This is a genomic window from Cupriavidus basilensis OR16, from assembly GCF_000243095.1.
In the GTDB taxonomy this organism is placed as follows: domain Bacteria; phylum Pseudomonadota; class Gammaproteobacteria; order Burkholderiales; family Burkholderiaceae; genus Cupriavidus; species Cupriavidus basilensis_D.
Map to the genome: position 1 here is coordinate 1 of NZ_AHJE01000002.1, position 57,671 is coordinate 57,671.

Genomic DNA, 57,671 nt, shown 5'->3' on the forward strand with positions numbered 1-57,671 from the left:
CTTGGGAGGAAGGAAGGGATGAGCGCAAGAGGTCTTGAGGCACCGCTGGCTACGTTGGCGTGCTTGCTGTCGGGATGGGTCACGGCGCAGACCGCTCCCCAGACAACGATCGAACTTGAGGCCCAGGTGGTTACTGCGCAGAAATTCGAGCAGAACATTCTGGATGTACCAGCGACTGTCGAAGCGGTCAGCGCCGAGGAGTTGGCCCTGCACCAGATCGACAGCCTGGAGGGCTTGGACAAGCTGATCAATGGCCTGAGCATATCTAGCTATACCGGAGGCCAGCCACGCATCTTCCTGCGCGGCATGGGTGATGCCTTCGATCTCAAGAACAAGCGTGTCGCCGTGTACATCGACGGCGTGCCGCAGCTGGACTCCGTGCTGCAGGATCCGCTACTGCTGAACAACGTTGAACGCGTCGAAGTGCTCAAGGGGCCGCAGGGCACCCTGTACGGCCGCAATGCCGCGGCCGGGGTGATCAACATCATTACCAAGCGGCCGCAAGGCAACGAAGTAAGCGGCTTTGCCGGGGCCGGCAACCACAACGAGAGGCGTGGCGGCATTTCGCTGGCGACCGGCCTGGCCGATAACGCTGTCATGCTCGGCCTCAATGCCAGCTGGATAAAGCGAGACGGCATTCTGACCAACGTCGCAACAGGGTCGCATGGAAAACTCGATGCGCAGGAGCGACGCAACATCAATCTGAAGGCCGACATTTTTCCAACCGACCTGACCTCGCTCTCGCTCACCCTGAGTCACTTCGAGGACGACAGCGCTCCCTATCTGCAGACCTTCATCGATCCGAAGACCCTGCGACCGATTCGTCGGGAAAGACTGGGCATGGGCTTCACGCCAGTCGGTTTCTACCAGGTGGATCGGGACACCGAGGGCTACACCAAGACGCGCGGCGACGGAGCAACATTCAAGGTGAGCCACGAGTTCGACCTGTTTCGGCTCAACGCGATCACCGGCTACCAGAAGGACAAGCTGCGTACCGTCAGCGATGCCGACTACAGCGGCAATCCCTTCTTCAAGTGGGACTTCGATCCGTACACCAACGACCACAGCCAGTTGAGCCAGGAGGTTCAACTGGTGGGCGACAGCGGCCGCCTGCGCTGGCAAACCGGGGTATTCGCCTACGGCGACCAGACAGATAACGGCAACGTGTTCAAGACCCGATACGGCAATGTTCTCAGCAAGTCGGAGTACCGGACATCCGGCGCTGCCTGGTACGGACAGATGGACTACGCGTTCGCGCAGAACTGGACCGCGACTGTGGGCAGCCGATTCCAACGTGACCGACAACGCCTGCGCGATGTACAGAATCGCGGCCAAGAGCAATCGAGCGCGAACGCCTCCGGGACCTACAAACTCGCCTTGGCCTACGCGTTCATGCCCAGTAATACAGCGTTCCTAAGCTATAGCACCGGCTACACACCGGGCGGCGTCAATACTAATCCGCAAATGATCGGTGGCCTGCCTGTCGGCCCCTACCTGAGCTATACACCAGAGAAGACTGGCAATATCGAGTTCGGGCTCAAAGGGCGCCTCGCCGAGCATCGCTTGAACTACACGCTTTCGCTCTACCACACATTGCTGCGCAACCAGCAGGTGCTGGACATGACCGACACCCAGGTCAAGAACATCGGCGAGACGCGCTACCAGGGCGTCGAACTGGCCACCGCTTACCAGTTCGCCGGCCCATGGAGCTTGCACGCCAGCTATGCGCTCAACACGACGCGGATCCAGAAGAGCAATGCCCCGGCGGCTGTGGGCAAGTCGGTTCCGTTCGTGCCGCGCGACACCGGTCGCATCGGGGTGCAGTACCGGGAGCGAATCGCCGGCGCCGACACGACGCTGCGCCTGGACATGAACCACGTCGGCCGGATCGAGGCCGACAACATCAACAGTTTCGGGCAGGCGAGCTATCAGACGTTCAGCTTGAGCGGCAAGGCTGACTTCAAGCATTGGTGGCTCGCCCTGAACATCAACAACCTGCTCGACAAGCAGTACTACAGCAATGTGATCGCCAATTCGCCGTTCGCGGGTACGCATACGGCCTTGTACGGAGAGCGGCGCACGATTCTGCTGACGGTCGGCGGTGCGTTCTGATGGCGCAGACCATGATCGACTTCTCCGCCCTGCCACGTAGCGGTGGCATCGCCACCAGCCTTGCCTTGGTACGTTCGTGGCCATGGCATCTGGCCCTTGCGTGCCTGGGCACGGCCATTTCCGGCCTGCTGAGTCTGCTGCCGTATCTGGTTGCCTGGCTCCTGCTGGCACAGATGCTCGGTTCCTCGGCCTCCGCACAGTGGTTCGCGTGGCTGATCCCCGCGCTTGTGGCGGGCTGGGCGCTGCGGCACGCACTGGCCTGCATGAGCAAGATCATCGCGCACCGCCTGGCCTTCACCGCCATCGCGCAGCTCAAGCAGTGCCTGTTCGACAAGCTCGAACGGGTGCGACTGTCGCACTTCGATCAGGCGCCAGCGGTGCAACAGAGCCAGCTCATCGGCCAGCAGGCCGATGAGCTGGAAGACGCGGTGGCCCACCTGCTTCCAGAGCTGACGGCGGCGACGCTCGTGCCGGCAGCGCTCGCCTGCCTGCTGCTTGGGCTCGATTGGCGCATGGGGATTGCATGCCTGTTGCCTTACTTCCTGGCGATCGCGTGCAGCCTTTACTCGATGTCGGTCGGCAAAGTCGCTGGACAACGCATGATGCAGGCATGGGGTGCGCTGGTGCAGAACCTTCATACGCTCCTGCAGCACCAACTGCTCCTGCGCACCTACAACCAGGCCGATACGGCGCAACGCCGTATCGACAATGCGCTGGAAATCTTCGAGGCACAATCGACGGCAGCGGTTCGTCAACCGCTTGGCCTGGCCGTGCTGTTCATGGTGCTGGGCACCAGCCCGCTCTCCAGCGTACTACTGGTCGGTGGCGCGCTGTATGCGAGGGACGCCCTGAGCCTGCCAACGCTGGCGTTCTTCTGCATCGTTTCTGTCGGTTTGGGCACGCTGTACAGCGATGTCTTCAGCTTCTTCCTTCGCCTGGGCAAGCTCAAGGCCATCTGGAAACGCGTGTTCGGCCTGCTCGACGGCGACGAACCGGCCTGGGGCACGCTCGGCCTGGTCAAGACACCGTCGGGGATCGAACTGCGCCAGGTCTGCAAGCAGCACGGCGAACGAAGCATCCTGACCGACATCACCCTGACGGTCAACCCGGGTCAGTCTCTGGCTCTGGTGGGCCACAGTGGCGCGGGAAAGACCACGCTGGCCAGACTCCTGCTGCGCTTCGACGATCCTGACTCCGGGAAGATTCTACTGGGCGGTCTGCCGCTTGCGGCCTACACCGAAACAGCACTCCGGCAGGCGGTCGTCTTCGTCAGTCAGCAGACCGAACTGTTCGCCGTCAGCGTAGCCGACAACATCCGCTTGGGGCGGCCCAACACGGACCTTGCCGCGGTCGAAGCGGTTGCTCGCCTGACCCTCTGCCATGAGTTCATCAGCGCCCTCCCCCAAGGCTATGAGACCGTCCTGGCGCCGGATGGCCGCGATCTGTCCGGCGGGCAACGCCAACGCCTGGCGCTGGCCCGCGCGCTGATGCTCGATGCGCCTGTGCTTGTGCTGGACGAAGCGCTGGCATTCAGTGACATCGAGAACGAAGTGAAGATTCAGCAGGCGATCACCCGGCTGGCCCGAGGACGGACCTTGATCGTCATCGCCCATCGACTGCCAACCGTTCGTACGCTGGACACTATTGCCGTGATGGCGCAGGGACACATCGTGGAGAAGGGCCGTCACGAGAACCTGATCGAAGCTGGAGGGACATACGCGATGCTCTGGCGGCAGATCGAACAAGCCCCCCGGAATCTGGAGCCGTCCCCATGAAGAAATGGTTCTTTCGATTGCTCGATGACTGCGCAATGCGCCCCCGGTTCTCCTGCTATATGCAACTCACTTGGTTCGACGTTCTACTCACCGCGCTGCCCCCTCTGGCCGCCGCCGAGTTCATCCGGGCGGCCTACCTGGCGAGCGGCTGGCCACAGGCCGGTCCGCTGTACATGGGAGTCGCCCTGCTGGCACCGTTCATTCGTCTGGGTGTGCAATGGCGAGCCCGGATGCTGGGCACCCAGGCGGTCTTCGGGGCCATCACGCTCTATCGCCGGCAACTGGTGCGGCGACTGTTGGCAGCGCCGCTGTGGCAGCTTCGCCGATGGCCGGAAAGCCAGATGCTCGATCGTCTGACCAGCGACGTCCGTCTGTTGCAGGAAGGCGTCTTCATTGTATTGGTGAGGCTCCAGGCCAATCTGTTGCTGGCCGCCATCTTGCTGCTGTACGTCGGCTACTTCCGGCCGCTCCTGCTCGGCGGCTTCCTACTCGTGTTGCTGCTGTGCGCTGTCTTGGCGTGGCGCCTGCTGTCGGCGCTTGAGAAGCGCGTCGATGTGCTCACCGGATGCAACGACGCGGTACAGGAAGCCTTAGCAGCCACGCTGGGAGGCATTCGCACGCTCCGCCTGTTCCGGGCGACGCGCCTTCCCGGCCTACAGCTCGATGCACTTCTGCGCCACCAGCAGGAAGCCCAGCAGCGCAGCGTGCCTGCCTTCGCCGTACGGGATCAGACGGTCAATGGCCTGCTCGAGCTGTGCCTGGTGGCGGCCCTGCTGCTAGCCTGGCGCTCGCAGGCCGACGCCAGCCTCGTGGCGGCGCTGCTGGTACTCCCGCTGGCCCATCACAACCTCTACTGCGCCTGGCAGGAATGGGCGCAGCTCAAGTGGACGCGGAAGGCGTGGCAGCGCATCCGGCCGATAGCGGACTTGCCCGGACAAACACAGGGCGACGGGCGCCGCCCACCGCCGGAGCATGCGGCAGTGACGCTAGACAACGTCAGCTTTGCCTACGCGCATCAGCCCGTCTTGAAGGCCGTCAGCGCCAAGTTCGCGACCGGTTCCCACAACGTGATCGTGGGCCGCAATGGCGCTGGCAAATCCACGCTGCTCATGGTGCTTGCCCGGCTCTACGACCACGATAGCGGGCAACTCCAGCTGGATGGCATCACAAGCCAGCAAATCCCACTGGAGGCCTGGCGCAGTCGCGTGGCGATGGTGCTCCAAGAGACCGCGTTGCTGCCGGGCACGCTGCGAGAAAACCTGTTGCTGGGCAAACACGACGCCAACGATGAGCAAATGCATGGGGCATTGGGGCTGGCTTGCTGCGATGACTTCGTCAGCCAATGGCCGAACGGCCTCGACACGGTCCTGGGCGAAGGCGGAACGCCGGTCTCCGGCGGCGAGCGGCAGCGCATCGCCATCGCGCGGGCGGTGCTCAAGGACGCGCCCATCGTGCTGTTGGACGAGGTCACCTCTGGCCTGGATAGCGCCAGCGCTGAACAGGTTCAGCACGCGATCCGCGCGTTGGCGAACCGCCGCACCGTCATCCAGGTCACGCACTCCTTGCAGCAAGCGGTGCACGCGGACCAGGTACTGGTACTGGACGATGGCGAAATCATTGAAACGGGGGACCACACCAGACTGTTGCAGGCGCGCGGAACCTACGCCGCGCTCTGGGAGCTGTTCCAGCAAAGCCTGAACTGGAGAGTCGCCCGCTAAGACGGGATTGCCTGAACGGAACGAGCGCTTCGAGCAGGGGCCGCCTCCCAGGAGGAGCAATGCCGAGCCTGGTTGCGTAGCGGCATCAAGAGGACGAGCGATGGGAACCAAGCAATGAAGACAATACAGGAAGTGACTCAACAGCACGCGGCGCAGCATGGCAAGCTGGTCATCTACCGGGAACTCGACAGTCGTGGCCAGGAGATTGGCCAGATCACCTTTGCTGAACTCCACCAGCGCGCCATGGCGGTGGCGCAGTATCTGCTGGCACAGCCGGACCCCGCGCCGTCGGTGCTCTTACTGTTTCCTCCGGGCATTGATTTCATGGTTGCCTTCGTTGGCACCATCATGGCCGGCAAGATTGCCGTGCCTACCGCCCGACCGGGAGCCGTAGGGCTCAAGCGAGCGCTCCCTCGTCTGCAGCGTATCGCCGCGGACTGCGCCGCACGCGCCATTCTGGCGGATGCCGGATTCGTGGATGACATGCGCGAGCATGGGAGGGGGCGTTGGCTCACTGAGCATCAATTGCTGCCGTGGCCAATCCCCACAGTGGACGCCTCGATCCCACTTCCTCCGCCCCAGCTCGATGCTGTCGCCTACCTGCAGTACAGCTCCGGTTCTACTGGAGCGCCCAAGGGGGTCATGATCACTCATCGCAACATTGCCGCTAACACCGCGGCAATCGAACGGCGGATGGGATGCCCTGGCCGCGTGGTGTCCGTTGAATGGATGCCGCATTTCCATGACTACTCGTTGGTCAATGGCCTGCTACTGGCGCTCTACGCCGGGGCTGAGCATGTGATCCTTCCGTCGATGACGCTTCTGCGCGCACCGCAGGTATGGCTGCAGACAGTGTCGACCTATCGCGCATGGCGCAGTGGCGGGCCGAATTTCGCCTACCAGCAATGCGTCGACCGGATCGCCGATGCCGATATCGTGGGACTGGATCTATCGCATTGGAAATGGGTTCACTGTGGTGCTGAGCCGATCAAGGCCGCCACGGTCGAGGCATTTCTGCGTCGATTCGCTCCGGCGGGCCTTTCCCCGGACGCGTTCCACCCTGGGTATGGCATGGCCGAGGCAACTCTGTTTGTTACCAGCACTTGCCTTGGTGATGCCTGGCGCGCCTCGCCGGTGAGGCCGAGTGACCGCCAATCATTGACGGTTTCTTGCGGAGTGCCTGCGGCGGGACTTGCCCTCCGGATTGTCGACCCGCAAGCCCAACGGGTCCTGCCAGAAGGCCAGGTTGGGGAAATCTGGTTATCCACGGACAACCCGAGCGTGTCACCCGGCTACTGGCAGGCGGAGGCGCTCAACCGTGAGGTCTTCCAGGCGCGGCTGGAAGGGACATCCGGCGAGTACCTGCGCACCGGTGACCTCGGATATCTGTGTGCAGGCGAGTTGACCATCAGCGGGCGCTTGAAGGACCTCATGATCTTCCAGGGGCGCAACATAGTGCCCACCGATATCGAATGGTTGGCCCAGTCGGAATGCCAGTGGCTGCGCACGGATGGCGGTGCGGCCTTCGCGATGGATGACGCATTGTCGACACGACTGGTGCTGGTGCAGGAAGCGGACAAGCGTTGCCCCGAGAATTGTCTGCCTGGCTATGCACACGCCATTCAGCAGACCCTCGCCCTGCACCTTGGCCTGACCCTGGATGAAATTGTGTTCATCCGCACGGGAAGCCTGCCGAAAACATCCAGCGGAAAGATCCAGCGAAGGGAATGTCGAGAGCTCTTCACGCAAGGGACGCTGCCAGTCCTGTTTCGTTACCAACGCGATGGCCACGGCAAAACTCCAAGTACCCCACCTTACGACACACCGCTTGATGCACTGCGCGAGCTTTTGGCAGCCCAGCTTGGTTGTGGACTGGAACAGGTCGACGTTGCCCGCAGCCTGTTTGACTTCGGGATGGATTCACCAGCCCTCGTGCTGTTCCACGAGCGAATCCATCGACAGCACCCGGAATGGGCCCTCGACGTCACCGACCTCTTTCAATGCGCATCCCTCACGAACCTCGCCGACCTTGTCGGCGGCGGCCAGACCCTGGGCGAAGACACGTGCGATGGGCAGCGCGCCAGGCGGACTCAACAGCGCAATCGCCGCCGCATGAGCGACGGGCTCGACAACTGACTGGAGCAGCTATGGACGATACCCGGGATCTACTGAAACAACACCCCGACGCAATCGCGATTGTCGGTATGTCCGGACGCTTCTCTGGCGCAGCGGACCTTACGGCATTCTGGGACAACCTGTGCGCTGGACAGGAAGGCCGCCAGGTATACAGCCGCGACACCCTGCTGGCCAATGGCGTTGCCCCGGTCGTGCTTGACGACCCAGCTTACGTGAAGGCGGGCATGCCGATGGCTGACATCGACTGCTTCGACGCCGAGTTCTTTACGATCAGCGCCAAGCAGGCGACTTGGATGGACCCGCAGATCCGCCTGTTTCTTGAAGTCTGCTGGCATGCGATGGAAGATGCCGGCTATGACGTGACGCGGCTTGGCAAGAAGCTGAGAAGCCACAACCTCGCGCAGTGGCTGGAGGTCCTTACCGGAAACGACAAGGACTACCTGAGCACCTGGGTAGCCTACAAACTAGGGTTGCGCGGCCCCAGCTTGAACATTCAGACCGCATGCTCGACGTCGTTGGTGAGCGTCGCCACGGCCTGCCACAACCTGCTGGCCTATCAATGCGACATGGCGCTGGCGGGTGCCGCCGCGTTGACCCTTCCGCACGGCCAAGGCTATCTCTATCAAGCCAACACCATCCTGTCGCCGGATGGACACTGCCGCCCCTTCGATGCCGACGCGGCCGGCACAGTGATGGGCAATGGTGTGGCCGCAGTGGTGTTGAAGCGATTCGAGGACGCCATCCGCGACGGCGACCACATCGATGCGCTCATTCTGAGCGCTGCCGTCAACAACGACGCGCAACGCAAGATGGACTTCATGGCGCCCGGGATTGAAGGCCAGGCAGAGGTGATCCGCATGGCGCATCGTCTTGCCGAAGTCACCCCGGAAAGCATCGATTACGTCGAGGCGCATGGTACCGGTACCCGCCTGGGCGATCCCATCGAGTTTCGGGCACTGCAACTGGCGTTCGGCGCGGGTCAGCACCGCGCCCGCCCGTGCGCCATCGGAGCCGTCAAAGGCAACCTCGGGCATCTCAATACCGCCGCCGGGATGGCTGGGCTGATCAAGACGGTCCTCGCGCTGCGACATGAGATGCTGCCACCGACCTTGCACTACCGCAGTCCTAATCCCCAACTGGCCCTGGACGACGGCCAGTTCTTCGTCAATGATCAGTTGCGCCCCTGGCTGCGCGAGTCGGGACGCGCGCGCCGCGCTGGGGTTAGCGCCTTTGGTTTTGGTGGTACCAACGCGCACCTGGTGCTGCAGGAGGCGCCCGCGGTGGGCAGGACGGACGACCGCGCAACGCCGCAACTGTTTACCCTCAGCGCCCGCGATCCGGCAGCCTTGGAACGCTATCGGCAGCAAACCATCGATTGGTTGGCAGACCGGGGGTGCACCGCCAACCTGGATCAACTCAGCTACACCGCGGCCAAGGGACGCAAGGTGTTTCCCTACCGGCTCGCCGTGGTCGCGCAGACCACCGGTGAGCTCGCTGCCGCCTTATCGAAGGCGTCCGCAACGCAGGCTAGGTCAGGTGGCAAGACGGCTTGGGTCTTCACGGGACAGGGGGCGCAGTACGAGGGCATGGCACAGGGTCTCTACGATCACGATCCAGCCTTCCGCGAAGCGGTCGATCACTGCTGCCGCGCCATCCCCGAGCGCGAGATGCTACCCATCGCCGGATGGCTGTCGGGCAATCTGCCGATGGCAGAGGCTTTGACGCGTGCCTCCAGCCTGCAACCGCTCCTGTTCACCGTCCAGTACGCGTTGGCCGCGGCATGGCGTCGGGCCGGCGGCAAACCGGACGTCCTTCTCGGCCACAGTCTGGGCGAATATGTAGCCGCTTGCCTGGCTGATGTGATGTCGCTGGAGACGGCAATGGCCATGGTTTGCCTGCGTGGACGCCTGCTAGACAGCCTACCCGCCGGCGGCGGCATGCTCGCCGTGCAAGCGCCCGCAGCGACCGTCCGCACCTACCTGAGCGATGGCTTTGCGCTGGAAGTCGCTGCGGACAACGGGCCACAGCAGGTCGTGGTGTCCGGCGAGGTCGAAGAACTTTCCAGGCTGAAGCAAGCCTTGGCCAAGGCACAGGTCGAATCCGTTGCATTACCTGTAACGCATGCCTTCCACTCGCGCCTAATGGACCCCATCCTGGACGCATTCGAATCGGGCCTGAGCCACTTCAGCTACCGCCCACCGGCCATCCCGCTGCTGAGCAATCTGAACGGACGGCCGCTAGAGCGTGCACCGGATGCGCGCTATTGGCGCGACCACCTGCGTCAGTCCGTGCAGTTCTGCGCCATGACGGAGCAGTTGCCGAGCCTGGGAGTCGGCCACGCGTTGGAGATCGGCCCGAAGCCATTGCTCAGCGGTCTCGTCGGTCGAGTGCTCGCGCGCGGATGCGTCCCTGGGCTGGTGGAAGCCGAGTCGGGCCACACGGCATGGCTGCGCCAGGTCGGTCATGCGTTCTGCACCGGTATGCTGGCCGACACCGGGGGGTTGTTTGCGCAGGGACAACGCCTTGCTTTCCCAGGCTATCCGTTTTCGCGATCGCGCTTCTGGGCTGTCCAGGAGACCGGTCAAGCAGAGCGACTTCTTCATGCTCGGCGGCAACTCCTTGGCCGCCATTCAGATTCGCGCCGCTGTCCAGCGCGACCTCGCCATCGAACTGCCGATGGCGCAGATGATGAAAATGCGCACCTTGGGCGAAGTGGTCGATGCCATTGCCGCGGTACTGGAAGCCGAAGCGGAAAGCGAGGTGAAAGTATGAACGACGTTCTCTCGACCCAAGCACGGGCATTGCTCGAGCGGCGGCTTGCTGGACGGAAAAGCGACTCGGCAGCCACGCGTCACCCTGTACTGCGGCCTGATCAGCCCAACCGCTACGCGCCTTTCCCGCTGAACGACATGCAGCAGGCCTATTGGATCGGCCGGCAGGGCGATGACCAGACAGGCATGCACTACTACATGGAGCGGCGCACAGCGGACCTCGATTTTTCGCGATTCTGCCAGGCATGGGAGCGCATGGTTGCCCGCCACGACATGCTCCGCGTGGTGATCTCTGCGGCAGGCCTGCAACGCATACGTGAGCACGAGCCTGGCGCGGGCCTGCCGCAACGACACGATCTGCGGTACCTCTCAGCCCGCGAGCAGGAAGAAGCACTGTCCGTGATGCGTGAGGCGCTCGCCCATCACAAGGCCGATCTCACTCAGTGGCCTCACCATCAGTTGCATTGGTGCGACCTCGGTGACGGACAGGGGTGCCTGCTGATGAGCCTCGATATCTGGTGCATCGATGGCCAGAGCATACAAACGCTGATCAACGAACTGGCCTGCAGCTATGCCGACCCCGGTTGCGCACTGCCGGCCCTCTCGATGACCTTCCGCGACTACGTCTTGGCCAGCCAGGCCTTCGAGCAGGGGCCGGCCTATGCGCAGGCGCTGGACTACTGGCGGCAGCGCCTTGCGCACCTGCCCGCGGCGCCGTCCCTGCCACTCGCCAGTTCGACCGAGGTATCGTCGCCGCCGACGTTTGCACGCTGCGACATGACGTTGACGGAGTCGCAGACCCAAGCCATCCGAACGCTGGTGGCCGACCAGGGCTTGACGCTGGCGACGCTTCTGGCGGCCTGCTACGCAGAGGTGCTGGCGCGCTGGTCGGGCAGCCGGCATTTTGTCTTGAACATGCCGCGATTCAATCGCAAGCCGATTCACCCGGACATCTATTCAGTGCTGGGGGAGTTCGCGACGTTCACGCTGCTGGAGGTCACGCTGAACAACCGTCTCAGCTTCGGCGAGCGCGTGGCGGCCACGCAGGAGCAACTCTGGCTCGACATGGAGCACGACGCGGTATCCGGCGTTCGTGTGCTCCGCGAGCTCAACCAACACAATGGCGGCCGCAACCACGCGCCAGCACCGATAGTTTTCACATCCCTGCCAGAGATCGTCAGTGGCTCCGACAACCTGCGCAGCGAGGCGGCGGCCCTGGGCGAGCTGACATTCAGCCTGAGCCAGACGCCCCAGGTCTGGCTGGATTGCCAGTACTACCAGGTGGCAGGCCGCCTGCACCTGAACTGGGACTATCTGGCCGGTCGGTTCCCGGTTGGTATGGTCGAGGACATGTTCCGAGCTTTTTCCGACCTGGTTCAACGCCTGGCTGCGGCCAACGGCGCACTCCTATTGCGGGAAACCAGTGTGGTTGCCCTGCCAGTGGAACAGCTTACGCAGCGCCGGGCAGCCAATGCGACCGAGCGGACGTGGCCGCAGGTTTCTCTGGCCAAGCGCTTGCTGCTGGCCGCCACGCGCTGGTCAGACAATCTCGCCCTGGTGGCCGATGGGCAGTCGTTGAGCTACCGCCAGCTGTTCGAGCGCGCCGGTGCTCTTGCAGAGCTTCTGCGCCGTGAGCGCGGGCGCGTCGCCATTCGGCTTGGCAAGGGCGTCGATCAGATCATCGCCACCGTTGCCTGCCTGCTCGCCCGGCGCTGCTACGTGCCGCTCGACATCGAACTACCGGCGCAACGACAGTGCGCGATAGCGGAGCGGGCGCGTGCCGAGCTGGTGTTGACCCATGACTGGTTGCCCGTTTGGGGCGGGATCGGCCGTGCACTGGCCGCCAGCCAGTGGCCATGCAGCCAAACCAAGCCGCCTGTGGATGACCGACCCTGGATCGGTGACGCCGAAATCTATCTGCTGTTCACCTCCGGCTCGACCGGGGAGCCCAAAGGCGTGCCGATCACCCAACGCGGGGTGATCAACCTGCTGGAGCACAATGCGAAGTGGCTCGGTTTGACGGCCAGCGACCGTGTCTTCGGCGTGTCGGCGCTCCATCACGACATGTCGGTGGCCGAGTTATTGCCCTGTCTGACCCAAGGGGCGGCACTGATCCTTCCCGGACACGCCGAGCGGCGCGATCCCGGGCGATGGCTCGCCTTGATGCAGGCGCACAGAGTCACCTATTGGAGCTCAGTGCCGGCGCTGGCGGAGATGTTGCTGGAGCGCGCCGACCAGCAGCAGGCAGTTCTGGATACGCTGCGGCAGGTAACGCTGGGCGGCGACTGGCTGCCCCCGAGCATCAGCCAACGATTCCGGTGCGTCGCACCGAATGCCACGGTCCATAGCATCGGCGGACCGACAGAAATCACGGTCTGGAACATCACCCATACGCTCCAGCCCAACGATGATCTGCGGGCGACCATTCCCTATGGGAAGCCAATTTCCAATAGCCGCCTCTACATTGTCGACGAAGACGGCGAAGACTGCCCGGTATGGGTATGCGGCGAGATGGTCTGCGCGGGTGACGGCGTCAGCCCCGGCTACCTGGAGCAGGACCCGAGTCGACCCAATGCATTCGGCCCTCTGGACGGGCGCGAGACGCACTGCTATCGCACGGGCGACCTCGGTCGCTACATGCCGGATGGCAGCATCGAGTTCGTCGGCCGGCGTGACAGCCAGGTAAAACTGCACGGTGTGCGCATCGAACTGGGCGAGATCGAGGGCGTACTGCAACGCCATCCCGCAGTGAACCGGGCGGTCGTCGAACTGCGCCACACCCCGCACGCACGGTTGGTCGCCTGGTTCGATGGCGAGGTGGACGCAGAGGTACTCAGGGCACATGCCAGCGCACACCTGCCTGCCCCCCTGGTCCCCAGTTCATGGCAGTGCTGCGACGTGTGGCCGATCAGCGCCAATGGCAAAGTGGATCGGCGCGCCTTGTCCGCCAGGCCGCTGCAAGCCGAGGCCCCATCAGCGACGCAATATCTGCAAGGATCGTTGGAGCAATGGCTGGCGGACTGCTGGGCACAGGTACTCCAGCAGACGGTAGTCTCCAGGGAAGCCAACTTCTTCCATCTGGGTGGCGATTCCCTCCTGGCCGCGCGCATGCTGGGGACCATCGAAGCGCAGAGCGGCGTACGTCTGCCTGTCCAGCAAATATTCGCCACGCCGACCTTGTCCCGGCTCGCCGAACAGATCGAGCACCAGTTGACGGCGCAGGGAAGATCCGCGAATGGCTGGAACCCCATCGCATCCGCCGGATTCCCGCCCCGCGACACCCAGGCCGCGCCGCTGTCCTGGTCTCAGCGCGGGCTCTGGCTGATCGAACAGCGACAGCCCGGCACCGCCGCCTACACCTTGCCGCTATTCTTCGCCTTGGACGGTCCGCTCGATGTAGCGAATCTCTGCAACGCCGTGAATGCGGTGCTGGCCGGGCACGAGATCCTGCGCAGCCGCTTCGGCTTCGACAGCGCAGAGCTACGACCCTACTTGCTACCAGACGCTGCACCTCCCCAGATACAGGTGACCACGTTATCGCCCGGTGAGGACATCTCGGCTTGGTTGGTCGGCCGGCGTCCTGATGCAGCAGACTGCGGAGGTCTACGCCGCGCTGTTGAAAGGCCAAGCCATAGAGCCGCCCGTGCTCCGATTCGGCGACTTTGCGAGTTGGCAACATGGGCAGGCGGATGACCCGGTAGCAAAAGCGTTCTGGGACCGTCAACTGGTGGAGCTGCCTGTGCTGTCGCTGGCCACCGACAGGCCACGCCCCGCGCAAATGGACTGGACCGGCAGCAGCGTGAACCTTGCCCTCGACGAGAAGCTGGTGACCCAATTGGAAACGTTGGCAACGCAGCACAATGCCACACTGTTCATGGTATTGCTGAGCACCTACCAACTGCTTCTTGGGCGCTATAGCCAGCAGGACGAAGTGGTTGTCGGGACCTATGTAGCGGGACGCGAGCACCCCGCCAGCCTGGATATGCTGGGCTGCTTCGTGAACAACGTGATCATGCGCACGCCCTGGGAACCGAAGCAGCCATTCGACGACTTCCTGCGGCAGAATCGCGAGAGGATCGTGACAGCGCTCGCCCACCAGCACTACCCGTTCGAGCGCCTCGTCGCTCAGGCCGGGACAGCACGCGACGACGGTCGCCATCCCCTGTATCAGGCGGGCTTCGCGATGCGGCCGAGGCATCGCTGGCCAACGCTGGCAGGGGGCCTTCGATTGCGGCAACTGCCGCCGCCACTGCATACCGCGCACATGGACCTCGACCTGTACGTGGCGCAGGATACGGGTGGTCTCTGGCTTGAGCTCAACTATCTGACCAGCCTGTTCGATGGCGACCGGATGCAACGGCTCCTGGAGCACTACCGTTGCCTGCTTGAAGCGATCGTCGCACGACCGCAGGAACGGCTCGTAGACCTTCGCTATTGGCCAGAACAATCGCTCATGCATTCGTCCGCACAGTCAGACGCCACGATTGACCTGCCTGAACGACTGCTTCGCGCCTTGCAACAGGGCGCAGATCGATGCGCGTTGTATGACGGAGGCCAACAAACTAGCTTCGCACAACTGCTTTCGCGTAGTCAGGGACTGGCTGCGGGACTACTTGCCCGCGGTGTCGCCCCCGGCGCGGTAGTCGGTGTCTACCTACCCCGCTCCTCTACGCAGATCTGCACCATGCTGGCCATTCTGTTTGTGGGTGCGGTCTATCTACCCCTGGACCCTGACTATCCGCCCGCGCGAATCGAAGCCATGCTGTCCCAGGCCCGGCCGGCACTCTTGGTCAGTGATGATGCGATCAAGGGAGGGTTGGCGCAGTCCTATGCCAGTGCCGCCATCGACTGGCGGCTTCTGGAGGCCCCTGCACCGACGCCCCCTCTGTGCTGCCAGCCGCTCCCGCAGGCGCCAATGTACTTGCTGTTCACGTCCGGCTCGACCGGTACGCCCAAGGGACTGTTCGGAAACTGGCTTACCGCACAGAGCAGGACGCGCTGGCTAGCGCAGACGTATCCGCTGCACGCCGACGATTGCTGCGCAATCCGCACGCCGCTGAACTTCGTCGATTCGCTGTGGGAAATCCTCGACCCCTTGCTCGCCTCCTGCTCCTGCGTGGTGCTACCCACCAGCCTGGTCATTGAGAGTCGACGGCTGCTGACGATGATGCTGGAGTACTCGGTAACTCGCATGGTGATTGTCCCCAGCTTGATTCGCACTTGGTTGCGCGACGCTCCGGAGCTGCTCGCCTCCTGGCAATCGCTGAACCTGCTGCTGAGTAGTGCGGAAGCGGCGAATACGGACGAGGTTGAGACGTTGTATCGGGCATTGCCGAACCTACGGTTCGTGAACTGCTACGGTAGTTCGGAGGTCGCGGATGTCACCGCCTACCAGTGGCCGCGACCGCCGTCGCGGGACGACCAGCGGGTGCTCGGCAAACCGATCGCAGGCAACCAGATCCATCTTCTGGACAAGTGGGGCCACGCCGTGCCTCCCGGAAACTGCGGGCACATTCACGTCGGCGGCGACCAAATATTCTCGGGGTATCTGCGGCTGGCACGACAGCAAGCAGTAGAACCGGGCAGCCCGCCGTTCGGCCCATTGTTCGCCATGGGAGACTGGGGCTATCAACGCGCAGACGGTAAACTCGTCTTCCAGGGGCGCCTCGACGACCTCGCGAAGATCCGCGGCAACCGAGTGGAACTCGCCGAAGTGAACCATCACCTGGCAGCGGCGATGGCCGGCGGACACGCCGTGGCGCTCGTTGCACCGGACCCGCATGGCGGGATGCAGCTGGTTGCTTGGCTTGAGGCGGCAATGGACTGCCATCCAACGCTGGCGGCGGAGGTTCGCGAGGCATTGTCTCGGCAGCTGCCGGCGTACATGGTGCCGACCCGGTTTGAAGTGATCCCACATTTGCCGCGCCTGCCCAACGGGAAAGTCGACCGTGGTTGCTTGCTAGGTAGCCTGACGTGGTCGCGGGAGGCACCCGCTTACACCTTGAACGACAGTCAGCAGCGCCTAGCCGAGATGATCGCCCCACTGATCGGGTGCGACGCCAGCAGTCTCGATCCGCGCCGCGGGCTCTACGAGATGGGGCTGAACTCCTTGTCCTTGGCAAGCCTCCACGCCAAGCTTCAGGCCGTCTATCCCTCAGCTGTCGAACTGAGTCTCACAGAGTTGTTCCAGTACAGCACCATCGACCAACTGGTGCGGCGCCTCGAGGGAGTGGTTGAGGAGGATAGCGTCCTCACGTCCGTCATCCCACGATCTGGGCGTGCAGAGCGATTCAGAATTCGCATTCGCGGCGACGAAACCAAGGATGAGCGAGCATGAGCTTGAATCATTTGACTTCATGGGCAGCCGACAGCGAGCGGGATTGGGCTGAGCAGATCGACGGACTGATCCGGCAGCACCGCCTAGAGAAGGCTCCGCCCGAAGGCCCGCTCTCCGACATCTGCAAGATACCGCAGATACCGCGTCAAGCCATGGCGCTGAACCCATATCTGGAGCGATTGCAACAGGATGGGCTGGCCGGCGCCGCGCGCATGCACCACGGTCGCTGTCTCGGCCATATGACCTCGCCCCTGCCCGGCTTCATGCCTCAGTTGGCGCGACTGGTCGCCTCGCTCAACCAGAACCTGATGAAGACTGAATCGTCCGGTCGACTGACCACGCTTGAGAAGCGAACGCTGCTCATGTTGCACAGGGCTGTCTTTGACCTCAAGGAGTGCGACTACGCCGCCATGGAAGCGGATAGCCAGAGCACGCCCGGGTTGGTCACCAGTGGCGGTACTGTGGCGAACGTGAGCGCAATGTGGTGCGCCCGCAAGCGCAGTCTGGATGGCCCTGACGGCTGGTGGCGCGAGATGCAGTGCCAAGGCTATCGCGGTGCCGTGGTCATCGGCTCGCAGTTGATGCACTACTCGTTCGAGAAAGCCATGGACCTGCTAGGGCTGGGAGCCAATAGTCTGCTCAAGGTCGACGTGGACCAGAACGGGGCGATGCGCCTGGACCTGCTCGACGAGGTCCTTTCAGCCTGCCACGCGCGCCGACGCAAAGTACTCGCCATCGTCGGAATCGCGGGCAGTACGGACTTCGGAAGCATCGATCCGCTGGAAGAGCTAGCGAAGCGTGCTCGCATGGAGAACGCGCACTTCCATGTCGACGCGGCATGGGGTGGCCCCCTCCTCTTCTCCGACAAGCACGCTGACCTGCTTTGCGGAATTGAGGCGGCCGACACCGTGACGCTGGATGCACACAAACAACTCCTGACGCCGGTAGGGTGCGGGGTGCTGCTGTATCGGGAATGCCATCTTTCGCGCACGCTCATGACAACGGCGCCCTATGCAGTCCGCCCAGGGTCGGCCGACGCAGGGCGTTTCACGTTGGAGGGATCACGGCCGGCCAACGTGATCTATCTGCATGCGGTCTTGCACCTGATCGGCCGACGAGGCTTCGCCCATTTGATCGAGCACAGCTTCGAGCGGGCCAGGGCCCTGGCCCGGCGCATCAGCGCTCGCAGGGAGCTCGAACTGTTACTGGAGCCAGTCAGCAACCTGGTCGTATTCCGCTATCTACCGGAGCATTGCCGGTCTGGAACCAGCAGTGCCTGCGAAACGGCAATCAATGAGTTGAATACGCGCTTGCACAAGGAGATGAGACGCTCCGGATGCGCGTTCCTATCTCGTACGGAGCGTGCGGTACCTGGGCGCCACGGCCCGCTCACGGTCATGCTGCGAGCGGTGATGTACAACCCCTTGTGCGAACTCGATGACGTCGAACCGTTACTCCAGGAGGTCATAACGACCGGCAAGAAAGTAGAAGCGCTCGGTCTTGCCAAGCCCCATGTCATGGAGCGTATCGATGGATGATGTCAGGATCGCCATTGCCCCGCGCAAACACTCCGCGATCAGGATGTACTGCCTGCCGTGCGCAGGCGGTAGCGCCGATGTGTATCGAGAATGGGACGCCTTGATGCCGGATTGGATCGCGGTGTGCCCCATCGAACTGCCTGGACGGGGCAGACGGTTTGGAGAACCGCTTTGTGCGGACGCTCGGTCCCTGGCGACGTCCCTGCTCGGGCAGATCCGGGCCGCGGGACCCGCTCCCTTCGTCCTGTTCGGACACAGCATGGGCGCGCTCTTAGCCCACGAGATCGCGCTGCAGATGCAAGCCAGCGGTCGCCTCGCCCAACTCGCGTTGCTGATCCTGTCGAGCCGGGAACCCCCGCACTGCCGCGCAGATGTTGACGAACTCAGGAGTACGTTACCCGCACCACAGTTCCTGGACCAAGTGCGGCGCTACGGAGGGCTGGCACCTGCTTTGGAGTCGAGTGCGGAGCTTCTGGAACTCTTCCTGCCCGTGTTTCGCAACGACTTCGCTCTGGTGGATCGCTACCGTTTCAAGGCCGCGAAACCACTGGCCTGCCCACTGCTTGCAGTATGCGGTGACATCGAACCGGATTTCACCCCACAGCAACTGCAGGCCTGGGAGGGTTACAGCAGCCGCTGGCTTGGCTCGCGTCGCTTTGCCGGCGGCCACTTCTATTTCAGCGACTCCTCTGTGCGTGCTCAGCTGCTTGACTGCGTTCGACTGACGGTCGCGGAGCACTGTACTGGCCGTTTGACCTGGTAAATACACGAGCATGCCATCGGCAATGGAAATCAACGTCTAGAAGGAGTTTGGATCATGATCAAAGTAGTCTGCGCAAAACTGCATGGCATTGCGGTGACCGGTGCGGAGCTCGACTACCACGGATCGATCACACTGGATCCGGATCAGTGTAAACGCGTGGGCATCCTGCCTTTGGAGTTTGTCGACATCTGGAACAAGTCCAGCGGTGCCCGCCTATCGACCTACGTCATCTATGGCGAGCCAGGCTCGCGTTGTTGCGTGTTGAACGGTGCGGCAGCAAGGACTTGCCAGAAAGGTGATCGTGTCATCATCTGCGCTTCGAGGTACATTCAGCAGGACACTGATCTGTACACGCTGAAGCCAAGAGTGCTGACCTTCGGCGCCGACAACGAAGTCACCGAAGTTCTACGTTACGACGTCCAGGAGTCAACCTCGAGACGTTTCGAGTTTTCCGTGCATTGCGAGGCTCGCACCAACGAAACCGGACGGCGCCTCGTCAACGTGGATTTCGCCGCGTTGGCCAAGGATCTCAAGGCCCGCGGGCTCAGCGACCTCGTCGTTGCCGACATGCTGGCGAAGCATATGGGCTATCCCAGTTGAGGGTACGACTGCCGCAAGGAGTGGTTCGAGCGGAAGAATCGGCTATCAGCACAGCTCCGAGTGAAGCATCAGGATGGAGCAACCTTGAGCAGCACCTGAATCTACCGCAAGAAATCCGTTTCAGCTGTTTGCCAATACAACCCCACCTTCTCGGAGCGACTGCCGCTGTGCGACTGCCGGCCAGCTTGCACAATGCCGTCGCGAAGCGGCAACGTGAGTTTCTTGCCGGTCGGGACTGTGCGCAAAAGGCATTGAGGCTTGCCGGATGCCCGGGCGTTGCGGTCTTGCCGATTGGCCTGGACAGACTGCCGGTATGGCCGACCGGTTGGGTTGGGAGCATCAGCCACTGCGCAACGATGGCATGTGCCATAGTTGCATCCAAGACCCGCTATAGGGCACTTGGCATCGACGTCGAGTGCATCATGTCCGAAGAACTGAGCACAGAGCTTGGGGAGTTTGTCGCAACAGAGGCCGAACTGGCGCATTTCGCCGGGCTTGGGAGGCCACTAGGCGTTACGTTGGTGTTCTCGGCCAAGGAAGCCCTGTTCAAGGCATTGTACCCGGAAGTCAGACGTGTTCTAGACTTCGACGCCGCACGTGTACGCGGTGTGGGGACGGATGAAATCGTGCTTCAGCTTGCTGTCGACTGGAACCGTTCATGGCATGCGGGAAGGCTCATAAGCGTACGCTTCGCCGTCAGCGGAACGGCTGTCCATACCGTTGTGTATTTTCGTGACGGTGTCGGCAAAATCTAATGCATGCTTGCCGGGCCTCTGAGACATTCAGCAGATCCCGTTGAGCAAGCACCCTGTGCTACATGTGATGCCAAGTAGCGCAGAGTGGTAGCCGGTTGCGATTGGCAATTCAGATTGGTCTGATCGAAGATTTTTCGTCCATCGCCGCGCTTGGTCACAAACTCGTCGGCATCATAAAGCGCTTTGACGCCATCCAGGTCGAGGTAAGTTTTGAACAACGGCATGACCGTCAGCACGTTGTATGGCTGCCAGCAACTCTCCCGCCGCCGCCGGATGATCTGCGCCTCTTCAGCACTCCTGCGGGCGCCAACCGCCCCTGCAACAGGGGGGTCCGGGCCGTTCGCGGCAGTTCCCACGTCTTGGAGCTGCGCCACGCTAAGTGCGAATCGTACTGCGCTGCACCTGCTGGGGCTGCGCGAAGGGCGTTTGTCGACCTTGAACGTCATTAGCAACCAGCAAAAGCGAACGTTTCCAAACATTCCAACAGCGTTTGAATGAACAGCCGCAGCGGGTGCCAACAACACGGCCACCAGACTCCGTCACGGTTTCCGACTCCCCGTACGCGCACGGGCCCTGCGGCGCGCCCCTGACCAAAGCAGCGCTAGCAGGCCATGCGATGACAAAATCCGATCGCCAGCCAGCATCTCCGATGGCAAGGCGTGCCAAGCAGTGTTCGGATTACGATGATGCTGCAGGTGAAGGTTGATGTGATATGGCCAGATGAATAGCCGCCCAAGCCATCCCACGTGCCACGCGTAGGTCCAGTGGTCCCAATCCGGCGTGACGTTCGGTCCGCCGCTGTGCTCCGCGAAGCTGCGTATCTTTTGCAGCAGGACACCGACGGTCCCGATCGCCAGGATGACGCCCACAGTTATCGCCGCGGCCAGCATCGGACCGGTCGGGCGGACGAATCGCCCACCGGCTTTTCGGTAAGCGCGCATCGTGCGCAGCGTGTTGAGCATCAATACGTCGCCGAGCAACTGCCTGACGAGCGATATCGTATCGAGCGGCCGGAAGCGCCACGGCTGGTTCCGATACAAAAAGCGGCGCTCGGGATCCTGTTCGGTGCCGACATGCCGATGATGCGCAAGATGCAAGGGGCGATAGAATTCGATTGGGACCGTACCAGGCACGCCAATCGCGACATTGATCAGAAAATCGTTGCAGCGCCGATGCCGGCTCAGATGGTAGTGCGCGGCATCGTGGTACAGGATGAAGAGCGCGTGCTGCCGCGTAGCAATGATGGCGAAGGCCACCGGATAAAGCCACCAGGTGCCGGCGGCAAGCGCTACGCGCAGCGTCACGACAATGCATAGCCATTCCACCAGGATCATTGCCGTCGTGCGCAAATCCACTCGCAAGCGCAGCAGGCCGGCCGTTGCCGCACCGGCCAGCACGCCCACCGCGGCGCCGCAGGCCACATCGTAGGACAGATGCTGCCCGGTGGTCAGGACGGCCACCATCAGCAAGGCACTCCATATCGCGAAGAGCCATGCGCTGCGCTCACGCAGGATGGCCAGCAGCACGCTAATCGCCACCGGCAACGCAACATGGCCGCTGGGCACCGCCGCCAGCGGCGAATCGATGCGATGCAGCCAGGCAAGCCAGCCTGAGTCGGCCACCGGCCGGACAATCGCAGTCGGCCAGAACAGGTGGCTGACGAGACAGGCAATGGCAGCGATTGCCCCAGCAAAAAAGGCCGACAGCAACCAGTCGCTCTTACGGCCAAGCCACACCAGTGCCGGCATCACCAGCAGATAGCTCAGATAGAGCGGTATGGTGGCCGGCAGGATCGGCGTCCATGTATCGAGCACGGAGGGCCGAACGATCCGCACCGGTCCCAAGGGGAAATGCGTAACGAAGAAATACAGCACCCCAGACACGAACAGGTAGGCCAGGAGCCATGTCATGGGTCTGGCCATGGACATCGTGCCGGCAGATTGGCGACTCGAAGACATCTTCATCGCGGCAAGATTCTGGTAATCGGACGGGTATCATAACAAGCTGTCCAGTCATGCAAAATTCACCCATGCGCCTTCACGCTACGCCCATTGAACGCGCCACCTTGAGCGCAGACCAGATCGATCGGATGTTCGCGCTCTACTCGGCGTCATATTGCGACGCCCACCGGGATATCTTCGATCAGGATCTCTCGGACAAGACACATTGCATCATCCTGCGCGATACCGAGGACGTGATTCAAGGATTCTCAACGCTGAAGCTCTACACCGCCACATGGGGCGGAACCTCGCAGCGGGTGATTTTCTCGGGCGACACGATCATCGATCCGGCGCACTGGGGTAGCCAGCAACTGGCCTTCGCGTGGATTCGCCTCGCAGGCCAGATCAGCCGGCACGCGCCCGGCGTACCACTCTACTGGCTCCTGATATGCAAGGGGCACCGTACTTACCGCTACCTGCGCGCGTTCGCGCATGACTACGCACCGCGCTGGGACGCCGCCACGGCGCCATCCATGCAGGCGTTGATAGATCATCTGGCGACCCAGCGGTTTGGCGCGGCGTATGGCGGCGACACCGGGGTTCTTTCGTTCGCCACGCCACAGGGGCGGCTCACCCCGGAGCTGGCGGAAGTGCCCGACGCCCATCGACGGCTGCCGGATGTCGCGTATTTCCTCGTGCGCAATCCGCACTATGCAAGCGGCGACGAGCTAGTCTGCCTGTGCGAACTGTCGTCGGCCAACTTGCGGCCGATGGCGCGCCGCTTGTTCTGCTCCACGTAGGCCGCACGATGCAGATCCGGCGCGCGCGGCCCGCGGACAATCCGCGCATCCTCGACTTCCTCACGCAGCATGCGATGCAGGGCGCCTTGCCGCTGCGCTTCGATCGCGCGCCGGACTACTTCGCCTTGCATCGCTGCCATGCCACCGACCACAGGACATGGCTCGCCGAGGGCGAACACGGCGAAATGAAAGGCATTGCCAGCCTGGTCGTGCGCGACGGCTACCTGATGGAGCGAGTGCAGCCGGTTGCCTATCTCGGCGACCTGCGCCTCGTCCCGGACCGGCGCCTGTCACGCGCCTGGATGGAGGAAGTGCGCGCCCGTCTCGCCGACCTGGAACAGGATGCCGGCGTGCATCATGCCTACTGCTGCATGATCCGGGACAACCGGCTGGCGGCGCAGTCGTTGCTTGGCTCCAGGCGCGCGGGCCGCCTTGCGCTGTCGCACTGGCGCGGCTACAGCAACGTCTCGGTGTACGGCCGGCGAAGCTGGCGTGCTGCACCGCGCACCGCCGATTCGGTCCGGATCGTGCAGGCGCAGCCCCATCATGCCGATGCACTGCGCCATTTTCTCGATGCCGAATCGGCCCGGCAGCCATTCGGCTGCGTGTTCTCCGAGGCTGAGTTCGCGCGCCGACTGCAGACCTGGCCCGATTTCGGCATCGGGTCTTTCCTGCTGGCACTCGACGGCCAAGGCAATCTGCGCGGCTGCGTCGCACCCTGGGATGCCGGGCGCATCAAGCGAATCGTGCTGGAGAGGTTCCCGCCATCGGTCCAGGCAATACGTCTCGCATACAATGCGCTGGCGCCGGCCTTCGGCGCCCCCGGATCGCCGCGCCAGGCGAGGCACTCCAGGACATCTATCTCACCCACCTGCACGTGCGGCAACGCGATCCCGCCGTGTTCGCCGCACTGCTCGATGCCGCCTGGGCAGGCCTGCGCAGCCGCTATGCGCTGATGCAGCTCTGTCTTTACGACAACGATCCGCTCTGGCCAGCGATGGCGCCCTATCGCTTGACGCGCCTGCCGATGGATCTGTATACGCTGTCCAGTGCGAGCAACGCGCCCGCGCTCGATCCGGCATCGGCCGCGCGCATCCCCGGCTTTGAGATCTATCTCGTCTGACCCGTTCGTCTGATCTGTTCGTCTGACCTGTTCGTCAGTCTTGCGCGAAGCCGGGCCTGCTCGCATGCAGCAGTTCGGCCAGCGCCAGCCAGAAGCGTCCGGCATCGAAACCCAGCCCGCCCAGCACCGGCTGGCCGTGGTCAAGGTGCGGCAGGCATAGCTGCGGCATGCCGGCCAGCACCTGATGTTCGAGATAGAACTGTCCGTCGTGCGCGCAGCCGGGCCGGCGCGCATTGAGCCGCCCATGGTGGGCATCGAAACGCGAACTGCGCTCAATCGACCAGCTGACCGCGTGTACGCAGTGCAGCTCGCGCGGCAGCCTGGCGAGCATTGGCGCGACGCCGGGATCGCGACGGCTGCTGATGTCGCGCGTGCCGTCGGCTACCCAGCGTGTGCGCAGCAACTGGCGTGCGACGCTGTCTTTCCAGCCCGCCCCGTCCGGTGCAGGCGTCGCGCTCCAGCCCATGATGTCGTCGACGATCGAGGCCGGACCTACCGGCGGCTGAACCAGCGCGAGCCCGTCGCAGCGCGCTCGCAGCGCGGGGTCACCGTCCAGTGCCGCCAGCATATCGATGCCGCCCTTGCTGTGCGTAAGCGCAACGAAGCGCTCACCGCCGCGCAAGCGCGCGCGCAGCGTCACCGCGATGTGCCGGCCTTGCGCCACTACGCCGCGCGACGAGCGCATCGGCAACCGCAGCACCCGGTAGCCCGCCCGGCGCAGCGCGAGCACCGCATCGCCATGGCAGCGCGGCAGCCCCTCCGAATACAGCCCCGCCACGAGGACCACGACGGTCGCCCGTGGCAGGTGCGCGCGCGCGCGTTCCCAGCAATCGATATAGCGCCCGGTCCAGTCGAGCCCCCCCGCCGCTCGCGCGAACGGCGTGGCCGGATAGTGCTGGCGCCAATCGTCGAAGCCGTATGGAGTCCAGGGCTGCCTCACGGTCATCGCGCGTCTCGCGTAACTGGCCCAGCGGCGAAGTCTTCGCGTTGTTCCTGGAGATTGCGGCGGGCGGTCTCCAGCACCGCCCGGCTATCGATCCGGTTTGGATGAAACCAGGGTGCGAACCAGAACATCCACGCCGGCAGCACGCGCGTGAACACGCCGGGATTGACGAACAGCCACCATTGAAGGCGCAGCCACTCGCGCCAGTTGGCGCGTTGCTTGTCGCAGGCGGCAAGACGATACATGAAATAGACCAGATCGAGCACGAAATACACCGACACGCCAAGCATCGCGCCACAGCGAACCAGATACCGCCGCAGCGGCCTGGGTTCGATCGCACGGAAGACGTCGAACGCGACGGCCTTGTGCTCGGTTTCCTCAACCGCGTGCCATTGCCAGATCGCAGCCATTTCCGGATCGGCGCCGTCGAGTATCTCCGGGTGGCGCAGCAACTGGTCGGCGAGGATCGCGGTATAGTGCTCGAGACACGCGGTCAGCGCCAGCCGCATGGCCGACGAGGCAATCTGCAGGCTGTTCTGCTGGCGACGCCTGATCAGTGCCTCAAGCTCGTCGACAGGCGCGCCCTGCGCGGCGAGCCGCTGGTTGTACAGCCGGTGCTCGCGGATATGGGTCGCTTCCTGGTGGATGAAGCCTGCAATCTCGGCCGCAAGCGGCGTCCCGGCGGGTATTTCGCCGCGAAAGTGCTTCACGCTATCGATGAAGAACTTCTCACCGAGTGGGAACATGATCGAGAACGCATCGAAAAAGCGCGTGACGTGGCACCAGCCCCGGTACCAGTAGCGCGGCACGGGGCCGTCGAGCGTGAAACGCAGATCGCGGTGCGGGATTTCGGTGGGCGGCGTCACTGCACTGGGAGCGCGCGAGCGTTTGCTGAGGAAGCTCATATTGATCGAGTTGCCGGGCGTGTCAGCCGCCGGCCCCATTGAATGCCTGGTTGCTCCAGATAGCGGTGCGAGAGTGTACCAATGAACACGATCAGGCCGAACGAACCGAGGCCCGCCGCAGCCAGCCACGGCGCCGGGAGCGGTGCCTGACCGCCAGCGCGCCATAGTATTTCATAGCTGACAAGCAGGATGGGAACGTGGCAAAGATAGATCGAGTAGGCGCGCTCGCCGAGCCAGCCAAACAGCGCCGATAGCCAACCCGTCTGCGCAGCGTCGCGATTGTCGCAGGAAGCCATCCAGACGAGGCCGGCAGCGCTGAGCGCGATGATGCCAATGGGATAGCGCGCCGAGATCAGCTGTGCGCATACCATGCCCATATACAGCGCAAGCGTTAGGGGCACCGCGAGCCCACGCATCCGGATGATCGCCGCCGCGCGCGACGATGCCGTGCTTCGGCCCAGCGCGTGCACCGCCACGCCAAGTACAAGCGCGTCGATGCGCAGGAACCAGCGTAGATCAAAGGCGTGAAATGGCAGTGCATTGAGCAACACAGGCCGCCAGCCTGTACCGGCATGCGCGGCCGTGCCGCCGTAACGTCTCCGAGCCCGCGCCGATTGGGTGAAACAGGCATATCCGAGGTATCCTTCCCGTACATCAAGCTGCCTATCTCCTGTACGCCAACACCCAATATGCAAGACAGCGCCGCGCAATCGCACCGTTTCGACTTGGCTAACCTCTTTGTGCTGGCCCTGCAAACCGCCGCATGGGCCGGGACGCTCACGTGGTTGTCCAATACCGGCGCAGGTCCGCTGAAATGGTTGATCCTGATCCCGTTCTGCCTGGTCATGCAGGGGGTATTCTCGATGATGCACGAGACGTTTCACGGCTTCGGGCATCGTCGGGCAAGCGCGAATTATACGATGATGTGGTGGGCTTCCACGATGTTCGGCGCCTCTGCCACGCTGATTCACGTCAACCACCTCGGGCACCACGTACGCAACCGCACGCGCGCCGAACGCGCCGACTTTGCCGATGTCGGCGAATCGCTGCTGCGCAAGCGGATCGAGTACTACGCGGCAGTTCTCGGCGGCATCTGGCTCGGCGGATTCGTCGGCAGCGTCGTGCTGGCGTTGCTGCCGGCCGGCGTCGCGAGCAACTGGTCCAAGCGCGGCGACGACAACACTTACGCTGCCGCGTTCAAGGACTTTTCCTTGCGCGATTTCCGGCGCATCCGCCTCGAAGTGATAGCCGGCGCCGCCGCGTGGCTGCTGGCGGGCTGGCTCCTCGACTGGAAGCCGGCGGCCGTGATGATCGCCTATGCGGCATTCGCGTTCTCGTGGTCGTCGCTGCAATGGGTCTATCACATGCGCACGCCGCTCGACGCAGTCGAAGGCACTTACAATATGCGCGCACCAATCCTCGTACGCTGGGCATTCCTGAACTTCAACTACAACCTGACCCACCACCGGCTGCCGGCGCTGCGCTGGCAGCAGTTGCACACCGCGTCGAACGCAGCCGAAACGCGCCCGCTGTGGTTCGGCTGGCTGCAGATCTTCCTGCCGCCGCAACAACTGCCGGACGATCTCGCGCAACTCGACAAGACCTACTTCTGATGCTCCCGGCCCCAAACGGCACGCAGGCCGCCTGGCGGACGTTTTCCGCTGCCGCGCAACCCGCCCTCGATGGATGGCAGGCCGCGCTCGAAGCCCCGGCCGCAGCCCAGCAGCGGGTGCTGGCGCGGCTGCTCGCGGACAACCGCGAGTCGGCATTCGGGCGTGCGCATGGCTTTGCCCGAATCGCCGACCCGACGCAGTTTCGCGAGCGCGTACCGGTTCATTCCCATGCCGAGCTGCTGCCATGGATCGATCGGGCCCTGCGCGAATCGCAGCCGGTGCTGACCATGCAGCCCCCGCGCTTCTTCGAGCGCACGAGTGGCAACGGCGCGCAGCAGAAACTGATTCCATACACGCCGGCCTTCCTCGGCGAGATGCAACGCGCATTGACGATCTGGCTGGCGGACCTGTATCGCCGGTTGCCGGAGATCGGCGCGGGACGTGCTTACTGGTCGATGTCGCCGCCCTTGCAGAAGCCGTGCCATGCGCCCAACGGCATCCCGATCGGTTCGGCGAGCGACCTGGAGTATCTCGGCGGCAGCCTGGTCGCCGGGCTCGCGCCGACGCTGATCGTCCCTCCCCTCGCCCACGACGCATCCACCTGGCGCAGGCAGACACTGCTTGCGCTGCTAGCCGCGGACGACCTGGCATTCATCAGCGTGTGGAGTCCAACCTTCCTGACCAGTCTGCTACGCCCGTTGTTCGATGCCGGCGACCCGGCCCATGCCGAGACGCTGGCGTGGCTGGATGCCACCCTGCCTGCCCCGCGCAAGGCCGCGTTGCGGCAGGCGCTGGCGGCTGGAACCTGCGACGCCCTGTGGCCTCGGCTCGCCGCGGTGAGCTGCTGGATGGACGGGCCCAGCCAAAACTACGCGGCGCTGCTGCGCGAACGCTTCCCGCATGTACGCTGGCTTCCCAAGGGCCTGTTCGCGACGGAGGGGGTGGTCAGCCTGCCGTTTGGCAATGGCGAGGGCTGTCCGCTCGCCATCGAAAGCCACTTTCTGGAATTCCAGCTCGACGACGGCAGCGTGCGCGATGCCGCCGCGTTGCGGCCCGGCGATACCGCGCAGGTCATCCTGACCACCGGCGGGGGCCTGTACCGCTATGCGCTGGCGGACCGCGTGCGCGTCACCGCGCTGGCAGGCCGCACGCCGCGCATCGAATTCGTCGGGCGAGCGGGCGCGCACAGCGACCTGGCTGGCGAGAAGCTCGACGAGGACACGCTGGGCGCCGTATTCGCGGCGACCATCGATGCGCACGACAATGCGTGTCTAGTGCCGTGTGTGTCGGCCGAGCCGCCGCACTACGTGCTGCTGGTCGCCAGTGCCGGGCAACGCGACGCCGAAGCGCTGCGCATATCGGTCGAAGCTGCGCTGGCGCGCTCGTTCCACTACGCGCACGCGCGCCGTCTTTGCCAACTGGGGCCGCTGCGCGTGCGCCTGCTGACCGGGCCGCCGACGCGGCTTGCCGACGCGCTCCAGCAAGCGGCCGAGCAGACCGGCATCCGCGCGGGCGACGTGAAACCCCGCATACTCATCAATCGACTTGCCACCGCGAATGCCCTCCTCGCTCTCACCGACGCCTGACATCCTGCCGAATCCAGCTTGCGAAACGGACCAAACGGGCCAAACGGACCACATCACCGCATTTCGGCCCGATGGCGCTGCGGCAGAAGAGCCCCGCGACGGCTTGCACGAACAGTGGTTCGTCGCCCGTTTCGCCAGCGCAGCGGCGAGGTCACCGCGCTCATCGACCAGTGCGTACATCGCGGTACGCGGCTGTCCGCGGCAAGCTTGCGGGCGATTGCCTCGTCTGCCCCTATCACGGCTGGCGCTACGATGCACAGGGCCGGGTCGTGCATATCCCGACCATCGACGGCGTGCAGCCCGGGCCCACGCCGACCGACTATCCGTTTCGCCAGCGGCAGTTGCCAGTGCGCGAGCAGGATGGCTTGATCTGGGTGTATCCCGGTACTGGCGACGCATCCGCAAGGCAGATATTCCGGATGCCGTTCCATGCGGACAAGCAGTGGCAGTCGTATTTCATGGTGAACAGTTTCGACGGCGACATTGGCATGCTGGCGCAGAACTTCATGGATGTGCCGCATACGGTATTCGTGCACGACGGCATCTTCCGCTCTAGCCGTGGCAGCGCGATGGAAGCCACGGTGGCATTGAAGGCGAAAAGCGTCGAGGTCACCTATCACGACGAGCACGACAAGATCGGCATGATGGACTGGCTCACCAACCCGCGCCGCGAGCCGCTGGTCCACACCGACCGTTTTTTGCGCCCAACGTCACGCGCTGCGACTATCTCTGGGGCAGCCAGTCGGGCTTTCTGATCGTCAGCCAGATCACGCCGATCGATGCACGGCGCTCGCGTGTCTATACCTACATTGCGTACCGCTTCCCGCTGCCGCGCTGGCTGCTGCGCGCGCTACGGCCACTCCTCACGGCCACTCCTCCATCTCTACACACACGTGGTGATCCAGCAGGACGTGCGGATCATGCGGGCGCACCGGCAAGGACTGGATAACGCGCCTGGCTTCAAGCCGCACAACGTGCGCGCCGACGTGGTTCATGTGGGAATCGAGCGCTTGCTGGCCGCCATCCGGCGAGGAGAGACACTGCCCGAAGCGGAGCGCGGCGAGAAACCGATGCGTTTCGAGCTTTGATCCGACTTGGCCGCCTTGCGCCGAGCCTCAAATTCCCGCCGGGGATGCTTGAAGACGGCTGAGCAGATGCCGATGCACCGCAGGCAGATGCTCAAGCGCGAGCGCCGGGTACACGTGATGCACCTGATGAAAGCCGATGTTGCGCGGAAACAGGACCAGTTTCCCCAGCCATCCGAAATGCCAGGTATGGGTCATGGCCCACACCGCTTCCTGGGAGCGCTCACCATTCAGCACATGATCGTGCTCGATCAGCACGCGATTCGCGTTCATGATGCCGCCCAGAATCCACGGCAGCCCGTAATACGCGAAAAACGGCAACTGCCAGTGCAGCACGACCGCAATCGCGATCAGATAACCCACGCAGTGCGGCAGATCGTTGCGTGCGCACGCAACGATCTCGGGATGGTGGCGCAGGTCGCGTTTCGAGCGCTCCTGCAGGAAGCCACGCGCATACCATGGACGAAACGCCGGCCAAACCAGCGCGAGCGGCGCGGTCAGCGCGCGCAGCGGCCACCAGATCGGCAGCAAGGCCCCGCGCAGCATCATCGCGCGCTTGACCCAGCCGCCGCGCGCGGCGAGGCGGTGCAGATACGGGTCTTCGGGCGTGCAGACCGCGCGGTGATGGCGCAGATGGTGATAGCGCATCGCGGCGATCGTCGAACCGATCGGCCAGCCTGCCAACACTTCGACGATGGCAAGCGGCACGGTCTTGCGCCGCGACGGCAGGTGGCAGGCGTCGTGCAGGATCACGCCGAGCGCCTGCAGGCGTCCTGCGATCATCAGCACGCCCGCGACGTACACGACCGGATGGGGGACCAACGCCATCCCAACCCAACACAGCGCAATGACGAGCCAGTCGGTGCACGCATAGCGCACGAGCCGCCATGGCTTGGCGGATGCGGCAAACGGTAGGGCACAGCGCAGTTCTGCAGGTGTCGGAAAGATGGACATATCGGACGTTCGATTGATGACGGACATACGCGAGTATGCGCTGCGGGTATACATGGTAGCCGGAGGTCGGCAGAAGGTCTCTGTTGAAGATTCGCTGAATTTACGAAAGCGTGCTTTGTCGCCCCTCTTTCAAACCGACCTTTCGGTGTTCGAACCGCTCCTCGGACCGCGCCACGATCACATTCCGCGGCAAGGGCGGCCATGGCGCCATGCCCCACCGCGCCACCGATCCCACGCTGGCCCTCGCATCGACCGTGGTGGCGCTGCAAGGCATCGTGGCGCGCAATGTGGCGCCGGTCGACGCCGCGGTGATCAGCGTAGGCGAGATGCGGGCCGGCAGCACCTACAACATCATCCCGGAGACCGCAACGCTGAAACTGAGCGTGCGCGCCACCGTGGCGGAGGTGCGAGACCTGCTGGAAACCCGCATCCGCGAGGTGGTGGCGCACCAGGCCGCCTCCTGCGGCGTGGCGGTGGATATCGACTACGAGCGCCTGGCGCCCGCGATCTGCAATACCGAGGAAGAAACCGCCATCGCACGGCAGGCCGTGGCCAGCGTGCTGGGCAGCGACAAGGTCATCCAGGTGCCGCCGTCGATGCAGATGGGCAGCGAGGACTTCGCGTGGATGCTGGAGAAGATGCCAGGCTGCTACTTCGCGCTGGGCAATGGCACGGGCGAGTGGGTCGGCTGCTCGATCCACAATGACGGCTATGACTTCAACGACCGGTTGATTCCGCTGGGTGCGGCGTGTTGGGTGGCGCTGGCGCAGGGGTATCTGCGCGCGTAAGGCCGGCAATACGCCTGCAAAGCGGATCCCGTTACGCCGGGAGCCGCTTTGTCTTGGGCGGCCTCGCGTCAACCATGCGCCAACCATGCGTCAACTACACGTCGATCGCCGCGTCCGACTTGACCTTCTTGCGCAGTTCGAACTTCTGGATCTTGCCCGTCGATGTCTTGGGCAACGGCCCGAAGTACACCGCCTTGGGCACCTTGAAGCCCGCAAGCAAGGTGCGGCAATGGGCAATCAGCTCCTCGGCCGTGGCGCTGGCGCCATCCTTCAGTTCCACGAACGCGCAGGGCGTCTCGCCCCATTTCACATCCGGCTGGGCCACCACCGCCACTGCCAGCACGGCGGGATGGCGATAGATCGCGTCTTCCACCTCCACGCTGGAGATATTCTCGCCGCCGGAGATGATGATGTCCTTGCTGCGATCCTTGATCTTGACGTAGCCGTCCGGCGTGCACACGCCCAGGTCGCCGGTATGGAACCAGCCGCCGGCAAACGCCTCGCGCGTGGCCTTCTCGTTCTTGAGGTAGCCCTTCATGCAGATATTGCCGCGGAACATGATCTCGCCGATCTCCTCACCATCGGAGGCCACGGGTTGCATCGTGTCCGGGTCCAGCACCGCCACCTCGGTCTGCAGGTGATAACGCACGCCCTGCCTTGCCTTCTTGGTGGCGCGGTCCTCTTGCGACAGGCTGGCCCAGTCGTCCTGCTCGGCGCAGACCGCGGCGGGGCCGTAGGTTTCGGTCAGGCCATAGACGTGGGTCAACGCGAAACCCATGGCTTCCATCTGGGCCAGCACCGCGGCCGGCGGCGGCGCGCCTGCCACCATGCCGCGCACCGGGCCGCGCAAGCCCTCGCGCCATGCCGGCGGGGCGTTGACCAGCGCCGTGTGGACGATCGGCGCGGCGCAATAGTGCGTCACGCCCTCGTCGCGCATCAGGTCGAACACCAGCTTGGGCTCGAACTTGCGCAGGCACACGTTGACGCCGGCGCGCGCCGCGATGGTCCACGGGAAGCACCAGCCATTGCAGTGGAACATCGGCAGCGTCCACAGGTACACCGCATGCTTGGGCAGGTCCCACTCCAGGATGTTGGAGATGGCGTTGATGGCCGCGCCGCGATGGTGGTAGACCACGCCCTTGGGGTCGCCGGTGGTGCCCGAGGTGTAGTTGAGGGCGATCGCATCCCATTCGTCGGCGGGCATCTGCCAGGCGAATTCGGGATCCCCCGAGGCCAGCAGGCGCTCATAGTCGGTCTCGCCAAAGGCTGGGGCATCCTGCGGGCCCAGCGCATCCACCACCGCCACCACCTTCAGTCCGGGGATCTCGTTGGCGATCTGCCGCGCCAGGCCGGCAAACTCGGTGTCGGCCAGCAGCACCCGCGCTTCGCCATGGCGCAGCATGAAGATCAGGTTGGAGGCATCGAGCCGAATGTTCAGCGCATTGAGCACCGCCCCCGCCATCGGCACCCCAAAGTGTGCCTCCACCATGGCCGGCGTGTTGGGCAGCAAGGCCGCAACGGTATCGCCCTTGCCCACGCCCAGGCGCGCCAGCCCGCTGGCAAGGCGCCGCGCGCGCGCATAGGTTTCGCGCCAGTTCTGGCGCACCGGGCCGTGCACGATGGCCAGGCGGTCCCCATACACGCCGGCGGCGCGCGCCAGGAAATCGATGGGGGTGAGGGGAACGTGATTGGCTGGGTTCTTGCCCAGGCCGGTGTCAAAATCGCTTGGCATTGCCGTGGTCTCCGCATGCGCCGGCCGCGCGGGTATTGGCCCTCAGGGTGAGCCTCGCGCCGCCGGTCGCTGTTACTTTTCGCTGTGCAAGGCTATCATCGCATAGGACAAAGCTCTGTCGTCCGGATGACAATGCCCGTGCCGGGCCAAGCCGAAATCATGCCCAGCCTGCCTGCAGCCACACCCGTCGCGCCTATCCCTCCCCCCGCAGTTATCACGACGCCACCGCCCAGCGCCGGGCACGCCGCCCTGCTTGCCCGGCATGAATGGTTCGCTGCGCTCGCGCCCGGCCACCAGGCGCTGGCTGCGCGGCAGGTGGTGGTACAGGACTTTGCCGCCGGTGCCTTCGTCGCCCGCCGTGGCGAGCCGTCGCGCTACTGGATCGGGGTGGAGACCGGGCTGATCAAGCTCGCGGTCTACACGCCGGACGGGCGCGGCTGCACCTTTTCGGGTGTACCGGCGGGCGGCTGGTGCGGAGAAGGCAGCGTCATCAAGCGCGAAGCGCGGAGATACGACGTGATCGCTATCCGCGACTCCCGCGTGGCGCTGGTGCCCGACACGGTGTTCCACACCTTGCTCAACGAGAGCCTGCCGTTTTCCAGCTTCGTGGTGCGCCAGTTGAACGAGCGCATGGGGCAGTTCATCGCCACCGTGCAGAACGAACGGCTGCTGAGCGTCGATGCCCGCGTGGCGCAGGCGGTGGCCCAGCTCTTCCACCCGGCGCTGTATCCCCGCACCAGCGCCGTGCTGGAGCTGTCGCAGGAGGAGATCGGCCTGCTGACGGGGCTTTCGCGCCAGCGGGTCAACCAGGCGCTGCGGCGCCTGGCCGCGGAAGGCATGGTCGACCTGTCGTACCAGAGCATCCGCGTGACCGATCTTGAGCGTTTGCGTCACTTTGGCTTGTCGGAGCTGTAGCCGGCGGCCTCAGGGCCAGCCTCGCGGCCAACGCCGGCGTTGAAACCTTCCTTCGCCATCGTGAAACTCACTGGCCGCGCGAAGCCGTACAATGCGTTTTTCTCACTGGCGCAGCACCCGTTGCGCGCCAGCCTGCGTCACCTGAGCTTCGCATGGCCCTCGTCAGCAGCACCGATCTGCGCCTGTCTCACCTGCGCTTCCCCTTTGCCGTGCGCGTCGACGCGCTACATGGCAGCGCGCGCTTGCGCGATGCGAACGCACGCCGCGAGGTGACACCCGGCAATCCGTTCGTGGTGCCAGCGTTTGCGTACTTCGATTGCGACCTGCTGCCCGCCGCGGGCCATCGCACTGCCATCACACTGCAGGAAGTGCCCGACGACGCATGCCCGCGCATGACCCTGGCGACGTTGCCGGGGTGCCCATGCCATGCGGAAAAGCACTGGTCACGCGCGCTTGCCAGCGAGATGTTCCGCCTGCCCAGGCTACCGTGGAACGCGGCCCTGGTGGCGCAACGGTGGGAAGTCACCCCGCGCCTGGTACGCGCGCGGCTGTTTGCCGAGGGCGAGGCGCTAGGCGTGCTGCTGCGCGAGCAGCGCGTCGCGCGCGCGGTCTACCTGCTGGCGAGTGGCAGCGGCGTGCGCCCCGAATGGCTGGCCGCTCAAGTCGGGCTGGGCCGCGTTGCTGCCTTGACATCCGCTTGCGCGAACGCGCTGGGCCCGGCCGCGCTGAGCCTGTTCGAAACCAACGATGAGCGCGCAACCCCATCGGGTTCCCCGCCGCGCCTCCACCTGGCGGCATAAGAAGCCGGCTGCTGCCACGGCGGGCTCCCTGGGCAAGGTTCAATCCAGCACAATCTTGTGCGCGCGGATCAAGGCGCCCCATTTGGCGCGCTCATTTTCCACGAACGCGGCAAAGCCCGCCCGGCTGTCGCCCATGGGTTCAAGCCCGAGTTCCTGCATCTGCCTGACTACCGCCGGGTCTTTCAGCGCCGCGGCAATGGCCGCGTTGAGCTTGTCGACCGAGGCCGGCGGCGTGCCGGTCGGCACCACCACGCCCTGCCACGCAAACGCCGTGAAGCCAGCCAGCCCGGCCTCGGCAAAGGTCGGCACATCCGGCAGCACGGCCGAGCGCTGCTCCGCGGGCAGCGCGATAGCGCGCAGCCGCCCGGCCCGGATCAACGGCACCGCGGCCGAGAGATCGGCCATCATGAAATCCACCTGTCCGCCCGCCACGTCCTGCAAGGCGGGCGGCGTGCCTTTGTACGGCGCGTGCACGGCACTCGCCTGCACGCGGTCAAGCAACAGCTCTGCGCTCAGGTGATGCGGGCTGCCGGCGCCGGCCGAGGCATAGTCGATGCCGCCCGGCTTGGCCTTGGCCTGCGCAATGAACTCCTTGACGTTACTGACATGCATGCCCGGGCCGACCACCAGGATCATGGGAAAGCGGCCAAGCAGCGTGACTGGTGCCAGGTCCTTCACTGGGTTGTAGGATAGGGTTTTGTACAAGGCAGGGTTGAATACCATCGTACCGTTGTCCGCCGACAGGACCGTGTAGCCGTCCGCCGGCGCGCGCGCCGTTTCGGACGCGGCAATCGCGGTGTTGCCGCCGGGCTTGTTGTCCACGACAACCGGCTGGCCCAGCCGGGCGGAGAGCGCCTGCCCGACCGAGCGGGCCAGGAAATCCGATCCGCCACCTGCCGGGTAGGGCACGATCCAGCGGACCGGCTTGGCCGGGTACGGGGCTTCAGGCGCGGCCATCGCGGGCGCCCAAGGCAGGGCCGCCAGGCCCGCGCCCGTTGCCATTGTTATTGCCATTGCCGTGAAATTGCCGATGGCGAACATCTTGGTGCTCATGCTTGTCTCCTGTCTTCACTTTCTATTTTTTTATCTCGCACGCAAGCGCTCAAGCGCTGACCTGCCGCAAATCGAGCACGCGTTGCGCCTTGCCGGTGGCGGTGGTCTTGATCTCGCCGGCATTCAGGACGCGCACGGCCGTGGAAACGCCGATCATCGTCTTCACGCGGTGCTGCAGCTCACGCGCGAGCTGCGCGCGCTCGCTATCGGCCAGCGAAGCGCAGATCTCCGAGCGCGCCTCCACCGACACGGACAGCGAATCCATATGCCCTTCGCGCGTGATGCACAGCTGATAGTTGCCGCTGAGCCGGGCAATGCCGAGAATCAGTTCCTCGACCTGGCTGGGGAAGACGTTGACGCCGCGAATGATCAGCATATCGTCCGAGCGGCCCGTGATCTTCGCCAGCCTGCGCATCGAGCGCGATGTCGGCGGCAGCAGCGAAGTCAGGTCGCGCGTGCGGTAACGGATCATCGGCATGGCCTCCTTGGAGAGCGAGGTAAATACCAGTTCGCCCTGGCTGCCGTCGGGCAGCACTTCGCCGGTGACCGGATCGATGATCTCGGGATAGAAGTGATCCTCCCAGACCACCGGGCCGTCTTTGCTTTCAATGCATTCGGAAGCCACGCCCGGGCCCATGATCTCCGAGAGGCCGTAGATGTCGACAGCCTGGAGGCCTGCCCGGGTCTCTATCTCGCTGCGCATGCCCTGCGTCCACGGCTCGGCGCCGAAAATGCCGATCTTGAGCGACGACTCCGCCGGATTCATGCCCTGCCGCGCCATCTCGTCGATCAGGTTGAGCATGTACGAAGGCGTGACGAGAATGATCGACGGCTCGAAATCGCGGATGAGCTGAACCTGCTTCTCGGTCTGGCCGCCGGACATCGGCACGACCATGCAGCCTAGCCGCTCCGCGCCGTAGTGGATGCCAAGCCCGCCGGTGAACAGGCCGTAGCCAAACGCGTTGTGCAGCGTATCGCCACGACGGCCGCCCGCCGCACGGATCGAGCGCGCCGTCACGTTGGCCCATGTGTCGATGTCGTTCGCGGTATAGCCCACCACGGTCGGCTTGCCGGTGGTGCCGCTCGATGCGTGCACGCGCACCACCTCGTCCTTCGGCACGGCAAACAGGCCGAAGGGATAGTTGTCGCGCAGGTCTTGCTTGGACGTGGTGGGGAACTTGGCCAGGTCGGATAGCTGGCGCAGGTCGTCCGGATGCACGCCGGCGGCGTCGAACGCGCGGCGGTAGTGCGCCACGTTGTCATAGGCATGCCGGAGCGACCACTTGAGGCGGGCCAGTTGCAGCGACTGGAGTTCATCGCGGCTGGCTAGTTCGATGGCTTCGAGTTCACCCGGTTGAGGAATTGGCTGGACCACGGTTGTCTCCTGAGAATGACGCGGCAAAATAGGAATGGACGGTGGCGGGAACGGGGGCGCCACGCGGCAGCCTGCCAACCTGGTCATGCGCGTCAACGGTCTTCGCCGTCGTGCCGCCCAGGTTGGCAACGTGCCTGCTTACTTATCGGTAGTGCTGGATACGCAATCGTTCAGGTGCGCTGCGGCACATGCCGCCGGCTCTGCACGACGCGGAAGCGGTTGGCAACGAAGGCCGTGTCGGCCAGACTCGCGTTGGCCGCGGGATTCGCGCCGGTGGCGTGGAAGTCCGAGAATGCCGCCGACTGGTTGACGAATACGCCGCCCGTGAGGTTGACCGACAGCGCAACGCCACCGGACACCGCGGCTTCGTCGGCGGCGTCCAGCACCTGCTCGTCCGTGCTGTAGACGGACAGCGTCAGCGCGCCACGGGTGCGGGCGATGCGCTCGGCAAGGTCCAGCGCGTGCTGGGTGGAATCGGTGGCGATCACAAACGCGATCGGGCCGAACCATTCCTGCGTGAACGTGGCCTCGTCGCGATTGGCGTCCAGCTTCAGCAGGACCGGCGTGCTGACAGTGGCCTGCGGATAGGCCGGATGCACCAGGCGCTGGCTGCCAAGCAGCGCCACGCCGAGCTTGCTCACCTGCCCGATCCGGTCGAGCACGCCCTTGTTCTGGATCGCGCCGATCAGCTCGACCGCCTTGGCGGGATCGGCCGTCAGCTTGTGCACGGCATCGGCGATGGACTGGGCAACGACCTCGAACGGCACCGTGCCTTCGGCCGTCTTGATGCCGTCGCGCGGCACATAGATATTCTGCGGTGCCGTGCACATCTGGCCCGAGTACAGCGCGAGCGAGAAGGCGATGTTGCGGGACACCGCTTTGAGCTCGTCCGCGGAGTCGATCACGATCTGGTTGACGCCGGCCTTCTCGGTGTAGACCTGTGCCTGCCGCGCATGGGTCTCGAGCCAGTCGCCGTTGGCGGTGCTGCCGGTGAAATCGATCAGCCGGATCTCGTCGCGCGTGGCCAGCGACTGCACAAGCGCGCCGTCGTTGGGCGCGGTAGCCAGCAAGGTCACCACGTTCGGGTCGAAGCCGGCCTCTTGCAACACCTGACGCGCGATACGCACGGTGATGGCCAGCGGCAGGATCGCGGCGGGATGCGGCTTGACGATGACGGCGTTGCCGGTGGCCAGATCCGCGAACAAGCCGGGATAGCTGTTCCAGGTGGGAAACGTGCAGCAGCCGATCACCAGGCCGATCCCGCGCGGCACGACGGTGAAGCGCTTTTCCATGGCGAGCGGCGGGTTCTTGCCTTGCGGCTTTTCCCAGTACGCCGTCTGCGGAATGTCGCGCATGGCGTCCCACGCATAGGTGATCGCCTCAAGCGCGCGATCCTGCGCGTGCGGGCCGCCGGCCTGGAACGCCATCATGAATGCCTGCCCGGTGGTATGCATGACGCTGTGCGCGATCTCGAAGCTGGCCTGGTTCAACCGCGCCAGGATCTCCAGGCTCACGCCGACCCAGGCCTTCGGGCCAGCCTTGCGATACTGCGCTTGCGCGGTCTGTGCCGCCGCGATCAGCGCGTCCGGCTCCGCGTCGGGATAGCCGATATTGAGTGCGAAACCGAATGGCGAATGCTCTTCGCCTACCGTTGCGCTGCTGCCGGCTTGCTCGAGGACAAAGGGCTGACCGAGTTGCGCCTTGAATGCCGCTTCGCCGTCGGCGGCGGCGGTTTCGCCGTAGGTGCGCGGGCTTGGCATCTCATTGAAAGGGCTCCAGTAGCCTCGGGTCCGGATGGCGTCCAGGGCATGGGCAAGTGTCTTCTCGTGTTTTTCAAACAGGGCGTGATTCATTGCGGGGGCCGTATTTTTTAATGGGTTGCTGCACTGCGCTTGCTGTACTGCACTAGCTGTACTGCACCTGCTGTGCGTAGATTTACCGTTCGTCGTAGCTCACGACAACCCGGTCGGAGACCGGATGGCATTGGCAGGTGAGCACGAAGCCGTCGTCGATCTCGTGCTGCTCCAGCGTGTAGTTCTTTTCCATCTTGACTTCGCCTTCCAGGACCTTGGCCCGGCACGTGCAGCACACGCCGCCCTTGCAGGCGTAGGGCAATGCAAGGCCCGCTTTCAGGCCGACGTCCAGCACGCTGACGCCCACGTACGGCAGCCGCAGCTTGCGCTTCTTGCCGTCGATGATCAGTTCCAGATCGGCCGCCGGCGTGTCGTCGGTGATCTCGATCGGCGGCACGCCCGCTTGCGGCAGCGGCGTGCCGAAGCGCTCCACGTGCACCTTCTCGGGTGCCACGCCGGCGGCCTTGAGCGCGGCCTCGGCGGCGTCCATCATCGGCCCGGGCCCGCAGATGAAGGCCTCATCGATCTCGGCGGCGGGTGTTAGCGTGGCCAGGAAGGCCTCGCACTTCGCCTGATCCAGCACGCCGTTGAACAGTTCCACCTCCTGCAGATCGTCGGACAGCACGTGATACAGCGAGAACCGGCTCATGAAGCGGTTCTTGAGATCCTCGAGCTCTTCGGCAAACATGATCGCATCGACACTGCGGTTGCCGTACACCAGCGTGAAGCGGCTGGTCGGCTCCGTCTCCAGCGTGGTCTTGATGATCGCGAGGACGGGCGTGATGCCGGAGCCGCCCGAGAAGGCCACGTAGGAGCGCGACAGATCGGCGTTCAGGTGCGTGAAGAAGCGTCCGTCCGGCGTCATCACCTCGATCTCGTGGCCGGGCTGCAGCGTGTCGAACGCGAAGTTGGAGAACCTGCCGCCGCGCACCCGCTTGATGCCAATGCGCAGCTCGCCATCGCGGTCATAGTCGGTGACGCCCACGCAGATCGAATACGACCGGCGGGTTTCCTCGCCATCAAGGTGCGCTTTGAGCGTGACGAATTGCCCTTGCGTGAAGCGGTACGCGTCGCGCAGGGCCTCGGGCACCTCGAACGATACGGTCACCGCGTCGGCGGTCTCGGGCCGTACCTCGCGGATACGCAGCGGATGAAATTGCGGAGTCGCCATGTTGTCGGTCCAGGTCGGTACGGTGTTCAGTACGGTTTGAAGTAATCGAACGGTTCGCGGCAATCGAGGCAGCGATACAGTGCCTTGCAGGCTGTCGAGCCGAATTGCGCAAGGCGTTCGGTGTGCACGGAGCCGCATTGCGGGCATGCGGGCCGATCGTGCGTTGCGTGCATGACCGCGCGCGGCATGAAGCGGATGGTCTTTTCCGTCGGCGTGTGGCCGCTGCCGCAATTTCCCATCGGGGGCGCAATGCCGTATTGCCGCAGCTTGTCGCGCGCTTCGGTGGTCATCCAGTCAGTGGTCCACGCCGGGGCAAGCACGGTGACAACGCGATGGGGGAGGATTCCGGCGGCGTTCAGGGCCTGGCCGATATCCTCGGCAATCTGCGACATCGCCGGGCAACCGGAATAGGTTGGCGTGATGACGACCTCGAGCGTGCCGTCGGCGCCGCGGCGCACGTCGCGCAGGATGCCCAGCTCCCGAATCGACACCACCGGAATTTCCGGATCGGGTACGGCTTCGAGTACGGTCCAGGCATGCGCCAGCGTGGTATCGGGCTCCATCAGCGTGTCAGCAGCGTTCATGTCGATTTACCAGGTGGCGCCGGGATGCTGGCGCGCAAGGCTCTGCATTTCAGAAAGCAGGTAGCCCATGTGTTCCGAGTGCTCGCCGTGCTTGCCGGTAGTGATGTGCTTGGCTTCGGGCGGCAACGTGAGCGTTGCCTGGGCCACCGTGGCGGCGACATCTGCCTGCCATGCGGGCTCGAGGTCCGCCAGTCCAAGGGGCCCGATGCCGGCCGCTGCCACCGCGGCTTCCACCGCATCGGTCGCGAAGAGTTCGCGGGTGTACGGCATCAGGTAATCCAGCGCTGCCTGCGCGCGCCGGTGCGATTCCTCGGTGCCGTCGCCAAAGCGGATCAGCCAGTCGGCGGCGTGGGTCACGTGATAGCGGGTCTCCTTCAGCGACTTGGCGGCGATCGCCGCCAGATGCGCGTCGGTGGACGATTGCAATGCCGTCCACAGGTGGCCCATCAACGCGGAATACAGGAAGTTGCGCGTGACCGTGACCGCATAGTCGCGCTCGGCGCGTGCCGTGCCGGCGAGCGGCCCGAAGTGGGGCAATTCCACCAACGTGTAGTTGGCGAACTCGCGCTCGGCACGGAAGTAGGCGTAGCTGTCTTCGGTCTTCTGCACGCCGTTGAGCGCTGCATCCAGCGTGGCCGCGTGGGAATACAGCAGGCGGGCCTGGCCGATCAGGTCCAGGCTGATGTTCGCCAGCGCGATGTCTTCCTCAAGCGCCGGGCCCTGGCTGCACCACTCGCTGTTGCGCTGGCCGAGGATGAGCGCGTTGTCGGCAAGGCGCAGCACGTAGGCCAAATGTTGGGGCGTCGTCATGTTCTGGGTCCCGCCTTACATGTGGTCGACTTCGGGCGGCAGCACGAAGAAGGTCGGATGGCGGTAGATCTTGTCGCCGGCCGGCTCGAAGAACGACTCCTTGTCGGCCGGGTCGGACGCCGTGATCATGGCCGAGGGCACCACCCAGATACTCACGCCTTCCTGCCGGCGCGTGTAGACGTCGCGGGCCATGCGCAGCGCGCCGCTGGCGTCAGGCGCGTGCAGGCTGCCGCAATGCTTGTGGTCAAGTCCTTGCTTGCTGCGCACGAACACTTCCCAGATTGGCCATTCCTTGTTCATTTTCGTCTCCTGTTCAAGCAGCTTGTTTGCGGGCGCGGGCGGCCTCTTTTTCGGCGTATGCCAGCGCGGCTTCGCGCACCCAGGCGCCATCGTCGTGGGCCTTGACCCGGGTAGCGAGGCGCTCCTTGTTGCAAGGGCCGTCGCCGTTCACCACGCGCCAGAATTCTTCCCAGTCGATCGCGCCGTAGTCGTGCGCATTGCGCGCCTCGTTCCACTTCAGGTCCGGATCGGGCAGGGTCACGCCAAGGATCTTGGCTTGCTCGACCGTGGCGTCGACAAACTTCTGGCGCAGGTCGTCGTTGGAAATCCGCTTGATGCCCCACTTGAACGACTGGCCGCTGTGGATGGAATCCTTGTCGCTGGGGCCAAACATCATCAGCACCGGCCACCACCAGCGGTTCACCGACTCCTGCACCATGTCCTTCTGGGCCTGCGTGCCCCTCATCATCGACAGCAGCGCGTCGAAGCCCTGGCGCTGATGGAAGGACTCCTCCTTGCAGATGCGGATCATGGCGCGCGCGTACGGGCCGTAGGTGCAGCGGCACAGCGGGATCTGGTTCATGATCGCCGCGCCATCCACCAGCCAGCCGATCACGCCCACGTCCGCCCAGGTGGGCGTCGGGTAATTGAAGATGCTCGAATACTTGGCCTTGCCGGCGTGCAAGGCATCCACCAACTGGTCGCGCGACACGCCCATCGTTTCCGCCGCGCTGTACAGGTAGAGGCCGTGACCGCCCTCATCCTGCACCTTGGCGAGCAGGATGGCCTTGCGCTTGAGGCTCGGCGCCCGGCTGATCCAGTTACCCTCGGGCTGCATGCCGATGATTTCGGAATGCGCGTGCTGCGAGATCTGGCGGATCAGGGTCTTGCGATACGCATCGGGCATCCAGTCCTGCGCCTCGATCTTGCCGTCGGCGTCCATCACCGCGTCGAAATGCGCCTGCTCCGGCGAGACGTCGGCTTGCACCGCTTCGAGCGGCTGGGCGTTGCCGGGGATATCCAGAGATTGGGTGTACATGGCGTTTTCCTGTGAACCGATGCCGCAGTATATTTATAAACCGACCGTCCGGTTGATTTATTATTTAGATCAAATCTTAAATATTGATAGTCAATTGGATTGACAGGTGAGGAACTCGCAACCCAGGAAGCTATGCGTGGCGCATAAGACTCATTTTCCCGAGGAGAGTCTCTCCTTCATGCGGCGTTGGACACGCACGCAGCACGCGCCGCTTGGTGCCGCGCCGAGGCAGTAGAATGAATTTGTCCTTTGGGGAAAAAAGTGCGCGTTAAGCGGGATCTTGCTGCTCTTGCTGCGATTGGCTTCGCCGCTGTACTGTCTGCCACGCAGGCGGTGCGGGCCGCGCCCGACGCGCCTATTTCGGCCGAATCGGCCGATTCGCCGGAACAGCCGCTGCCCGCCGATGCGTCCCCACCGGCGGGTAAGGCCGGCTGCTGGGAAACGCTCTGGTCTCGCACGAACGCAAAAGTGCAGATGGAGGCCGACGGCGCCATGCCGATGTCGATTACGACGGTGCAGGAGCCGCTAGAGAGCACGCCGGCGGGATGCCAGGCGATTATCAATATCCACTCGAAGAGCGCGCTGGCCGCGCTGAGGGGGCCGCCAGTCGTGGCCGATCAGCGCGACCTGGTCAGCATCGCGCCGCTCGCCGCGCCATCGGCGGTGCGCGTCGAAGTCCATTCGGAGATCAATGCGAGAGCGCGCTATGCCCGGCTCTATGGCGCATCGACAAGCATCGGCGAGGGTGTGTTCAACTATGCGGGTGCCGATCTGCGCGAGGGCGCGATACTTGGCGGCGAAACGGTCAACTCCAGCGTAACGCTCAAGATCTATGTGCGAGGAACGGATGAGGAGGTGGGCGAACTGCGCGCGCCGCACGCCACCATCACCATCAGCTCGCGCCACGTCGGACGGCGCCGCGCCATCGACACAGCGCTGGGCCGCAAGGAATGCATACCGATCACTTACGAAAAGCGTTCCTCGCTCGGGCCGGCACAACTCGTGGATGCGCTGATCCTGACGACGCCTTCGGTCATGCAGATCACGGATTGGTATTGTCCAAGCGAGCGCTTCGTGCTGCGCACGGAAGTACGAGAGCAGGGCAAGGTTCAGCGGATCGACACAACGGCGATCATGCCGGTCGGTGAGGCACCCTGATTCCCGTTCGGGGACCGGGCCAAAAGCCAATCCAGTGCATTAGCGACAAAAAAGCCCGCCGGTTTGGCGGGCTTTTCCAGGTGCGCGGCAACAGCTGCCACGAGGCGAGACGGCTCAGGCCCCGGCCGGTGCCGGTGCCGGCGCAGCCTTCTTGGTATGCTTCTTAGGCGACTTCTTCGCCTTCGAATCCGTCAGGTTTGCACGCGAGCTCTTGTTTGCGCCCTGGGTGTACGGGTCAAACTTGTCGCCAGCCTTGGCCCCGTCGGTATAGGGATCAGCCTTGCCAGCCTTGGCGCCATCGGTGTAAGGGTCCGCTTTGCCGGCCTTGGCCCCCTGGGTATAGGGGTCGACCTTGCCGTTGCCTTGGGCCTGCACGGCGATGGATGCTGCGCCAAGGCACAGCGCGAAAGCGGTAGCGACAATCTTCTTCATGACATTTCCTTGGAAGGCCACCGTCCGGGCGGCCGTGAACACGCGAACATTGAGCCAACCTGACCGGCCAGCTCTCCACTAAACGCATTGTATTAAGCGTCCGTTGACTTGCCGTTGCTTCTTTAAAAAAATGGGGCAATAGCGGGGTGGACGTGGAACCCCTTTTGCAGCCCTTGCAATTCGAAGGTTTCTGCATCGATGCCCAGATGTCGTCTAGCGGTGCCGGAACACCGCCGCCCTTCTCTCCAAAAACGCATTCATCCCCTCCTTCAGATCCTCCGTGGCGAACAGCGCATGCAACTGCCGCCGCTCGAACAGGATTCCCTCGGACAGCGATGACTCATAGGCGCGGTTGATCGCCTCCTTGACCGCCATCATCGACGGCAGCGAGAAGCCGGCAATCGTCTGCGCCACCGTCATCGCTTCATCCATCAACCGCTCGGCGGCCACCACCCGCGATACCAGCCCGCTGCGCTCCGCCTCAGCCGCATCCATGTTGCGCGCCGTCATGCACATGTCCATGGCTTTCGCCTTGGAGATGGCGCGCGGCAGGCGCTGCGTGCCGCCCGCGCCCGGGATGACCGCGAGCTTCAGCTCCGGCAGGCCGAACACCGCGTTGTCTGCCGCGATGAGAATATCGCAAGCCATGGCCAGCTCGCAGCCACCGCCAAGCGCGTAGCCGGCCACTGCGGCAATCACCGGCTTGCGCACTTTGCGCAGCGTCTCCCAGTTGCGCGTGATGTAGTTGGACTTGAACACGTCCATGTAATCCCAGCCGCGCATGGCTGCGATGTCGGCGCCGGCGGCGAAGGCCTTGTCGTTGCCGGTGATCACGATGGCGCCAATGCCATCGTCATCGTCGCAGGCCAGCAGCGCCAGGCCGAGCGCATCCATCAGCGCATCGTTGAGCGCGTTCATCTGCCGGGGACGATTGAGCCGGATCACGGCAGCGCGGCCGGCGATTTCCAGCAGGATCGGGCTCTCGTTCATCGGGGCCGTTGCTTCACGTGCGTGCATTGGACTTGCCCTGCGCTTGTCCGTCCGCGCGAAGTTGCTCGCGCAGCCTGAATTTCTGGATCTTTCCCGCTGGCGTCGAGGGCAGCGCGCCCTGCACGACCAGCCGCTCGGGGATGTATTGCGCGGTCATCTTCTGCGCCTTGAGGAAGGCCACCATCGCCGCCATGTCGAATGCCTGGCCGTCGCGGGTCACGACGAAGGCGCAGGCGCGCTCGCCGAGGCGCTCGTCGGGATAGGCGACGATGGCCACCTGCGCGATAGCCGGGTGGCGATACAGCAGGGTTTCAATTTCCACCACGGGAATGTTCTCGCCGCCGCGGATGATGACGTCCTTGCTGCGCCCGTCGATGCGGATATAGCCGTGCGCGTCGATGCGGGCGAGATCGCCGGTGTCAAACCAACCGTCGGCGTCGGTGTCGTTCAGGTGCGCACGGCGCAAGTAGCCGCCGAAGTTGGAGCAGGCGCGCACCAGCAAGCGGCCGGTGGTGCCGGCCGCTTGCGCCGCACCCGCGCCGTCGACCACGCGCACTTCCACACCGGGGAGCGGGCATCCGTCGGTGCTGGAGGCGCGTTCGTCGTCATCGTCGAGCCGCGTAGTGGTTACCGCGCCCATTTCCGACATGCCCCAGGCGGAGATCACCTTGGCCCCCAGCGCGCCGCGCGCCTGCTCCACCAGGGCGCCGGGGATGGGCGCGCCGGCGCACAGGAACGCGCGCAACGAGGGCACGGCATCGCCGGTGTCGGTGACCGTGCGGGCCAGGTCGGTGAGGAACGGCGTGGAGGCCATGGTGAAGGTGACGCCCTCCTGCCGGATCAGCGCCACGGCCTTGCGCGGCTCCCAGATGTCCTGCAGCACGACGCTCGCGCCCAGCATGACCGGCATCATCAGGCCGTACATGAAGCCAGTCTGGTGGGCCATTGGCGAGGCCATCAGGACCACGTCGCCGGCGCCCAGGCTCAGGCGTGCCGCGTAGCTGACGATGTTGGCCATGAGCGTATTGGACGAGTGCAACACACCCTTTGGCTCGCCAGTGGTGCCTGACGTGTAGATAAGCTGGGTGATGTCGTCCGGACCTGGGCGATGGCCCGTAGTCCAGTCTTGCGCGCCGGCGTCAGCCAGCAACGTCTCGAAGGCATTGGGCCCGGCGCCACCGATCACGACCACGTGCTGCAGGTCAGGCAGCGCCTGGCGCAAGCCATCGAACATCGCTTCGTAGTCAAACCCGCGAAAGCGCTTTGGAATCACCGCGACCTTGCTGCATGCGTGCCTGAGCATGAATGACAACTCGCGCTCGCGCAGGATCGGCATCAACGGGTTGAGCACCGCGCCAAGGCGCGAGCAGGCAAGGTAGAGCGTGGTGAACTCCCACCAGTTGGGCAACTGGCAGGACACGACATCGCCCGCGCCCACGCCCAGCCTGGCCAGGCCTGCCGCGATGCAGCCGGCCCGCGCGGCCAGTTGCCTGTAGGTCAGGCGCGTGGTCGCGCCGCTTTCCACCTGCAATGCAGTCAGCGCGACCTTGTTGGGGCAACGCGCCAGGCAATGGTCCAGCGCATCGTTGATGGTGCGCTCGGGCCAAAGCCCTTGCGCGACGCTGGTGGCGCGCCGCGGGGGCAGCAGGATGGCGTCGAAATCCATGGCGTGTCTCCTCGTTGTGGTCGTTGTGGCCGTTGGTGTCGTTGTGGCCAGGCTTGCCGTCCGGCTCTTCTCGCGGGCGATATCAGGCCGGCACCGCTTCCCGGCCAGCGCGGGTGCGGGCGATGATGGTCTTCATGATCTGGGCCGTGCCGTCGCCGATCTGGAAACCGAGCACATCACGCAGGCGCTGCTCCATCGGGCCGCGGTCGTAGCCGCCGTGGCCGAACGACAGCAGGCACTGGTGCACCACGTCGTAAGCCAGCTTGGGCGCCCACCATTTGCACATCGCGGCTTCGGCCGTGTGCGGCAGGCCGCGGTCCTTCAGCCAGAGCGTCTGCAGGCACAGCAGGCGCGCCGCGGTGACCTGCGTCTCGAAATCCGCCAGCGGATGGGATACGCCCTGGAAAGCCGCCAGCGGCTTGCCGAAGGCCTGGCGCTCGGCCACGTATTCCCAGGTTTCTTCCAGGCTCGCCTTGGCCACCGCCAGCACCTGCAGGCCGATCAGCGCGCGGGAGAAATCGAAGCCCTGCATCACCTGCACAAAGCCCTCGCCCTCCTTGCCAAGCAGGTGGCTGACGGGCACGCGTACGTTCTCGAAGAAGATCGAGCCGCGCCCGATGGCGCGCTGGCCGTGGCAGTCGAAGCGGTTGGTGGTGATGCCGGGCAGGTCCATCGGCACCAGCAACGCCGAGACGCCGCGCGCGCCCGCCTCCACGGAGCCGCTGCGCGCGAACACCACGGCGGCGTCGGCCTGGTCGGCCGCGGAAATGGAGGTCTTCTCGCCGTTGAGCACGTAGTGGTCGCCGTCACGCTCCATGCGCAAGCGCAGGCTGGCCGCATCGGAGCCGCCGCGCGGCTCGGTCAGCGCAATGGCGAACAGGGCCTCGCCTTGCGTCAGGCGCTGCAGCCACGGACGCGCGATCTCCGGGGCGGCGTGCTGAGCCAGGATCTGCCCGTTCAGCGAGGCCAGCAGGTTGACATAAGAGAGGCTAAGGTCGGCGCGTGCCACCTCTTCATGAATCACGCCGGCGGCCAGGCAGCCCAGCCCCTGGCCACCATACTGCTCGGGCAGTTCAGGGGCGATAAAGCCCATCTGGCCCATTTCGCGCATCAGCGCGCGGTCAAGCTCGCGGGTGCGGTCGCGCGCCAGGAAGCCGGGCGCGATACGTTCGGTGGCGAAGCGGCGGGCATGATCGCCCAGTGCAACCAGGTCTTCGTCGAGATAGGGGTTCATGGCGTCTCCAGGATGTCTTGCCGCATGGCGCGCTGATGCGATGCGCCATGCGGCCGCGTTGCTTGTGCCGGCAATGGCTGGCTCACTTCGCGTACTTGCGAAAGTCGGGCTTGCGCTTTTCCTGGAAGGCGGTGACGCCCTCGCGCGATTCCTCGGTGTCGTAATAGAGCTTGAGCGCGTACATGCCCATGCCGGCAATGCCGCTCTGGTGGGCCGTGTCCATGTTGAACGAGCGCTTGGCGATGGCCAGCGCGGTGGGGCTCTTCTCCATGATCTCGTCGCACCACTTCTGCACTTCGGCATCGAGCTGTTCATGCGGGACGACGGTGTTGACGAGGCCCATGGCGAGGGCTTCGGTGGCCGGATAGCGGCGGCACATGTACCAGATCTCGCGCGCTTTTTTCTCGCCGACCACGCGAGCCAGGAACGCCGTGCCATAGCCGGGATCGACCGAGCCGACCTTGGGGCCGACCTGCCCGAACACGGCCCTCTCGGAGGCGATGGTGAAGTCGCAGATCGTGCAGATGACGTTGCCACCGCCGATGGCGTAGCCCTGCACGCGGGCGATCACTGGCTTGGGCACGTCACGGATGGCGTTGTGCAGTTCCTCCATCGGCAGGCCGATGGTGCCACGGCCGTCGTACTGGCCTTCGTGGGCGGACTGGTCGCCGCCGGTGCAGAACGCTTTTTCGCCGGCGCCGGCGAGCACGATGGCGCCGATCTCCCGGTCATAGCCGGCGCGGTTGATGGCGTGGATCAGCTCGTCGCAGGTGCGCCCGCGGAAGGCGTTCATCTTCTCCGGACGGTTGATGGTGATCCAGGCCGCGCCGTGGCGCACTTCGTAGAGGATGTCTTCGTAGTTCATGGTCTTTGTCTCCGTTGTCTGCGTTGTCGTCGATATCGCCGCAGCCGCATTCAGCCGTTCATGGTCAGGCCGCCCGACACGCTCAGCACCTGCCCGGTAATAAACGCCGCGTCGTCGCCGGCGAAGAACAGGATCGCGCCGGGCAGGTCGTCCGGCTGGCCGATGCGGCCCAGCGGGATCGAGCGGGTGAAGGCTTCGATCAGCTTTTCCGGATTGCCGGCGCCTTGCTTGTAATCCTCGAACAGCGCGGTATCGGTCGGGCCCGGGCACACCACGTTGACGGTGATGCCGTGGCGGGCGTGCTCGCGGGCGATGGTCTTCGAGAACGACACCAGGCCGCCCTTGCACGCGGCGTAGACCGCCTCGCCGGATGAGCCCACCCGCGCCGCGTCGGAGGCGATGTTGACGATGCGCCCGCGCTTGCGCTCCACCATGCCGGGCAGCACCGCGTGGTGCATATGCAGCGCGCCGGTGAGGTTGATGGCGATCAAGCGGTCCCATTGCGCCGGCTCTGTCTTGGTAAAGGGCTTGAACACGTCCCAGCCGGCGTTGTTGACCAGCACGTCGATCGGGCCAAGCTGGCTGGTGGTGGCCGCCACGGCAGCGTCGACGCTGACGCGGTCCGTGATGTCGCACTGGAAGGCCTCGGCACGGCCACCGTCTTCGCAGATACGCTCGGCTACCTGCTGCGCGGCCGCCAGGTTCAGGTCCAGCACCGCCACGGCGGCGCCCTCGCGCGCAAAGCGCCGGCAGGTTGCCCCGCCGATGCCACCACCACCACCGGTCACGATGACCGTCTTGCCTTCGAGTCTTTGCACAGTGTTCTCCTACGTGGTCCAGGGTGCTATCGTGCGGCTATCGCGTCGCGCGCCAGCGGTTAAATACGTAAATATATTGACGTATATTAGGCGGGCAGATGGACCAATGCAAGTACGGCTACTGTGGAATTTATGATGGTTAACCCCAATTTTGATGATGATCTTGCGCCTGCGGCACGCATGGAAATGGCAAACAGACTGTTCTTTCGCCTGTACCAATGTGCAAATATGTTGCATAAAACGGGGTCAAGGGCGGTCGAGGCCGAAGGCCTGACGACGCAGCAGTGGGCCGTGCTGGGCGCGCTGTCGCGGCCGCAGGCGGCCGATGGCATGAGCGTGGGCGACCTGGCGCGCTACTTGATGGTGAGCCGGCAGAACCTGTCGGGGCTGATCAGCCGCATGGAGCGCGACGGCCACCTGAGCATGGCGCCCGACGGGCGCGACCGGCGCTCGCGGCTGGTCACCATGACCCAGACCGGGCGCCATGTGTGGCTGCGCCTGGCGCAGCCCAAGATCCGGGATTACTACGAGCGGGCGCTGGCCGATTTTTCAACCGGCGACATCACCCACACGTTGCACTACCTGCTCAAGCTGCTGGAGAACATGAAGGGACTGGATGCCGAAGGGCCCACGGCGGAGGATGGGCGGGAGTGAGGCGGAATGCGTGAAGGGGGGGACGCAAACCGGCAACCAGCGCCGGCGCTTGCGTCATTGCGTCATTGCGTCATTGCGTCATTGCGTCATTGCGTCATTGCGTCATTGCGCTATCGCGTAATGACGCTGTCGCCTTATTCAGCCTTGATGCCGCGCGCGCGGATCAGTTCGGCCCAGCTCGCGCTTTCCTGGCGGATGCGCGTGGCTAGCGCATCAGGCGTGCTGGCAACCGGCTCCATGCCCTGGCGCGCCAGTTCCTCACGCACCGCCTTGCCGTCGAAGACTTCACGCACGTCGGCATGGAGCGCCTCCACCACCGGCGCCGGCGTGGCGTGCGGCACCAGCAGCGCGTACCACGAGCTGACCTCGATGCCGCGCACGCCCTGCTCTGCCAGCGACGGAATCGCGGGCGCCGCGGGCGAGCGGCTGGCCTGGGTCACGGCCAGCGCGCGCAACGCGCCGGAGCGGATGAAGGGCGCCAGCGTGGGCAGCGTGCCGAACAGGATCGGCACCTGCCCGCCCACCACGTCGTTGAGCGCCTGCGTGGTGCCCTTATAAGGCACATGCAGCAGCGCGACGCCGGTCTGCTGGCGGAACAGCTCGCCAGCCAGGTGCAGACCACTGCCCACACCGGGGCTGGCATAGCCAAGCGGCGGAGTGGCGCGCCGGGCCAGCGCTACCAGTTCCTGCACGGAGCTTGCACGCACGGAAGGGTGCACCGCCAGCACATTGGGCGAACTTGCCAGCAGCGAAACGGGAAGGAAGTCGCGCTCGACGTGATAAGACAGCGACGGGAACAGCGTGGGGTTGATGGTCAGGGTTGCCGGCCGGCGCTACCAGCAAGGTGCAGCCATCCCCCGCGCGCGGCGCGCGGCGTCCATGCCGATGTTGCCGTTGGCACCGGGCTTGTTGTCCACCACCACGGTGACGCCACGGCGCTGGTGCAAACCCTGCGCGAGCGTGCGCGCCAGCAGATCGGCAGGGCCGGCGGCCGGAAACGGCACGACGATGCGCAGCGCGCTGCAGGCTGTGGCCGGTTGCACGGCCCGGCCAGCGGGGGCCGCGCCAGCCCACGGGCTGGCGAGCGCGAGGCAGGCAATGGCAGGCCCGCGCAGTGCGCGCCTAATGTTTGGTTCGGACTTCAGATGTCGCACTCGAGGGGCCTGCTGAGCGGTTGGCGTAATGAGGGTGATCTCTTGGCTTTCAACTTTCAACTTTTAGGTTTTAGCCGTTATTTGTTTTATATATAAAACCAAAGATCGCTATTGAAACAAAAGAAATATAGCCGGTCCTTTTAGGCGCCGAGACTAGGGTAAACACTTGGTTTTTGGAGAGGGAGGTATCGCGCCTACACTGAAGACGGCCCCCGCTGTCCGGCGCACACCGTTCATGCCACATCCGCGGCACGCGAACACGCTGCAAAGGGGCAACCAAGGAGGCTGCCGTGCAAGGCTTCCAGCTCACCCTGTTCACCATCGAAAACCGCCGCCATCACGGCAAGCAGCTATCCCACTGGCTGCTGCAGATCCTGCGCGAGCTGCATATCCGCGGTGCCACGCATATCGTGGCGGCCGAAGGCATCGGCCATGACCGACGCTTTCATACCTGGCATTTCATGGAGCTGGCCGACCGGCCGGAGGAGATCACCGTGATTGCCACGGAGGAAGAGGTGCAGCGCTTGTTCGACCGCCTCGCCCTGGAAGACATCCAGGTGTTCTACGCCAAGACGCCGGTGGAGTTCGGCTTCCTGGGGAAAAGCAGCGCGCCAGGGGCGCAGGGCCCCTGACCTGGCCGGACGGCCAGCGTGGCGCCAGTCAATCCATGCTGGCCGCCACGCTGGCGCCGGTGCTGCCACGCAGGGTGGCCTCGGGCAAACGCGCCACCAGGAACGGCGCCAACAGCGACACGGCGGCGCTGAGCAGGAACAGGGTACGGAACGCCACTTCGGCCGCCGCCCGCACCGCGCCGGCATCGGCCGTATCGCCGCCCACCATGGCACGGTGGAACATGCTCATCAGGATGTCCTCGCCGCCGGCCAGGTCCGCCACGCCCATGCCGCTATGGCGCAGCAGCGCGATCAGCACCGTGGTCAGCACCGCCACGCCGACCGCGCCGCCGAGCATGCGCGAGAAGGCGGTCAGCGCCGTGGCCACGCCCACCTGGTGCGCGGGCACAGCGTTCTGAGTGGCGACCAGGCCGCTGGGCAACTGCAGCCCGATGGCCAGGCCGAGGGTCACCATCGCCAGCGCGGTCAGCAGTACCGCATGCGGATCGACAAACGCCAGCGCAACGATCGCCAGCGGCGCGGCCAGCGAGCCTGCCAGTTGCAGCGGCTTGTAGCGGCCGCTCCACGTCATCAGCCGGCCCGAGATACGCGCCGAACGGGATGGACAGCGTCAGCGGCACCAGCCGCAGCGCGGCGCCATCGGCCTGCACGCCGCCCACCACCTGGAAGCGCAGCGGCAGCAGCACGGACATGGCGATCAGCTGGAAGAAGCACAGGAACAGGGTGACGCAGCAGATCGTGACCGTCGGCACGCGCAACATGTCCAGCGGGATCATCGGATCGGTTACCCGGCGCTCCTGCCACACGAACAGCGCCATGGCGACCAACCCGGCCGCCAGCAGGCCAAGCGTCTGCGGCGTTGCGGCCGACTGCCCTTGCCCGAGCCGGGTCAGGAACACCAGCACGCCGGTCAGGCCGCCACCGAACAGCAGTGCGCCAACGTAATCGATGCGATGGCGGCGCCCGCCCGCCGGCAGGTGCTTGAGCGCGCGGCGGACCACCAGCAGCGCGATCAGCGCCAGCGGCAGGTTGATCCAGAAAATCCAGCGCCATGACAGGTAGTGCGCCAGGTAGCCGCCGATCACCGGGCCGGCCATGCTGGCCACGGCCCATACGCCGCTCACATAGCCCTGGTAGCGGCCACGGTCACGCAGCGGCACCACATCGGCAATCGTGGCTTGCGACACCGAGATCAGCCCGCCGCCGCCCAGCCCTTGCAGGATGCGCGCGATGATCAGCTGCGGCATGGTCTGCGCCATCGCGCAGGCGATGGAGGCCAGGAAGAACAGCACGATGGCGAACGAGAGTACCGAGCGCCGTCCGAGCAGGTCGGACAGCTTGCCGTAGATCGGCGTCACCACCGTGGAGGCCACCAGGTAGGCCGAGACCACCCAGGCCATTTCTTCGAAACCGTTGAGCTGCAGCGCGATTTCCGGCAGCACCACGGCCACGATCGATTGCTCCAGCGCACCCAGCAGGATCGCCAGCATCAGCCCGAAGATGATCTGCATGACAGGCACCGGCGGCACCGCCGGAGGGCCGGATGCCGTGTTGCCAGGCTTGCCGGCAGGATCGGCGGCCGAGGAGGAAGCCGAAGTGACGGAAGCGGTTGCGCTCGCGGGTGGCTGGGGGGAGGAAGGCGGAGCTGAAGCCGCCGGGAAGGGCGGCACGGAGACGGCGGTCATGGGCTGGAGGGAGAGAGAACGCTTGCGGCCAGGGACATGGAGTGCGACGCCACCTCGAACGGGCCGCGTCGCTCCTGTCTGTTTTTTGTATACAAGGGCGTCATTGTAGGCCTAAGCCTGCCGCCTTGCAGCCGCCTCCCCGGCCGGCCTGCCGGAACCGGAACCGGAACGCCGCCGCTGCGCTACGCAGCAAACGGCGACGTGGCCGGGCTCAAAAGGACTCCCAGTCGCCGCCGGCCACGGCCAGGCTGCCAGCGGCCGGCGTGCGTGTGGCGCGGCGTGCCGCCGGCGCCACCACCGCGGCAGGCTTGGCCTGGCGAGCGGCGGGCAGCGACTTGGACGACAGCACAGGTTCGCGGCCCTGGCGCACCACAGGCGCGCGGGCCTTGCTGGGCAGCACGGGCTCGCGGCTGGTCCGCACGGCGCTGGCACGCGGCGTGGCGGCGGCCGGGCGGACCACCGGCTTGGCGGCGGTTGCCGGCGTAACGCGGGCAGCCGCCGCGGCAGGTGCGGCAGGTGCGGCCTGGACTGCACGGGCGGCCGGAGCCGCGGCGTTGGCCGGTGCCGGACGAGCAACCGCCTGGCGCGCCGGCGGGTGGCTCTTGCCACCCACGGACGGGTGCCGTGCGGCGGCTGGCGGCACCACGCGCGCTGCCGCTACCAGTCGCGGCGCTGGCGCCCGCGCGACGTGCGCTTGCACCGGCGTCACCTGGAACCGGGATACGTCGTCGACCAGCCCCGCGGCCTGCTGCTGCAAGCTCTCGGCGGCGGCGGCGGCTTGCTCCACCAGCGCAGCGTTCTGCTGCGTGACGCTTTCCATCTGGTTGATGGCGCGGTTGACCTGCTCGATGCCGGACGACTGCTCCTCGCTGGCCGCGGCGATCTCGCCCATGATGTCGGTCACGCGCTTCACCGCGCCGACAATATCGTCCATGGTGCGGCCGGCGTCCTCGACCTGCCTGGCGCCATGGGCCACTTGCCCCACCGAGCCATTGATCAGTTGGCCGATTTCCTTGGCCGCGGACGAAGACCGCTGGGCCAGGCTGCGCACCTCCGCTGCCACCACGCTAAAACCACGCCCCTGCTCGCCAGCGCGAGCCGCCTCCACGGCCGCGTTGAGCGCCAGGATATTGGTCTGGAAGGCGATCCCTTCAATCACACCAACGATTTCAGCGACCTTGGCCGACGACTGCGAAATATGCTGCATGGTCTCGACCACGCCGCGCACAGCACGGCCGCCCTCGGTCGCCACCCCGGAAGCGCTCACCGCCAGTTCGTTGGCGTGGCGTGCGTTGGCAGCGTTCTGCTTGACTGTCGAGGTGAGCTGCTCCATGGAGGCCGCGGTCTGCTCAAGGGACGCCGCCTGCTCTTCCGTGCGCTGGGACAGGTCGGTATTGCCCCTGGCGATTTCCCGGGTGGCGCCATTGATCGAGCGCGTCGCGCCCTGGATGCCGTTCACCAGTGCCGCCAACTGCCCGAAGGCGCGTTCCAGCGCGCCCAGCATGCGGCCCATCTCGTCATCGCTGCTGGCCTCGATGACATAAGTCAGGTTGCCGTGCGCGAGCGCCTGTGCCGCGTCCAGCGCTTGCCGCGCCGGCCGCGTGATCGAACGCGTGATGCCGATGCCGAGGATCGCCGCCAGGGCGAGCGCGGCCGCGGTCAGGCCCAGCAGCAGGTCGCGCGCCATTTCATAGCTGGCGTTGGCCTCTTGCACGGCAGCCAGGGCCACCTTGCGCCCGCCGTCGGACAATTCGCTCAGCTTGTCGAAGTAAGGCGCCTGGGCCGCCGGCAGGGTCGCCACCAATGCGCTGCGGGCGTTGTCGAACTCGCCGCCTTCCAACTGGCGCAGCACGGTGCCGAGCTGGCTGTCGTAGGCATTGCGTGCCTCAATCAGGGCACGATAGGTTTCCCGGATCTCAGGCTTGGCCGACTTGGACAGCCACTTCCCCAGTTCATCCAGCGCACCGCCCATGTCCTGGCGCAGCGCGCCGATACGCTCGGCGTTGCGCCGCACGGCGACCGGATCTTCATTCAGGGTGGCGTCGCGCACCAAGATGCCGGTGCGCAGCGCGTCTTGCTTGACGCGCTCGATCTCCAGCACCTTGAACAGGCGCCCTTCCACCGTCAGGCGCATCGATTCGTTCATGGTGCGCAGGGACATCATGCCCAGCACAGCCACGGCTACCAGCAGCAGCGCCACCAGCGAAAACGCCACCGTCAGGCGCGCCCCAATGCCAAAGTTTCGCAACCAACGCATCTTCCCGGCTCCTTTTTATTCTTACTCGCGCGTGCTTTATCCTCGCCCCGGACAGATTTCCGGAGCGACGCCGCATCGCGGGCTTAACGGCAGGGACGGCGGCAAGCTTGAGGGCTACGAAGCGACTTCTGCAAAGAAGCGCAGAAATGCGGATTTGAAAGGAAATATGAGGGGGAAAAGCCTGGCAATTCGAGCAATTGGCCGGCTGCAACCTGTCGTCTAATGTCACCCATGCACTTCGAAGTGCCGCCACCGGCGCTTGCCGTCGAGGGC

The 57,671-nt window shown here is 64.8% G+C and carries 47 protein-coding genes and 4 pseudogenes; 27 read left to right on the top strand and 24 right to left on the bottom strand.

Annotation, left to right across the window (positions count from 1 at the left end; genetic code table 11):
- The 13 genes and pseudogenes from OR16_RS00515 to OR16_RS45065 all read left to right on the top strand — a co-directional run.
- Positions 1–2,112: TonB-dependent receptor (locus OR16_RS00515; RefSeq protein WP_337459797.1), on the top strand; the 2,112-nt coding region annotated here is incomplete at its 5' end.
- Positions 2,113–2,123: 11 nt separating this feature from the next.
- Positions 2,124–3,887: an ABC transporter ATP-binding protein gene (locus tag OR16_RS00520; RefSeq protein WP_237716866.1), complete on the top strand. Its 1,764-nt coding sequence runs from the start codon at positions 2,124–2,126 to the stop codon at positions 3,885–3,887.
- Positions 3,884–5,605 carry an ABC transporter ATP-binding protein gene (locus OR16_RS00525; RefSeq protein WP_006156014.1) on the top strand — a complete coding sequence of 574 codons (1,722 nt, stop codon included), beginning with the start codon at positions 3,884–3,886 and terminating at the stop codon, positions 5,603–5,605. The genes OR16_RS00520 and OR16_RS00525 overlap by 4 nt, the downstream gene beginning before the upstream one ends.
- A 114-nt stretch (positions 5,606–5,719) precedes the next feature.
- Positions 5,720–7,741, top strand: a complete 2,022-nt coding sequence (locus tag OR16_RS00530; protein ID WP_006156015.1) for an AMP-binding protein — start codon at positions 5,720–5,722, stop codon at positions 7,739–7,741.
- An 11-nt stretch (positions 7,742–7,752) separates the two neighbouring features.
- Positions 7,753–10,101 (top strand): annotated as a pseudogene (locus OR16_RS47995) (type I polyketide synthase); the annotation flags it as partial.
- 241 nt (positions 10,102–10,342) lie between these two features.
- A complete protein-coding gene (locus OR16_RS48000; RefSeq protein ID WP_423739620.1) occupies positions 10,343–10,513 on the top strand; it encodes an acyl carrier protein in 171 nt (56 codons plus the stop codon).
- A 137-nt stretch (positions 10,514–10,650) separates the two neighbouring features.
- Positions 10,651–13,266, top strand: a pseudogene (locus OR16_RS48005) (non-ribosomal peptide synthetase); the annotation flags it as partial.
- Between the two features lie 171 nt (positions 13,267–13,437).
- Complete coding sequence (locus OR16_RS48010; protein ID WP_423739621.1) at positions 13,438–14,205, top strand: phosphopantetheine-binding protein; 768 nt, start codon at positions 13,438–13,440, stop codon at positions 14,203–14,205.
- Positions 14,096–16,849 carry a non-ribosomal peptide synthetase gene (locus tag OR16_RS00545; RefSeq protein ID WP_006156017.1) on the top strand — a complete coding sequence of 918 codons (2,754 nt, stop codon included), beginning with the start codon at positions 14,096–14,098 and terminating at the stop codon, positions 16,847–16,849. Before OR16_RS48010 ends, OR16_RS00545 begins: the two co-directional genes overlap by 110 nt.
- Positions 16,846–18,387 (top strand): aminotransferase class V-fold PLP-dependent enzyme, encoded by a 1,542-nt coding sequence (locus OR16_RS00550; protein WP_006156018.1) that lies wholly within the window; start codon positions 16,846–16,848, stop codon positions 18,385–18,387. Before OR16_RS00545 ends, OR16_RS00550 begins: the two co-directional genes overlap by 4 nt.
- A complete protein-coding gene (locus tag OR16_RS00555) occupies positions 18,380–19,150 on the top strand; it encodes a thioesterase II family protein (protein ID WP_006156020.1) in 771 nt (256 codons plus the stop codon). Before OR16_RS00550 ends, OR16_RS00555 begins: the two co-directional genes overlap by 8 nt.
- Before the next feature lie 54 nt (positions 19,151–19,204).
- A complete protein-coding gene (gene panD / locus OR16_RS00560; protein ID WP_006156021.1) occupies positions 19,205–19,750 on the top strand; it encodes an aspartate 1-decarboxylase in 546 nt (181 codons plus the stop codon).
- Positions 19,751–19,917: 167 nt separating this feature from the next.
- Positions 19,918–20,505 carry a 4'-phosphopantetheinyl transferase family protein gene (locus OR16_RS45065; RefSeq protein ID WP_423739619.1) on the top strand — a complete coding sequence of 196 codons (588 nt, stop codon included), beginning with the start codon at positions 19,918–19,920 and terminating at the stop codon, positions 20,503–20,505.
- Here the strand turns inward: OR16_RS45065 and OR16_RS43320 are convergent.
- Both OR16_RS43320 and OR16_RS00570 read right to left on the bottom strand, forming a co-directional pair.
- Positions 20,502–20,879, bottom strand: coding sequence for a hypothetical protein (locus OR16_RS43320; RefSeq protein ID WP_141639810.1), 378 nt, complete (start codon positions 20,877–20,879; stop codon positions 20,502–20,504). The genes OR16_RS45065 and OR16_RS43320 overlap by 4 nt on opposite strands.
- Before the next feature lie 165 nt (positions 20,880–21,044).
- Positions 21,045–22,469 carry a fatty acid desaturase gene (locus OR16_RS00570; RefSeq protein ID WP_100227803.1) on the bottom strand — a complete coding sequence of 475 codons (1,425 nt, stop codon included), beginning with the start codon at positions 22,467–22,469 and terminating at the stop codon, positions 21,045–21,047.
- 65 nt (positions 22,470–22,534) lie between these two features.
- Between OR16_RS00570 and OR16_RS00575 the strand changes: the two genes are divergently transcribed.
- Genes OR16_RS00575 through OR16_RS45070 form a run of 3 tightly spaced genes read left to right on the top strand, consistent with a single transcriptional unit; the run spans position 22,535 to position 24,368 of the window.
- Positions 22,535–23,245 carry a hypothetical protein gene (locus tag OR16_RS00575; RefSeq protein WP_006156024.1) on the top strand — a complete coding sequence of 237 codons (711 nt, stop codon included), beginning with the start codon at positions 22,535–22,537 and terminating at the stop codon, positions 23,243–23,245.
- 8 nt (positions 23,246–23,253) lie between these two features.
- Positions 23,254–24,201, top strand: a complete 948-nt coding sequence (locus tag OR16_RS00580; RefSeq protein WP_237716868.1) for a hypothetical protein — start codon at positions 23,254–23,256, stop codon at positions 24,199–24,201.
- Positions 24,144–24,368, top strand: coding sequence for a hypothetical protein (locus OR16_RS45070; protein WP_237716869.1), 225 nt, complete (start codon positions 24,144–24,146; stop codon positions 24,366–24,368). The genes OR16_RS00580 and OR16_RS45070 overlap by 58 nt, the downstream gene beginning before the upstream one ends.
- Positions 24,369–24,402: 34 nt before the next feature.
- Here OR16_RS45070 and OR16_RS00585 read toward each other — a convergent pair whose 3' ends face one another.
- The 3 genes from OR16_RS00585 to OR16_RS00595 are packed head-to-tail and all read right to left on the bottom strand — an operon-like array spanning position 24,403 to position 26,686.
- Complete coding sequence (locus OR16_RS00585) at positions 24,403–25,314, bottom strand: hypothetical protein (RefSeq protein WP_006156025.1); 912 nt, start codon at positions 25,312–25,314, stop codon at positions 24,403–24,405.
- The gene (locus OR16_RS00590) at positions 25,311–26,216 is read right to left on the bottom strand and encodes a metal-dependent hydrolase (RefSeq protein WP_050982843.1); all 906 of its coding nucleotides are present in this window, start codon (positions 26,214–26,216) and stop codon (positions 25,311–25,313) included. The genes OR16_RS00585 and OR16_RS00590 overlap by 4 nt, the downstream gene beginning before the upstream one ends.
- Positions 26,213–26,686, bottom strand: coding sequence for an acyltransferase family protein (locus OR16_RS00595; RefSeq protein ID WP_158001316.1), 474 nt, complete (start codon positions 26,684–26,686; stop codon positions 26,213–26,215). The genes OR16_RS00590 and OR16_RS00595 overlap by 4 nt, the downstream gene beginning before the upstream one ends.
- A gap of 219 nt (positions 26,687–26,905) precedes the next feature.
- Here OR16_RS00595 and OR16_RS00600 point away from each other — a divergent pair, with 219 nt between their 5' ends.
- The 4 genes from OR16_RS00600 to OR16_RS45080 all read left to right on the top strand — a co-directional run bounded on the left by OR16_RS00600 (position 26,906) and on the right by OR16_RS45080 (position 30,503).
- Positions 26,906–27,829 carry a fatty acid desaturase gene (locus OR16_RS00600; protein ID WP_006156028.1) on the top strand — a complete coding sequence of 308 codons (924 nt, stop codon included), beginning with the start codon at positions 26,906–26,908 and terminating at the stop codon, positions 27,827–27,829.
- Complete coding sequence (locus tag OR16_RS00605; RefSeq protein WP_006156029.1) at positions 27,829–29,415, top strand: GH3 family domain-containing protein; 1,587 nt, start codon at positions 27,829–27,831, stop codon at positions 29,413–29,415. Before OR16_RS00600 ends, OR16_RS00605 begins: the two co-directional genes overlap by 1 nt.
- Before the next feature lie 71 nt (positions 29,416–29,486).
- A complete protein-coding gene (locus OR16_RS45075; RefSeq protein WP_237716870.1) occupies positions 29,487–30,170 on the top strand; it encodes a Rieske 2Fe-2S domain-containing protein in 684 nt (227 codons plus the stop codon).
- 138 nt (positions 30,171–30,308) lie between these two features.
- Positions 30,309–30,503: a hypothetical protein gene (locus OR16_RS45080; RefSeq protein WP_237716871.1), complete on the top strand. Its 195-nt coding sequence runs from the start codon at positions 30,309–30,311 to the stop codon at positions 30,501–30,503.
- Positions 30,504–30,530: 27 nt separating this feature from the next.
- On the opposite strand, the gene OR16_RS00615 is transcribed toward OR16_RS45080, so the two are convergent.
- Complete coding sequence (locus OR16_RS00615) at positions 30,531–31,481, bottom strand: fatty acid desaturase family protein (RefSeq protein WP_006156030.1); 951 nt, start codon at positions 31,479–31,481, stop codon at positions 30,531–30,533.
- Positions 31,482–31,564: 83 nt separating this feature from the next.
- On the opposite strand from OR16_RS00615, the gene OR16_RS00620 reads away from it, so the two are divergent.
- Positions 31,565–32,242, top strand: coding sequence for a M20/M25/M40 family metallo-hydrolase (locus tag OR16_RS00620; protein WP_272942809.1), 678 nt, complete (start codon positions 31,565–31,567; stop codon positions 32,240–32,242).
- Positions 32,243–32,336: 94 nt separating this feature from the next.
- Here OR16_RS00620 and OR16_RS00625 read toward each other — a convergent pair whose 3' ends face one another.
- The gene (locus tag OR16_RS00625; RefSeq protein ID WP_006156032.1) at positions 32,337–33,974 is read right to left on the bottom strand and encodes an acyl-CoA synthetase; all 1,638 of its coding nucleotides are present in this window, start codon (positions 33,972–33,974) and stop codon (positions 32,337–32,339) included.
- Between the two features lie 159 nt (positions 33,975–34,133).
- On the opposite strand from OR16_RS00625, the gene OR16_RS00630 reads away from it, so the two are divergent.
- The gene (locus OR16_RS00630) at positions 34,134–34,889 is read left to right on the top strand and encodes a Crp/Fnr family transcriptional regulator (protein ID WP_237716872.1); all 756 of its coding nucleotides are present in this window, start codon (positions 34,134–34,136) and stop codon (positions 34,887–34,889) included.
- A 152-nt stretch (positions 34,890–35,041) separates the two neighbouring features.
- Positions 35,042–35,689, top strand: a complete 648-nt coding sequence (locus tag OR16_RS00635) for a hypothetical protein (protein WP_006156034.1) — start codon at positions 35,042–35,044, stop codon at positions 35,687–35,689.
- A 39-nt stretch (positions 35,690–35,728) separates the two neighbouring features.
- Here the strand turns inward: OR16_RS00635 and OR16_RS00640 are convergent, their stop codons facing one another.
- The 8 genes from OR16_RS00640 to paaA all read right to left on the bottom strand — a co-directional run bounded on the left by OR16_RS00640 (position 35,729) and on the right by paaA (position 43,853).
- Complete coding sequence (locus OR16_RS00640; protein WP_006156035.1) at positions 35,729–36,742, bottom strand: Bug family tripartite tricarboxylate transporter substrate binding protein; 1,014 nt, start codon at positions 36,740–36,742, stop codon at positions 35,729–35,731.
- A 49-nt stretch (positions 36,743–36,791) separates the two neighbouring features.
- Positions 36,792–38,117: a phenylacetate--CoA ligase PaaK gene (gene paaK, locus OR16_RS00645; RefSeq protein WP_006156036.1), complete on the bottom strand. Its 1,326-nt coding sequence runs from the start codon at positions 38,115–38,117 to the stop codon at positions 36,792–36,794.
- A gap of 170 nt (positions 38,118–38,287) precedes the next feature.
- Positions 38,288–39,970, bottom strand: coding sequence for a phenylacetic acid degradation protein PaaN (gene paaN, locus OR16_RS00650; protein ID WP_043417882.1), 1,683 nt, complete (start codon positions 39,968–39,970; stop codon positions 38,288–38,290).
- 82 nt (positions 39,971–40,052) lie between these two features.
- Positions 40,053–41,141 (bottom strand): 1,2-phenylacetyl-CoA epoxidase subunit PaaE, encoded by a 1,089-nt coding sequence (gene paaE / locus OR16_RS00655; RefSeq protein WP_006156038.1) that lies wholly within the window; start codon positions 41,139–41,141, stop codon positions 40,053–40,055.
- Between the two features lie 26 nt (positions 41,142–41,167).
- The gene (paaD, locus tag OR16_RS00660) at positions 41,168–41,725 is read right to left on the bottom strand and encodes a 1,2-phenylacetyl-CoA epoxidase subunit PaaD (protein ID WP_006156039.1); all 558 of its coding nucleotides are present in this window, start codon (positions 41,723–41,725) and stop codon (positions 41,168–41,170) included.
- A gap of 6 nt (positions 41,726–41,731) precedes the next feature.
- The gene (gene paaC, locus OR16_RS00665) at positions 41,732–42,535 is read right to left on the bottom strand and encodes a 1,2-phenylacetyl-CoA epoxidase subunit PaaC (protein ID WP_006156040.1); all 804 of its coding nucleotides are present in this window, start codon (positions 42,533–42,535) and stop codon (positions 41,732–41,734) included.
- A gap of 15 nt (positions 42,536–42,550) precedes the next feature.
- Positions 42,551–42,835 (bottom strand): 1,2-phenylacetyl-CoA epoxidase subunit PaaB, encoded by a 285-nt coding sequence (gene paaB / locus OR16_RS00670; protein ID WP_006156041.1) that lies wholly within the window; start codon positions 42,833–42,835, stop codon positions 42,551–42,553.
- Positions 42,836–42,848: 13 nt separating this feature from the next.
- Positions 42,849–43,853, bottom strand: a complete 1,005-nt coding sequence (paaA, locus tag OR16_RS00675; RefSeq protein WP_006156042.1) for a 1,2-phenylacetyl-CoA epoxidase subunit PaaA — start codon at positions 43,851–43,853, stop codon at positions 42,849–42,851.
- A gap of 474 nt (positions 43,854–44,327) precedes the next feature.
- On the opposite strand from paaA, the gene OR16_RS00680 reads away from it, so the two are divergent.
- Complete coding sequence (locus OR16_RS00680; RefSeq protein WP_237716873.1) at positions 44,328–45,011, top strand: hypothetical protein; 684 nt, start codon at positions 44,328–44,330, stop codon at positions 45,009–45,011.
- A gap of 114 nt (positions 45,012–45,125) precedes the next feature.
- Here the strand turns inward: OR16_RS00680 and OR16_RS00685 are convergent, their stop codons facing one another.
- From OR16_RS00685 to badH, 6 genes are all read right to left on the bottom strand, one after another.
- Positions 45,126–45,443: a hypothetical protein gene (locus tag OR16_RS00685; protein WP_006156044.1), complete on the bottom strand. Its 318-nt coding sequence runs from the start codon at positions 45,441–45,443 to the stop codon at positions 45,126–45,128.
- A 213-nt stretch (positions 45,444–45,656) separates the two neighbouring features.
- The gene (locus tag OR16_RS00690; protein WP_006156045.1) at positions 45,657–46,433 is read right to left on the bottom strand and encodes an enoyl-CoA hydratase; all 777 of its coding nucleotides are present in this window, start codon (positions 46,431–46,433) and stop codon (positions 45,657–45,659) included.
- Positions 46,434–46,446: 13 nt separating this feature from the next.
- Positions 46,447–48,099: a cyclohexanecarboxylate-CoA ligase gene (gene aliA / locus OR16_RS00695; RefSeq protein ID WP_006156046.1), complete on the bottom strand. Its 1,653-nt coding sequence runs from the start codon at positions 48,097–48,099 to the stop codon at positions 46,447–46,449.
- Positions 48,100–48,181: 82 nt separating this feature from the next.
- On the bottom strand, positions 48,182–49,333 hold the full coding sequence (gene aliB / locus OR16_RS00700) for a cyclohexanecarboxyl-CoA dehydrogenase (RefSeq protein WP_006156047.1): 1,152 nt from the start codon (positions 49,331–49,333) through the stop codon (positions 48,182–48,184).
- A gap of 82 nt (positions 49,334–49,415) precedes the next feature.
- Complete coding sequence (gene badI, locus OR16_RS00705) at positions 49,416–50,198, bottom strand: 2-ketocyclohexanecarboxyl-CoA hydrolase (protein WP_006156048.1); 783 nt, start codon at positions 50,196–50,198, stop codon at positions 49,416–49,418.
- A 50-nt stretch (positions 50,199–50,248) separates the two neighbouring features.
- The gene (gene badH, locus OR16_RS00710) at positions 50,249–51,016 is read right to left on the bottom strand and encodes a 2-hydroxycyclohexanecarboxyl-CoA dehydrogenase (RefSeq protein ID WP_006156049.1); all 768 of its coding nucleotides are present in this window, start codon (positions 51,014–51,016) and stop codon (positions 50,249–50,251) included.
- A gap of 135 nt (positions 51,017–51,151) precedes the next feature.
- On the opposite strand from badH, the gene OR16_RS00715 reads away from it, so the two are divergent.
- On the top strand, positions 51,152–51,670 hold the full coding sequence (locus OR16_RS00715) for a MarR family winged helix-turn-helix transcriptional regulator (protein WP_043417889.1): 519 nt from the start codon (positions 51,152–51,154) through the stop codon (positions 51,668–51,670).
- A 134-nt stretch (positions 51,671–51,804) separates the two neighbouring features.
- On the opposite strand, the pseudogene OR16_RS00720 reads toward OR16_RS00715, so the two are convergent.
- A pseudogene (locus OR16_RS00720) lies at positions 51,805–52,785 on the bottom strand (Bug family tripartite tricarboxylate transporter substrate binding protein).
- A 329-nt stretch (positions 52,786–53,114) separates the two neighbouring features.
- Here OR16_RS00720 and OR16_RS00725 point away from each other — a divergent pair.
- A complete protein-coding gene (locus OR16_RS00725; protein WP_006156051.1) occupies positions 53,115–53,456 on the top strand; it encodes a DUF190 domain-containing protein in 342 nt (113 codons plus the stop codon).
- Between the two features lie 28 nt (positions 53,457–53,484).
- Here OR16_RS00725 and OR16_RS00730 read toward each other — a convergent pair.
- Positions 53,485–54,967: pseudogene (locus OR16_RS00730) on the bottom strand (MDR family MFS transporter).
- A 385-nt stretch (positions 54,968–55,352) separates the two neighbouring features.
- Positions 55,353–57,398, bottom strand: coding sequence for a methyl-accepting chemotaxis protein (locus OR16_RS47135; protein ID WP_006156052.1), 2,046 nt, complete (start codon positions 57,396–57,398; stop codon positions 55,353–55,355).
- On the opposite strand from OR16_RS47135, the gene OR16_RS43325 reads away from it, so the two are divergent.
- Entirely contained in the window at positions 57,373–57,621 is a 249-nt protein-coding gene (locus tag OR16_RS43325; protein WP_141639811.1) for a hypothetical protein, read from the top strand. The genes OR16_RS47135 and OR16_RS43325 overlap by 26 nt on opposite strands.
- The last annotated feature ends 50 nt before the right edge of the window (positions 57,622–57,671 follow it).

Excerpts from the sequence above, each read along its gene's own strand:
- OR16_RS00520 (WP_237716866.1), top strand. The coding sequence starts at position 2,124 with ATGATCGACTTCTCCGCCCTGCCACGTAGCGGTGGCATCGCCACCAGC.
- OR16_RS00525 (WP_006156014.1), top strand. The coding sequence starts at position 3,884 with ATGAAGAAATGGTTCTTTCGATTGCTCGATGACTGCGCAATGCGCCCC.
- OR16_RS00530 (WP_006156015.1), top strand. The coding sequence starts at position 5,720 with ATGAAGACAATACAGGAAGTGACTCAACAGCACGCGGCGCAGCATGGC.
- OR16_RS48000 (WP_423739620.1), top strand. The coding sequence starts at position 10,343 with ATGCTCGGCGGCAACTCCTTGGCCGCCATTCAGATTCGCGCCGCTGTC.
- OR16_RS00545 (WP_006156017.1), top strand. The coding sequence starts at position 14,096 with ATGCAGCAGACTGCGGAGGTCTACGCCGCGCTGTTGAAAGGCCAAGCC.
- OR16_RS00550 (WP_006156018.1), top strand. The coding sequence starts at position 16,846 with ATGAGCTTGAATCATTTGACTTCATGGGCAGCCGACAGCGAGCGGGAT.
- OR16_RS00555 (WP_006156020.1), top strand. The coding sequence starts at position 18,380 with ATGGATGATGTCAGGATCGCCATTGCCCCGCGCAAACACTCCGCGATC.
- panD (WP_006156021.1), top strand. The coding sequence starts at position 19,205 with ATGATCAAAGTAGTCTGCGCAAAACTGCATGGCATTGCGGTGACCGGT.
- OR16_RS00570 (WP_100227803.1), bottom strand. The coding sequence starts at position 22,469 with ATGAAGATGTCTTCGAGTCGCCAATCTGCCGGCACGATGTCCATGGCC.
- OR16_RS00575 (WP_006156024.1), top strand. The coding sequence starts at position 22,535 with ATGCGCCTTCACGCTACGCCCATTGAACGCGCCACCTTGAGCGCAGAC.
- OR16_RS00580 (WP_237716868.1), top strand. The coding sequence starts at position 23,254 with ATGCAGATCCGGCGCGCGCGGCCCGCGGACAATCCGCGCATCCTCGAC.
- OR16_RS00585 (WP_006156025.1), bottom strand. The coding sequence starts at position 25,314 with ATGACCGTGAGGCAGCCCTGGACTCCATACGGCTTCGACGATTGGCGC.
- OR16_RS00590 (WP_050982843.1), bottom strand. The coding sequence starts at position 26,216 with ATGAGCTTCCTCAGCAAACGCTCGCGCGCTCCCAGTGCAGTGACGCCG.
- OR16_RS00600 (WP_006156028.1), top strand. The coding sequence starts at position 26,906 with ATGCAAGACAGCGCCGCGCAATCGCACCGTTTCGACTTGGCTAACCTC.
- OR16_RS00605 (WP_006156029.1), top strand. The coding sequence starts at position 27,829 with ATGCTCCCGGCCCCAAACGGCACGCAGGCCGCCTGGCGGACGTTTTCC.
- OR16_RS45075 (WP_237716870.1), top strand. The coding sequence starts at position 29,487 with ATGGCGCTGCGGCAGAAGAGCCCCGCGACGGCTTGCACGAACAGTGGT.
- OR16_RS00615 (WP_006156030.1), bottom strand. The coding sequence starts at position 31,481 with ATGTCCGTCATCAATCGAACGTCCGATATGTCCATCTTTCCGACACCT.
- OR16_RS00625 (WP_006156032.1), bottom strand. The coding sequence starts at position 33,974 with ATGCCAAGCGATTTTGACACCGGCCTGGGCAAGAACCCAGCCAATCAC.
- OR16_RS00630 (WP_237716872.1), top strand. The coding sequence starts at position 34,134 with ATGCCCAGCCTGCCTGCAGCCACACCCGTCGCGCCTATCCCTCCCCCC.
- OR16_RS00635 (WP_006156034.1), top strand. The coding sequence starts at position 35,042 with ATGGCCCTCGTCAGCAGCACCGATCTGCGCCTGTCTCACCTGCGCTTC.
- OR16_RS00640 (WP_006156035.1), bottom strand. The coding sequence starts at position 36,742 with ATGAGCACCAAGATGTTCGCCATCGGCAATTTCACGGCAATGGCAATA.
- paaN (WP_043417882.1), bottom strand. The coding sequence starts at position 39,970 with ATGAATCACGCCCTGTTTGAAAAACACGAGAAGACACTTGCCCATGCC.
- paaE (WP_006156038.1), bottom strand. The coding sequence starts at position 41,141 with ATGGCGACTCCGCAATTTCATCCGCTGCGTATCCGCGAGGTACGGCCC.
- paaD (WP_006156039.1), bottom strand. The coding sequence starts at position 41,725 with ATGAACGCTGCTGACACGCTGATGGAGCCCGATACCACGCTGGCGCAT.
- paaC (WP_006156040.1), bottom strand. The coding sequence starts at position 42,535 with ATGACGACGCCCCAACATTTGGCCTACGTGCTGCGCCTTGCCGACAAC.
- paaB (WP_006156041.1), bottom strand. The coding sequence starts at position 42,835 with ATGAACAAGGAATGGCCAATCTGGGAAGTGTTCGTGCGCAGCAAGCAA.
- paaA (WP_006156042.1), bottom strand. The coding sequence starts at position 43,853 with ATGTACACCCAATCTCTGGATATCCCCGGCAACGCCCAGCCGCTCGAA.
- OR16_RS00680 (WP_237716873.1), top strand. The coding sequence starts at position 44,328 with ATGGAGGCCGACGGCGCCATGCCGATGTCGATTACGACGGTGCAGGAG.
- OR16_RS00685 (WP_006156044.1), bottom strand. The coding sequence starts at position 45,443 with ATGAAGAAGATTGTCGCTACCGCTTTCGCGCTGTGCCTTGGCGCAGCA.
- OR16_RS00690 (WP_006156045.1), bottom strand. The coding sequence starts at position 46,433 with ATGAACGAGAGCCCGATCCTGCTGGAAATCGCCGGCCGCGCTGCCGTG.
- aliA (WP_006156046.1), bottom strand. The coding sequence starts at position 48,099 with ATGGATTTCGACGCCATCCTGCTGCCCCCGCGGCGCGCCACCAGCGTC.
- aliB (WP_006156047.1), bottom strand. The coding sequence starts at position 49,333 with ATGAACCCCTATCTCGACGAAGACCTGGTTGCACTGGGCGATCATGCC.
- badI (WP_006156048.1), bottom strand. The coding sequence starts at position 50,198 with ATGAACTACGAAGACATCCTCTACGAAGTGCGCCACGGCGCGGCCTGG.
- OR16_RS00715 (WP_043417889.1), top strand. The coding sequence starts at position 51,152 with ATGGTTAACCCCAATTTTGATGATGATCTTGCGCCTGCGGCACGCATG.
- OR16_RS43325 (WP_141639811.1), top strand. The coding sequence starts at position 57,373 with ATGCCAAAGTTTCGCAACCAACGCATCTTCCCGGCTCCTTTTTATTCT.
- OR16_RS47135 (WP_006156052.1), bottom strand. The coding sequence starts at position 57,398 with ATGCGTTGGTTGCGAAACTTTGGCATTGGGGCGCGCCTGACGGTGGCG.